The sequence below is a fragment of the Acidobacteriota bacterium genome, assembly GCA_029861955.1.
Classification (GTDB): Bacteria; Acidobacteriota; Polarisedimenticolia; order Polarisedimenticolales; family Polarisedimenticolaceae; genus JAOTYK01.
On record JAOTYK010000016.1, the window covers coordinates 57,672 to 102,303 of the forward strand.

Annotated in this window: 36 protein-coding genes (1 of these 36 running past the window's edge); 22 read left to right on the forward strand and 14 right to left on the reverse strand. The window is 62.0% G+C overall.

Features of this window, described 5'->3' with window-relative positions; all coding sequences use genetic code 11:
- The 10 genes from OES25_09830 to OES25_09875 form a co-directional block, all read left to right on the forward strand.
- Positions 1-1,955, forward strand: the 3' portion of a protein-coding gene (locus OES25_09830) for an MMPL family transporter (GenBank protein ID MDH3627941.1). 790 nt of this gene lie to the left of the window's left edge; 1,955 of the gene's 2,745 nt are visible here — the last part of the coding sequence; its start codon lies beyond the left edge, outside the window; the stop codon is at positions 1,953-1,955.
- Positions 1,956-1,966: 11 nt separating this feature from the next.
- Positions 1,967-2,806, forward strand: coding sequence for a phosphate/phosphite/phosphonate ABC transporter substrate-binding protein (locus OES25_09835; protein MDH3627942.1), 840 nt, complete (start codon positions 1,967-1,969; stop codon positions 2,804-2,806).
- Complete coding sequence (locus OES25_09840) at positions 2,803-3,642, forward strand: hypothetical protein (protein ID MDH3627943.1); 840 nt, start codon at positions 2,803-2,805, stop codon at positions 3,640-3,642. The genes OES25_09835 and OES25_09840 overlap by 4 nt, the downstream gene beginning before the upstream one ends.
- 77 nt (positions 3,643-3,719) lie before the next feature.
- Positions 3,720-5,999 (forward strand): fibronectin type III domain-containing protein, encoded by a 2,280-nt coding sequence (locus OES25_09845; protein MDH3627944.1) that lies wholly within the window; start codon positions 3,720-3,722, stop codon positions 5,997-5,999.
- A gap of 87 nt (positions 6,000-6,086) precedes the next feature.
- Positions 6,087-9,143, forward strand: a complete 3,057-nt coding sequence (locus OES25_09850; protein ID MDH3627945.1) for a TonB-dependent receptor — start codon at positions 6,087-6,089, stop codon at positions 9,141-9,143.
- Between the two features lie 58 nt (positions 9,144-9,201).
- Entirely contained in the window at positions 9,202-10,893 is a 1,692-nt protein-coding gene (locus OES25_09855) for a hypothetical protein (protein MDH3627946.1), read from the forward strand.
- A 90-nt stretch (positions 10,894-10,983) separates the two neighbouring features.
- Positions 10,984-11,376, forward strand: coding sequence for an Hsp20/alpha crystallin family protein (locus OES25_09860; protein ID MDH3627947.1), 393 nt, complete (start codon positions 10,984-10,986; stop codon positions 11,374-11,376).
- A gap of 131 nt (positions 11,377-11,507) precedes the next feature.
- Positions 11,508-13,952 (forward strand): endopeptidase La, encoded by a 2,445-nt coding sequence (gene lon / locus OES25_09865; protein ID MDH3627948.1) that lies wholly within the window; start codon positions 11,508-11,510, stop codon positions 13,950-13,952.
- Positions 13,953-13,961: 9 nt separating this feature from the next.
- Positions 13,962-14,642, forward strand: coding sequence for a thiamine diphosphokinase (locus OES25_09870; protein ID MDH3627949.1), 681 nt, complete (start codon positions 13,962-13,964; stop codon positions 14,640-14,642).
- Positions 14,639-16,336: a carbon starvation protein A gene (locus OES25_09875; GenBank protein MDH3627950.1), complete on the forward strand. Its 1,698-nt coding sequence runs from the start codon at positions 14,639-14,641 to the stop codon at positions 16,334-16,336. Before OES25_09870 ends, OES25_09875 begins: the two co-directional genes overlap by 4 nt.
- Here OES25_09875 and OES25_09880 read toward each other — a convergent pair.
- The 5 genes from OES25_09880 to OES25_09900 all read right to left on the reverse strand — a co-directional run bounded on the left by OES25_09880 (position 16,282) and on the right by OES25_09900 (position 24,861).
- Positions 16,282-17,370, reverse strand: coding sequence for a hypothetical protein (locus OES25_09880; GenBank protein MDH3627951.1), 1,089 nt, complete (start codon positions 17,368-17,370; stop codon positions 16,282-16,284). The genes OES25_09875 and OES25_09880 overlap by 55 nt on opposite strands.
- Before the next feature lie 75 nt (positions 17,371-17,445).
- Positions 17,446-18,477 (reverse strand): hypothetical protein, encoded by a 1,032-nt coding sequence (locus OES25_09885; protein MDH3627952.1) that lies wholly within the window; start codon positions 18,475-18,477, stop codon positions 17,446-17,448.
- Positions 18,478-18,606: 129 nt separating this feature from the next.
- Complete coding sequence (locus tag OES25_09890) at positions 18,607-21,417, reverse strand: O-antigen ligase family protein (GenBank protein ID MDH3627953.1); 2,811 nt, start codon at positions 21,415-21,417, stop codon at positions 18,607-18,609.
- Between the two features lie 18 nt (positions 21,418-21,435).
- Positions 21,436-23,277, reverse strand: a complete 1,842-nt coding sequence (locus OES25_09895) for a tetratricopeptide repeat protein (protein MDH3627954.1) — start codon at positions 23,275-23,277, stop codon at positions 21,436-21,438.
- Between the two features lie 3 nt (positions 23,278-23,280).
- Positions 23,281-24,861: a DNA topoisomerase VI subunit B gene (locus OES25_09900; GenBank protein ID MDH3627955.1), complete on the reverse strand. Its 1,581-nt coding sequence runs from the start codon at positions 24,859-24,861 to the stop codon at positions 23,281-23,283.
- Between the two features lie 58 nt (positions 24,862-24,919).
- Here OES25_09900 and OES25_09905 point away from each other — a divergent pair, with 58 nt between their 5' ends.
- The 3 genes from OES25_09905 (at position 24,920) to speB (ending at position 27,072) form a co-directional block, all read left to right on the forward strand.
- The gene (locus OES25_09905) at positions 24,920-25,414 is read left to right on the forward strand and encodes a DUF2085 domain-containing protein (GenBank protein MDH3627956.1); all 495 of its coding nucleotides are present in this window, start codon (positions 24,920-24,922) and stop codon (positions 25,412-25,414) included.
- Positions 25,407-25,964, forward strand: a complete 558-nt coding sequence (locus tag OES25_09910) for a hypothetical protein (GenBank protein ID MDH3627957.1) — start codon at positions 25,407-25,409, stop codon at positions 25,962-25,964. The genes OES25_09905 and OES25_09910 overlap by 8 nt, the downstream gene beginning before the upstream one ends.
- A gap of 250 nt (positions 25,965-26,214) precedes the next feature.
- A complete protein-coding gene (gene speB / locus OES25_09915) occupies positions 26,215-27,072 on the forward strand; it encodes an agmatinase (GenBank protein ID MDH3627958.1) in 858 nt (285 codons plus the stop codon).
- Here speB and OES25_09920 read toward each other — a convergent pair.
- Positions 27,069-28,358, reverse strand: a complete 1,290-nt coding sequence (locus OES25_09920) for an ABC transporter permease (GenBank protein MDH3627959.1) — start codon at positions 28,356-28,358, stop codon at positions 27,069-27,071. The genes speB and OES25_09920 overlap by 4 nt on opposite strands.
- Positions 28,351-29,262, reverse strand: coding sequence for an ATP-binding cassette domain-containing protein (locus tag OES25_09925; GenBank protein MDH3627960.1), 912 nt, complete (start codon positions 29,260-29,262; stop codon positions 28,351-28,353). Before OES25_09925 ends, OES25_09920 begins: the two co-directional genes overlap by 8 nt.
- A gap of 190 nt (positions 29,263-29,452) precedes the next feature.
- On the opposite strand from OES25_09925, the gene OES25_09930 reads away from it, so the two are divergent.
- Positions 29,453-30,130, forward strand: coding sequence for a hypothetical protein (locus OES25_09930; GenBank protein MDH3627961.1), 678 nt, complete (start codon positions 29,453-29,455; stop codon positions 30,128-30,130).
- Here the strand turns inward: OES25_09930 and smpB are convergent.
- On the reverse strand, positions 30,113-30,586 hold the full coding sequence (smpB, locus tag OES25_09935; GenBank protein MDH3627962.1) for an SsrA-binding protein SmpB: 474 nt from the start codon (positions 30,584-30,586) through the stop codon (positions 30,113-30,115). The genes OES25_09930 and smpB overlap by 18 nt on opposite strands.
- A 36-nt stretch (positions 30,587-30,622) precedes the next feature.
- Positions 30,623-31,480: a 16S rRNA (cytidine(1402)-2'-O)-methyltransferase gene (rsmI, locus tag OES25_09940; GenBank protein MDH3627963.1), complete on the reverse strand. Its 858-nt coding sequence runs from the start codon at positions 31,478-31,480 to the stop codon at positions 30,623-30,625.
- Between the two features lie 80 nt (positions 31,481-31,560).
- Here rsmI and OES25_09945 point away from each other — a divergent pair, with 80 nt between their 5' ends.
- Complete coding sequence (locus OES25_09945; GenBank protein MDH3627964.1) at positions 31,561-32,025, forward strand: hypothetical protein; 465 nt, start codon at positions 31,561-31,563, stop codon at positions 32,023-32,025.
- Positions 32,026-32,032: 7 nt separating this feature from the next.
- Here OES25_09945 and OES25_09950 read toward each other — a convergent pair whose 3' ends face one another.
- On the reverse strand, positions 32,033-32,860 hold the full coding sequence (locus OES25_09950) for an NAD+ synthase (protein ID MDH3627965.1): 828 nt from the start codon (positions 32,858-32,860) through the stop codon (positions 32,033-32,035).
- Positions 32,854-33,726, reverse strand: coding sequence for a hypothetical protein (locus OES25_09955; GenBank protein ID MDH3627966.1), 873 nt, complete (start codon positions 33,724-33,726; stop codon positions 32,854-32,856). Before OES25_09955 ends, OES25_09950 begins: the two co-directional genes overlap by 7 nt.
- Positions 33,727-34,077: 351 nt before the next feature.
- On the opposite strand from OES25_09955, the gene OES25_09960 reads away from it, so the two are divergent.
- The 7 genes from OES25_09960 (at position 34,078) to OES25_09990 (ending at position 42,620) form a co-directional block, all read left to right on the forward strand.
- Complete coding sequence (locus OES25_09960; GenBank protein ID MDH3627967.1) at positions 34,078-35,298, forward strand: sigma-70 family RNA polymerase sigma factor; 1,221 nt, start codon at positions 34,078-34,080, stop codon at positions 35,296-35,298.
- A gap of 231 nt (positions 35,299-35,529) precedes the next feature.
- Positions 35,530-35,823: a hypothetical protein gene (locus tag OES25_09965; GenBank protein ID MDH3627968.1), complete on the forward strand. Its 294-nt coding sequence runs from the start codon at positions 35,530-35,532 to the stop codon at positions 35,821-35,823.
- Positions 35,824-35,853: 30 nt separating this feature from the next.
- Positions 35,854-36,831: a GNAT family N-acetyltransferase gene (locus OES25_09970; protein ID MDH3627969.1), complete on the forward strand. Its 978-nt coding sequence runs from the start codon at positions 35,854-35,856 to the stop codon at positions 36,829-36,831.
- Between the two features lie 61 nt (positions 36,832-36,892).
- Positions 36,893-39,310 (forward strand): LPS assembly protein LptD, encoded by a 2,418-nt coding sequence (lptD, locus tag OES25_09975; GenBank protein MDH3627970.1) that lies wholly within the window; start codon positions 36,893-36,895, stop codon positions 39,308-39,310.
- Positions 39,311-39,316: 6 nt separating this feature from the next.
- Positions 39,317-40,213: a dTDP-4-dehydrorhamnose reductase gene (gene rfbD, locus OES25_09980; protein ID MDH3627971.1), complete on the forward strand. Its 897-nt coding sequence runs from the start codon at positions 39,317-39,319 to the stop codon at positions 40,211-40,213.
- A complete protein-coding gene (locus OES25_09985) occupies positions 40,210-41,199 on the forward strand; it encodes an NAD-dependent epimerase/dehydratase family protein (GenBank protein ID MDH3627972.1) in 990 nt (329 codons plus the stop codon). The genes rfbD and OES25_09985 overlap by 4 nt, the downstream gene beginning before the upstream one ends.
- Positions 41,196-42,620, forward strand: a complete 1,425-nt coding sequence (locus OES25_09990; protein ID MDH3627973.1) for a DUF92 domain-containing protein — start codon at positions 41,196-41,198, stop codon at positions 42,618-42,620. Before OES25_09985 ends, OES25_09990 begins: the two co-directional genes overlap by 4 nt.
- Here OES25_09990 and OES25_09995 read toward each other — a convergent pair whose 3' ends face one another.
- The 3 genes from OES25_09995 to OES25_10005 all read right to left on the reverse strand — a co-directional run.
- The gene (locus OES25_09995; protein MDH3627974.1) at positions 42,621-43,640 is read right to left on the reverse strand and encodes a UbiA family prenyltransferase; all 1,020 of its coding nucleotides are present in this window, start codon (positions 43,638-43,640) and stop codon (positions 42,621-42,623) included.
- Positions 43,637-44,236: a nucleotide exchange factor GrpE gene (gene grpE, locus OES25_10000; protein ID MDH3627975.1), complete on the reverse strand. Its 600-nt coding sequence runs from the start codon at positions 44,234-44,236 to the stop codon at positions 43,637-43,639. Before grpE ends, OES25_09995 begins: the two co-directional genes overlap by 4 nt.
- Positions 44,237-44,343: 107 nt before the next feature.
- Positions 44,344-44,632 (reverse strand): Hsp20/alpha crystallin family protein (locus tag OES25_10005; GenBank protein ID MDH3627976.1); only part of this gene is annotated, 289 nt, incomplete at its 5' end.

The following is a 44,632-nucleotide window of genomic DNA, read 5'->3' on the forward strand; positions in this document are numbered from 1 at the left end:
TCCGCGACGCTCAGATCGATCACCCCGGCTTTCGAGTCGTGTTTACGGGTCAGCCTGCGTTGGTCGTGGCCGAGATGGACTCCGTGAAGCGGGACACGTTCAGGACCTCCTTCTTTGCGATCTTCGGCGTGGCGCTGTTGACGTATTTCGTGTTTCGCTGGCGTACGCATGTCTGGTTGGTCCTCACGGCGCTGGCCGTAGGCATCGCGTGGTCGTTCGGTGCCGTGTGGATCGAGTTGGGCTACCTCAACATGATCACGTCGTCGTTCATATCGACCCTCGTCGGCATCGGTGTTGCCTACGGGATCCATCCCGTTTCGGAGTACGAACTCGAAGGGGGGCACACGATCGATCCGCTCGCCGCCGCGCGGAACGCGTTCAAGGTCACCGGCCCTGCAGTTACGGTGGCTGCGGTGACGACTTCCGTAGCGTTCCTGTCCATTCAGTTGATGAGATTCCGAGGGTTTAGCGAGTTGGGCCTCGTGGCCGGCGTCGGGGTCTTACTCTGCTGGATCGCCGCGGCGTGGACGCTGCCGGCGCTCATCGTGGTCTTCGGGCGTTCCCGTGCTCGGCGACGTGCTCGTGTGGGCGCAGAGAGGGGGAGGAGCGCATCCGCCGTCGACCGGATCTGGGTCGAGCGGATGGCGGGAAAGATCTGTCACGCTCCGCGGCTCGTGGTGGGGCTCGCCCTCGTCTGGACCGTCGTTTCCATCGGCCTGATGGGGGGGATCCGCTTCGACACCAACATCCTCGACCTACTGCCGCAAGGATCGGAATCGCTGTCGTACCAGCGACGAATGGCGCTCGAGTCTCGGCTTTCGCCGCTGTACAACATCGTCGTTGCCGAGAGTATGAACGAGTTGAGCGCACAGAGAGCACGCGCGGCGGAGGAGCCGACGATCCTCCGTTTCGAGTCGGCGTTGGAGTTCCTGCCCGAGGACGTGGAAGAGTCGCACGCGGGGATCACCGAACTTGGAAGCCTGATGACCGACGTTCGATTCCCGTCGGAGGCCTCCGAATCGACAGCGGCCGATTGGGTGTCCTCGTGTCGCGAACTTGAAAACGCGTTCCTCGACGCACTCGATGCCGCCTTCACGGCGGGATTAAGTGATCTGGTCGAGCCGTTGGACTCGGCCACGACAGAGGCGGCGACCTGTGTTCGACTTGCCGCCGAGACCGATGACGCGCGACACCGGGTCTGGCAGCAGCAACAGCAGCGACTCATCGATTGGATGCAGGCGCCGTGGGGCCTGCTGCAGAAGGCGTTGCGCGCCGATCCGCCAACTTTGGACACGCTCCCGTCGGCGATCCGCGCACGCTACTTCACGCGGAGCGGAAAACCCCTCGGGTTTCTCTATCCCGACGGCGATGTCTTCGACCAGGAATTCCTGACACCGTACATCGAAGGGTCCCAGCGGGTCGCCGCAGACGCCACGGGTTTCCCACGGGTGTTTCACAAGATGGCCGGCCGGATCACCGGTGGCTTCTATCGATCGGTCGGCATCGGAGCGTTTCTCGTCGCGATCATCCTCTGGATCGATTTTCGGAATCTGACTCTGGCGGCGCTGGCGCTGCTGCCGCTGGGCATGGGTGTGGTGTGGATGTTGGGGTTCATGCGTATTTTCGGTCTGCAGTTCAACTTCGCGAATCTCGTCGCCGTTCCACTGATCATCGGGGTCGGTATCGACAACGGTGTCCACGTGATCCATCGGACGCGACTCGAGGGAGCCGCCGGCATGGAGATGGTGCTGCGTCACACCGGTCGCGCAATCCTGATCGCGTCCCTGACGACGATGATCGGATTCGGCAGCCTTGCGTTGGCATCTCATCGGGGAATCGCGAGCCTCGGCCTGGTCCTGCTCCTGGGTGTCGGTTCCTGCCTGATAACCTCCACCATCGTCCTGCCAAACCTGCTGGTTGCGCTGGGGATAGCAAGGAAACGACCGACGCGGTAAGATTTTCAGTGATGAAACGCACATGGATCCTGACCGCCGTCGTCGCCCTGGGTATGGCAACCCTCGCGTTCGGTGAGCCTCTCAACATATTGGCCATCGCGCCCGGTTATCCCGGAAACACCGAACAGGCCCAACCATCGATGGATGCGCTGGCGCGCTCGACGGAAGGCGTCGCGGATCTTGACGATGGTGATGTGACGTTCACCTACTACGAGCAGTTGGACTCGGGGTTGGCGCGCCTGAAGGCGGGCGATGTTGCGGCGGTCCTCGTTCCGCTTCCGTTCTTCTTCCAGTTTGCCGACGAGCTGGCGTTGACGCCGGTCCTCGAGGCGATCCAGGAGAACGGCGAGAACGACTCGTGGAGCCTCGTCGCCCTGAAGGACCGGATCAGCGACCCGGCGTCGCTCTCCGGCTGGATCGTGGCGGGCAAGCCCGGCTACTCGCCAGAGTTCGTCCGCCAGGTCGCGCTGGCGGACTGGGGAGCGCCGCCGGAAGATGTAGAGATCCAGTTCAGCGAACGGATCCTGAGGGACATTCGAAAAGCCGCGGCCGGCGAGTCGGTGGCGATCCTCCTGGATCAGTTTCAGACGGCCTCTCTAGCGAACCTATCCATGGCACGCGATCTCGAGGTCGTCACGACGTCCATCGAGATGCCCGCCAGTATCTTCTGCTGGGTCGGGGAGGGCGCCCCGTCTGGAACGCGGGAACTCCTCGAGAGCGCCCTGCAGCGAATGCACTCCACCGACGACGGCAAGGAGGCGCTGGGCGGAGCACAACTCGTGAGATTTCAGCCGTTGGACGACCGAGAACTGGCCCTGCTTGAGAGCCTGCAACCGGAGACCGTCGAGTGAATCCGACGCACGGGTCGTCCCGGACTCGGGTTCCTTTCATCGTCGTCGTCCTCTTCCTTGCGCTGGTTGGCATGGGTTGTCGCTCGGCGCTTCGCGACCCGATCGAACTGGCCCCTACCCAATCCGTGGAGTCCGGATCGCTCGACGAACTGCTGGAACGGGCCGAGCGTTCGTTCGAGACCCGCGTTGAAACCGACGTCCGACAGGCGTTGATCTTCTACGACGAGGTCGCGGCCCGCGGTCGCGAGGAAACCGATCGGACCCACTACCGCAACGGACTCCTCGGAGCGATCCGAGTTCGACTCTGGCTATCGACGCGGGTGGGCGAGCCCGACGAGCGGCGTGCGACGGCGGCGCGGGCCGTCAATGACGGCCAGCTCTGCGAACGAGACTTCGTCGGCGATGCGGCCTGCGTCTACTGGCTTGCCCTGGCGGTCGGTGCGCAGGCGCGAGAGCGCCGCTCAACGGCGATCGACGGTCTCGACGTCATGGAGGACCGGTTACGTCAGGCCATCGAATTGGATGCGACCCAGGACCACGGTGGTCCCCATCGCGTACTGGCTCTCCTGTACTTGCGAGCACCCGGTTGGCCGACGGGGCCCGGGGATCCGGACGTCGGACTGGAGCAGGCCCGCCTCGCCATGACGATCGACGATTCGTTTCCGCCGAACGTGCTGGTGCTCGGCGAGGCGTTGGTTGCCGTCACGGAGGACGATGAAGGTCGCGGCGCGTTCCTCCGGGCACGGGCGATGGCGGAAGCGTGGCTGGCAAACGGGCATCCGGAAGCGGCCGATTGGGTCGATGAAGCAAACGAATTCCTGCAAACCGTTCAGTAAACAGTGTTTACGCGGTTGTGTGTCGTCCCCGTTCGGAGTAAAACCTGCGGGTGGGGCAACGAACGAGGGAGTTCTCAATGGGTCGTCCGATCTGGTTCGCACTTCTCCTGGGCTGTCTGTGTTGTACGACAGGGAACGCCCTGGCGGCCGGCGCAGACACCGCGGCCCTGACGCCGCTCCATGAGGCACGGTTTCAGCAGGTCGATCTGATCGCGCAGCCGCTGCCGTTAGACATGTTGTCTCCGGAGGGCCGCACGCGATGGGAATTCGGTTCGCTGTCCGTCGAGCGGACGTGGGTCCGGACGATCTCGACCCTCGAGTCCCAGCCCCATCGTTTCCATGTCCTCGATGAGGGATCGGGTGTCGATCGATTCCAGCGTCAATCGAACTTCGTCCGATCGGACGGGCAAGACGACGCGCGCAGGTGGCTGCTTCCACACGAGGACGAAGAGTTCCTGGCCGTCCATCGTAAGAACCGTCTTGTCGTGACCGTCGAAGGTGATGGCGGATCCGCCACGTCGGAGATGGATGTGAGACGGGTCGGCATGGGTTGGGTCGTATTGCCCTCGGGACCCAAACAGGTTGTGCTCCAGCGTATCGTGACCTACGAACCTGATCGTGATGGGAAGTCCGTTGCCACGACGTTGACCCATCGCTGGGTCGATCCCTGGGCCGGAGTCGTGGCCGAGGTCTCCGGCCCCATCGCCGCCGACGGCCTGACGCGGACCGGGATCAGTGAGGTCTCGGTGGTCGATCAGGTCCTGCGCGGAATGACTCCGCTGAAAATTTTCGTGGACGAGATCGACGCACCCGTCGAGACCCGTCTTGCCTACGGCGTGGACTATGGAGACCCCACTCTGATCTCGTCCTTGACGGATCCATCGTTCGACGACATCGATGGCATCGTGGCCGCGACCAACTGGAACTTCAAGTTACCGGTCACGCCACCCGCCGATCGAAAGATCGCCTCGATGAGTACCACCGTCTCCTCCGATGAGACATGTAACTACAACGAGTGTGGCTTCACCCTTCCCGGTGTGAAACTGAATCGCGAGGACCCGGAATTCGACACCGGTACGGGGTTCCCGATCCTCTCGATCCAGGAACGGGAAGACCGCGTGAATGACAGCACGATCTGGTTGCGGGCGGGGACTCGGTTCGAAGGGAAGTCCGGCGGACTGACCGACGGCGAGGCACGCTTTTGCTACGTCACCAATGACACGCCGCTCTGGCAGTTTGTCCACCAGGACGGACCGACCGATCCGTTCTACATGCGTGGACCGGAACAGGGCCAGCCGAACGACTTCTGGACCAACAACCCGTTCACCTGCGAGAACGTCATCTTCAACACGGTCTGCCAGACATCCTGTGGTTCGTTTTGCCCGGTCTACCCCTATTCCTGTGGCAGCGAGACGGGAACCCAGAGTGGCGAGGTCGTTGGCGAAGGAGTGATCACGCTACCTTCCCGCCATAGTTTCAAAGCGCTGCTGGTTCACAACCTGGTTTCCTATTGCACCGGTCTCGGTTCGGCGTGTGGGATCAACTTCCAGACCGTTCACCTGTCGACCTATCTCTGGGTCGCACCCAATGTCGGCACCGTCGCTCGCCTGGGCACCAAGCTCAACGAGCAGAACGCCAATTTCACGACGCTCGAGGATACCGATATCAAGTTCGGCATTTTCCCGCCGGTCTCGATCACTAACGACGGCGTCGCCGAGACCACCATTGATATCTCCTGGGACCCCGGCGACGAACCCTACGCCAGTGGCGACTCACAGAACCCGGATATCACCGAGATCGATAGTTTTCGGATCTACTGGGATACGGATTCGGGCGTGACGGATGGCAGCTACGCCTTCGACTCCGTGAGCAACCCGGGTCAGGTGGCATTCGGACCGACGGGTCGGACCGCGACGATCGACTCACTGACTCCGGGCACCGACTATTACATCACCGTCACTTCTGTAGAGGACTACACCAGCCCGAGCAGCGGATTTACCTTCACGTTTGAGAGCGTGCTGTTTCCGATGACCGTCCCGGGCGGAACGACTCCGGTTCCGGTCGAACTGCTCGCGACGACGTCCAGCGCGTGCAGTCCCGCCGAGGAAGTTGTCAACCTGACCGTCAATCCGTCCGGTGCCAACACCGAATTCTGCTGGGATGCCGTTGTCGAAGCCTGTGTCGACAGTTATGAGGCTTTGCATGCAACCGACCCGTCGGCTGCGGTGAACTTCACCCCGCTGATGCCCGATAGCGGTGGGGCGACCTGTCTCACGCGCCCGGCGGCGGAGGGGTTCTACCTCATCCGGAGTATCGGAGGATCGAATCGCGGCCCGCTGGGCCATTTCGGTCAGTAATTCTCCTCGGTTGTGTGAGTTTGCGGATTCGTGTTTAATCCGAATTCGGGGCGAGTCCCGTTCGCCTTTTCGGAGGCTGTCCGTCTCGTGAGTTCCTCAAGAGTGCCGTTAGCGTCCACCCTCTGCATCCTGGCGATGCTGGTCGGCGGCGCTTCCTTCGCACAGACTACCGGATCCGGACTTCGTGGGCGTGTCGCCGATGAGAATGGACGTCCGGTCGTCGCCGCCGTTGTTCAGGCGCGGTCCGCAGAGTCCGGGACGATCCGGACGGCTGTGACCGACGACAAGGGCGTCTATCGGATTGACGAGATTCAGTCCGGTATCTGGACGGTCGTCGCACGGGTCCCCGGGGGGGAGGCCAGCGAGTCGCGGACGGTGACTCTCTCACTCCAGAAAACGCTCGAGTTGGATTTCGTGACAACCGGGGGCATCGAGGAACGAATCACGGTCAGTGCCAATGCTCGTCTCCTCGATCCGAAGCAGACGTCCGGAGAGGTGCGATTCAATCTGGCGCAGACCGAGAGCCTTCCGTTGGCCGGTCGGAGTTTCACCGATCTCGCGCTTCTCGATGCGGCCGTCCGACGACCCCAGCAGGGAAATTACTTCGGCGAACGTGGCGCCGTCTTCGTGATCAACGGGCAGTCCGGACGGGCCAACAGCTTCCTGGTTGACGGACTCGATAACAACGACCAGGTCAGCGGGACGACCTCCAACTCCTTCTTCTCACAGTTGACGATTCGCGAGTTCGTGGTTCTCAAGAGTCAGTTTTCCGCAGAGTTCGGGCGCGCCGTCGGCGGCGTCACCAACGCGGTGACCCGTCGCGGTGCCAACGAGCAGAGTTGGAGCGTGTTGATGCAGGGGACGACGCATCGCACGAATTCGACCGGGGAGTTCGTTGAAAACCTACCGAACGTCGGCGCCTCGTTCGACGCACCCAATCGACTCCAGCTCGGTGCCAGTGTCGGTGGTGCCTTCCGCAAGGACAAGGCGTTCTACTTCTTCGCCTTCGAGCATCAGTCCGGCAAGGAGCTGACCTCCTACACCGGCTTCGATCGAACGGGCACTCCCGGTGGATTCATCAATTCGCCGACAGAAAACGACAGCATCTTCTTTCGTACCGATTTCAACCTAGGCGCATCCAATCAGTTGATGTTCCGTCTGTCGGCCAACGATCGTTCCGACACCAATATCAACGTTGGCGGGATCCGGACGCCCGAGAACGGTTTCGGCATCGACGAGCAGGACATTTCCCTCAGTGGCAGCCTAAAGACCATCGTCTCACCGAAGATGATCAACGAGGTTCGATGGCAGATCGCCACGTCGGAGTTTGACCAGCGCGCCAACTCCGACCTCTCGGGCGTCGAGCGTCCGCGGGGAATCTTCGGTGGAAACCAACTCCAGACTCAGGACCGTGACGAGACCCGATTCCAACTTGTCGAGAACATGACTTTCCGGCGGGGCCGGCATTCGATCAAGGTTGGGTTCGACATCATCCGATCGCAGACGGATCTGCTGACGTCGTTCAACAACAACGGCGGATTTCTCTACGTCAGCGACATCCCGTTCGAGTCGGGGGATTGCGACGATCTTCAGATCTCCGAAATCCGCGCCGCCGAGATCGCGGGGACGCTGCCGTTCGTCGCCTGTCCCGGTCAGGTCGGTGTCGACGATGACATGGATACCGTGATCGACGAACCCGCGATCATCACCTCGTTCCCGCAGGTCTTCTCGCACGTTAGTGGAGAGCCGGCCGCGGACCTCGACGATACGCGATACGCATTGTTCGTGCAGGATCAGTGGGAGGTGACCGATCGGTGGTTCCTGGACTACGGAATCCGTTACGACATCAGCACCTACACGCTCTCCGAGGGTGTGGCGCTGGACTCGCCGATTCCAAACGGCGGCGCGGGCAAGGATACCGACAACTGGGCGCCGAGGATGGCGTTCACCTACAACGCCGGCAAGAACCGCAAGACCGTCATCCGTGCGGGTGCCGGAGTCTTCTACGACAAGCTGGCCCTGGGATTCCCGGCCGTTGCGGCGATCACGTCCGGGACCGAGATCGGTCTTTTCTTCCCGCAGGGATTCGCCGTCGAACTCACCGAGCAGTCGATCGCGGACGACGGGATTGATTCGATCCTGCCGAGCCTGTTCTTCTTCGATCAGTTGACGCTTCGGTTCTCGACCGACACGAAACTCGAGACGCCGTACACGTTGCAGTGGAAAGTCGGGATCCAGCATCGATTCAACGATCAATCTTCGTTCGGCGTCGAGTTCAATCAGTCTCGCGGACACGACATGACGGTCCTTCTGGATCTCAACCCGGTAACCGGCATCTTCAATCCCGGCACGGAATGTTCCGCGATGTTCCAGGAGCCGTTGAGCGATGACACGATCGGTCTGCCCTGTCATCTTCGAGATCCGGCGCTGGGGTCAATCGCCGCCCTGACCAGCCGTGGACGCAACTGGTACACCGGGCTGGACTTCAACTTCCGCCATCAGGCGGAAGATCGCTGGCTGAATCTCTCCTACACCTGGTCCGATGCGGAGGATACGGGCTTCGATCCACTCAAGGGTGGCATCGCATTACCACCGAATGGCGAAGACCTCAGCGGGGAACGGGGACGTTCCGACAGCGACGTCCGTCATCGTCTGGTCTTGTCGGGCGACGTCCCGATCCCGTGGTGGAACGTCCGTGTTTCCGGGGCGTTTCAGGCGGCCAGCGCTTTGCCGTACGAGATCATCACCGGCTCCGACTTCAATCTGGACGGCCAGATGAACGATCGCCCGGACGGCATCGCCCGCAACGCCGGTGCCGATGCGGACCTCGAGATCATCAACCAGGTGCGCGCGGACTACAACGCGGATATCGCGCCGCTGTTCGTCACCGATCCGTCCCTCGAGTTGCCGATGATCTCGTCACTGCCCGAGCCCTGGCTGTTCCAGGTCGATGTTCGCCTGTATCGACAGTTTCGCCTGGGCAGTGGGACGCGCGGCGAGATGTTCCTGCAGGTCTTCAATCTGTTTGATCGCAACAACATCGGGCGGATCGAGGGCCGGATCATCTCTCGGGACTTCGGCTCGCCGGTGAGTCTTGCCGGCCCACCACGCACCGTCGAATTCGGACTGCGCATCGGTCGTTAGATCGCGCGCCTCGTGACAGGATGGTAAGGTGGCCTCGGCCCCCCTTTTTGAGGCAACGATGTCGGATCTTGTATGGAATTTCGAGGATCTTGAGCGCTTCGCACGGATCGAAGACGCAGAAGTTCGTTTCTGGGCGGTCGATCGACTCACTCGCCATTTCCCCGACGAATGCTGCGATGCCATCGCGGAACATCTACTCGACGATCACGAGGCGACGCCGCCGCTGGTCGCACGACATCTCGCCGATCACGGCACTGCTCAACATCACGCGATGCTTGTGCGGGGTTTTCGTGTCCTGCGCGGAGTCACTCCTGGTCTCTGTCTTCGGGCGCTGGCACGCACCGGTCACCCGGGTGTGGTGGAGATGGCGGGCGAGGCGTTCAAGCGTGGCGACCTGAACGATCAGGCGCTTGCAATCGTGATCGACGCGATTGCGGATCTGGCGACCCCGGAGGCGCGGGCCGTCGTGCAGCAGTTCTTTGAGGCGCAGCCCGAGTTGCTGGTCGAGCCGCCGGCACTCCGCGGCGCGCTCGCGCTGACGGAGACCGAACGGCTGGCCGACCTGATCGGACAGCTGGCCGTCGCGTTACGTCAGCGGGGTCCCCATCGAGCAGGGGAGGCTTTCCGAACGCTACTCGACGGTCTCTATATCGATGATGCCGCATGGTGTTTGCGGACTGGCCCTTCGGGGCGGATCGAATTCCGCAAGACGATCAAGGCCATCGAATCCGGCTATGACTGCGACATCTTCGCCGCCATGGGTGAGGAGACGATCCAACGCATCGCACGGGTCTTCCGTGGTGAGGACCCTGCAGAGGTCGTCAAGGCGCTCGCAGACTGGACGCTCACCGCGTGTCAGGATCTTCCGGGGGAGAATCTACCCCGACGCATCTCCGGGGTGGTGGGTGCCTTGTCGTCGCCTTCGTTCCTCGAAGTCGTTCCGGAGTTCGGCCGGTCGCTCGAGCAGTGGCTGATCGGATTCCACCTTTCAACGATGTTCGCGGTGGCCCGCGGAATGAACATTCCGCTGGAGCTCCAGGGAGCCCGTGGCGACCTGAACCGATTGCTCGAGTTGGCTGAGTTGGAAACCGCGCATCTCCTCGATGAACTGCCGCAGGCCATCGCGGTTGTCTGTGAGGGTGATCCAGAGCGCGGTCACCAGGCCCAGGAATGGTGTCTCCGGATGCTCGAGGCACAGGGGCCGTTCTTTCCGCGGGTTGCGGCACTGCTGATTCTCGGCGAGCTGCATGCGATCCACTTCATTCCGGAGATGATCGGCTACCTGTCCGACGAGAATTCTTACGTCTTCGGTGCGGCGGAGCGCTCCCTCAGCAAGATGGGCGAATCGATCCTACCGGCTACCGTGGCCCACATCGAAGCAGGGACGATCGAGCCGGAGGCCGGTCACAGCTTGATGGTTCTCCTGTGCGATCTCGGGACCCAGGCGTCCTACGAGGTGATCAGTCGTTTTCTCGAGTGGTTCATGGAGATCCTGGGTCCCGGCACGGCCGCGGAGTGGGCCAGTCTCTTCGGCACCGAGGAATTGATCGACCCGTTTCGGGACTGGCTCGACGAGGATCCTGCGATGGTCGGGCAGAGCTTGCTCTTGTTGGGTGGGATCCACGACGTCGAAATCCCGGAAGAAGAGGAGATCGTGCGAGCGATCGAAGACGAACGTGCGCGCCAGGCCGGGGGTGACGAGGATGGGTCGGCCGGCGGTGAAAGTGACGACGGCGGCTACGTCATGTAACCGACCTTGACACCTCCCGGTGGCGGTCCTAACCCTCCGCCATCAGCAATTGTGGGCCGCATCCTAACCATGGCCCCTGGAGGTGCAACAATGAAGATGATCCACTGGGATCCCTTTCGCGAACTGAACCAACCGCAGCGGCCGACGAACGGCCACTGGACGCCTGCCGTCGATGCAATCGAATCCAACGGCAATCTAATTCTGTCCATCGATCTTCCCGGCGTGAACAAGGACGAGGTCGAGATCGATGTCGAGAATGGCGAACTGAGTATCCGCGGGAAACGGACCCTGACCCAACCCGAGGGTGAGGTTCAACTCCGTCGTCGCGAGCGAACATCCGGTGTCTTCGAGCGCACGTTTGTTCTCCCGGAAACCGTCGATACGGACGAGGCCACGGCGAGCTACAAGGATGGCGTCCTGACCATCACGCTTCCGCTGGCGGAGTCGTCACGCCCGAGGCGGGTCGAGATCCACGCGGCCTAAATTCAAGGTTTTGTGAGGTCCCGGGGGGCTCAGGGAGGGTCCCCGGGACGTTTCTTGCGGGACGGGCCACGGGCCGATCGCGGCACTATACTTGGATTTGGCTACACCATTATCGAGAGGCAATCTACTTCATGGACGACACCAAGGTTCCCGAGGAAATCGGAGTATTACCGCTCCGAAACAGCGTGCTGTTTCCTCACGCGATCATGCCGATCTCCGTCGGTCGTCGCAAGACGCTCAACCTTCTGGACGATGTCGTCCGGGAGAGCCAGCCGATCGCCGTCATCTCTCAGAGGAATCCTGCCGACGACGACCCGGAGCCGGGCGAACTCTATCGCGTCGGGACGATGGCCCGGATTCTCAAGGTCGTCAAGCTAAGCGGAAACAACGTCAACCTGATCATCCAGGGGCTGAATCGTGTTCGTGTCGATCGATTCATCTCGACGGAGCCTTTCGTCAAGGCCGCGGTCACTCCGCTGTTGGATGTCAACGACCCCGGTGTCGAGACCGAAGCCGCGATTCGCAGCCTGATCAATCAATTCCAGAAACTCGTCCAGGTCTCGCAGAACATCTCCTCCGATCTGGGCGACATGGTGCTGTCCGCCGGTGCGGACGATCCCGCACGGCTGACCGATCTTGCTGCGTCCGTCTTGAACATCTCCGCCGAGGAGAAGATCGGTCTTCTGGAACGAAACGTGGTCAACGATCGCGTGCAGAAGCTGATCGAGCTGATCACCCGCGAGCTAGAGCTGCAGGAGATCTCGACCAAGATTCAGTCGCAGGTGGCCGACGAGGTGGGGAAGACCCAGCGTCAGTACTACCTTCGCGAACAGATGAAAGCGATCCAGAAGGAACTGGGCGAAGAGGACGATCGCGAGGCCGAGAACGACGAACTTCGCAAGAAGATCGACGACGCCGGGATGCCGGACGAGGCACGGAAGACGGCCGAGAAAGAGCTCGATCGTCTGAGCAAGATGCCGCCGCAGGCTGCGGAGTACACGGTTGCTCGCAGCTATCTGGATTGGCTGGTCAATCTTCCGTGGTCGGTCGAGACCGAAGACATGATCGACGTCAAGGAAGCCAAGCGAATCCTCGACGAGCAACACTTCGATCTGGAGAAGGTCAAGGACCGTATCATCGAGTATCTCGCCGTCCGTAGCCTGAAGAAGGACCTCAAGGGTCCGATCCTCTGTCTCGCAGGGCCACCCGGAGTTGGTAAGACCTCTCTCGGGCGCAGCATCGCCGCGGCCATGGGCCGAAAATTCGTTCGAATGTCCCTAGGTGGCGTCCGCGACGAGGCCGAGATTCGAGGTCATCGTCGAACGTACATCGGCTCGTTACCGGGCCGAATCCTTCAGGGCATCAAGCGGGCGGGCACCAAGAATCCCGTCTTCGTCCTGGATGAGATCGACAAGGTAGGCACGGATTTCCGAGGTGACCCGTCGTCGGCGCTTCTGGAGGTTCTGGATCCGGAGCAGAACTTCAGTTTCTCCGACCATTACCTGGAGGTTCCGTTCGACCTGAGCAACGTGTTCTTCATTTGTACGGCGAACGTTCTGGATACGATCCCTCCCGCGTTACGGGATCGGATGGAGATTCTCAACATTCCCGGCTACACCGAGGAAGAGAAGACCGAGATCGCGAAGCGCCATCTGGTACCTCGTCAACAGACTGAGCACGGGCAGACCGAAGAGAATATCGAATTCAGTGATGAAGCGATTCGAGCCGTCATCAACGGCTATACCCGGGAGGCGGGCGTCCGGAATCTCGATCGCGAGATTGCAACGCTCTGTCGCAAGGTCGCCCGTCGTTACGTCGAGGGCGAAACCGACAAGTTCATGGTCGACGCGGAGGCCGTGCCCGAGCTCCTTGGACCGACGCGTTACTTCCGCGAGATCAGCGAGCGCACCGATCGTAGCGGCGTCGCCATCGGTCTGGCGTGGACGCAGGTCGGTGGTGAGATCCTCTTCGTCGAGGCATCGCGCATGCGAGGCAAGGGCAAGGTGACCATCACCGGGCGTCTCGGCGATGTGATGAAGGAGTCGGCCATCGCGGCGATGACCTGGATCCGGTCCAACGCATCCAGCCTCAAGCTGAACGAGAAACTATTCGCCACCAGCGACTTTCACGTTCATATCCCGGCCGGAGCCATCCCGAAGGACGGACCGTCCGCCGGTGTGACGTTGACGACGTCGTTGGTCTCCCTACTGACCGGACTGCCGGTCGCGCAGGACCTCGCCATGACCGGAGAGATCACGCTGCGGGGCAAGGTGCTTCCCGTCGGCGGGATCAAGGAGAAGGTGATCGCGGCCAAGTCGGCGGGCATCACCCGAGTCATCCTTCCCGCGAAGAACGAGAAGGACCTGGACGACGTCTCGGAGAATGTGCGCAAGGCTCTGACCTTCCAGTTTGTCGAGGAAATCCCCGAGGTGTTGGATCTGGCGTTCGGCGATCGTCTACAAGATCGACCGCTCACCGATCCCGATGACTTCGAGGCGGAGGCACTCGACTCCGACATCACGTGTGTCGTCGAGACTGACGGTGCGGCCGACGATGGGGATCGTCCGCCGGTGTAAGATGGCCGCGTGACGGCGGAAGTACATAAGAGTCCGTACGAAGTGCGATTCCTCGCGGAGGATCCCGGCGACGCTGCGGCCCTACTGATTCTGCCGATGGCGACCGCCGGAGAGATCGCAATCGGACGTGCGCTGGCCGGGGACGCCCGCATCATCGCCGTCGACGGCGGCTACGATCGCTGTCTCGAAAACGATCTGACCGTCGATCTGTTCGTGGGTGATGGCGATTCGGTCGCCCGGCCACCGCAATCCATTCCCACGCAAGAGTTTCAAGCAGATAAGTCTTTCAGCGACTTGCACGGTGCGTTGCAAAGCCTGCCCCAATCGCGCCAACGGATCGTCGTCGCCGGTGTTTCCGGCGGACGGATCGACCATCAATGGATCAACGTCCACGAGTTGGCAGTGGCGGCCGGTCGTGTGGCGGGAATCGCGGCCATCGGATTCGACGGGTTGCTGTTTGTGACCAGTGGTGGTGTCGAGATCGTTCTTCCGGAGGGCACGCTGTTCTCGATTCTCGCGTTGGTCGGTGAGCCCAGGGTCACGCTCCGTGGCGCCCGCTACGAGTTGGCCCGAGAGCGGCTGTCCTGTCCCTCTCACGGACTCAGCAACGTCTCCTGCGGTCGCGTGGAGCTTGAGTGCGCGAAGGGGGTCGTCGCGCTGATCGTTCCCGATAGCGTGCCCCCGGAATGATCGCCGCACTGGCCGTGCTGGCCTGTCTTGCCGTCTATGCGCTGGGCTATGCTTTCTACTCGCGTTACATCGGGCGCCAGGTATTCGGACTGCGGGCCGACGTGCGAACTCCGGCCCATGTTTACGAGGACGGGATCGATTACGTCCCATCCTCTCGCTGGGTGCTCTTCGGACATCACTTCGCTTCCATCACCGGGCTGTCCCCGATGCTGGGACCGGCAATCGCAGTAATCTGGGGCTGGCTTCCGGCCATGATCTGGGTTGTGGTCGGTGCGGTAACGATCGGCTGCGTCCACGATTTCGGGGCATTGGTTGTATCGGTCCGGTCCCGTGGTCGATCGATTGGTTCGGTCGCCGAAGGGTTGATGGGGCGTCGGGCCAAATCGCTTCTGCACGCGATCATCTTCTTCGGTATCGCGTTGGCGATGGGCGTCTTCGTCTTCGTCATCGCGCAGCTCTTCACGCCGAAGTTCTATCCGCAGTCGATCTCTCCGTCTGTTCTGATTCTCGTCCTCGCACTCTGGATCGGCTGGCGGACACGGCGAACCGGACAGGGTCTCGGCTCAAGGGTGGGGATCGCCTTTGTCGTCGTTCTCGTCGGGCTGTGGTTTTCTGATCTTCTCGCCCCGTCCTGGACCTCCGTGAGCGGATGGATCTGGCTGCTCCTGGCCTACGCCTGGATCGCGTCGGTCCTCCCGGTCTGGTCGTTGCTTCAGCCGCGAGACTTTCTCAATTCGCTTCTTCTCTATCTGGGGCTCGCCTGCACGTACCTGGGGTTCTTCGTTCTGCGTCCCGAGTTCGCCGCTCCGGCGGTCGATCTGCATCCCGAAGGTGCCCCACCGATGCTGCCGTTCGTCTTCGTCGTGGTCGCCTGTGGCGCTGCCTCCGGATTCCACTCACTCGTCTCTTCCGGGACCACGGCCAAACAGTTGGATCGAGAGACCGACGCAAGGTTCATCGGCTACGGTGGCATGCTCGGGGAGTCGATCCTCGGTCTGTCGGCGGTACTGGCCTGCACTGCAGGATTTGCAAGTCGCGACCTGTGGAGCGATCACTATCGTTCCTGGGGTGCGATGTCAGGGTTGGGTAGCAAGATGGCGGCGTTCATCGACGGTGCCGCGACGTTTGTTTCGCAACTGGGACTTCCTCGTGGGAAGGCCGAGACCCTCATAGCGGTCATGGTTGTGAGCTTCGCATTGACGACGCTTGATTCCGCGACACGATTACTGCGATACAACATCGAAGAGGTCGGCGAGACCCTACGCTTTCGCCCGCTTGCAAATCGGTACGTATCCTCGACTGCCGCGGTGCTGGCGATCGCGTTTTTTGCGTTCTACAAGGTCGATGGCCAGTCGGCCGGGCTTGCCCTCTGGCAGCTTTTCGGGTCCGTCAATCAACTTCTAGCTGGCCTCGCTCTTCTCGTCGTTGTGCTCTATCTCACCCAGCGAAAACGGCCCAGGCTGGTTTATCTGATTCCGATGGTCTTCATGATGGCCAGCACGACTCTCGCCACCGGGTTCAAGCTCGTTGACTACTATCGTGGCGGGCAGACCTTGCTCCTGGTCGTCGGCAGCATCATCTCGCTCATGGCGATCGCGTTGGTCGTGGAGGCGGTGATCTCGATTCGACGCTACCGACGTCAGCCGCCGGTCGCGGATCTGGACATCGAGCTCGAAGACTCGCCCCAGACCTGACGGAGCAATCGGATCATCTTCGGATGGGCCAGCTGGAAGTCTCGGCCCAGCGCGCGAGGCTCCGAGAACCACTTCCACAGGAAAACACCGATGAGCGTCGGCTCGGCCTCGATGGTCTCGAGGGCGACGCGCATGCATAGCCGCTGCATGGATCGAGCCTCCTCTCCATCGACGCGGGATTCCCAGGGGCGGAGTGCGGTGCTGAACGCCCGGCTATAACCGAGTTCGGTGAAGACGACGGGTCGATTGAGTTCCACGGAATACTCTCGAAGCTCGGCGCGTAGGCGACCCCAGCCACGCCGGATCTCCGCTTCGTCGAGAATCCGGTCGATCGGATCACCGGACACCGGGTCGTAGGTTCGTCGCTCGGGGTCATCCAGCGGGAAGTATCCCTGGATACCGATCACATCCAGCGCGTCCCAGAACCGGACCTTACGGTAGCTGTCCCAGTTGGCGGCATAGGTCAGGGGAGTGGCGCTGGCATCGCGGACCGCCTCGATGATCGAGCGCCACTGCGCCTCGTGGTCCAGCGTGCCGCCCAACTCTGTTCCGACGGCAAAGCCGTCTGCGTCATGGCTGACGATGGCCAGGGTGACGATCCAACGCTGATAGCTCGCGAAGAACCGCTGCCAGGAGGGTTCGTCATCCCCAAACTGGATCTCGCCACGCCAGGCAAAAGGGGAGCCCCAGTACGCCAGGTGCGGCTTGATCATGATCTTCAGGCCGCGGGCGTGGGCCTCCCTGATCGGTCGTACGACGTGCTCCGGTGGATTGTCCGGGTCGATCGGTCGGAAGACGACGGTGCCGTCGGCGTCGATCGTCGCGTAGGGGTGGATCGTGACCCAGTTGGCGCCCGTCGAAGCGATTCGATCGAGCGTCGGCTCGATGGTGTCGTGTGCCCAGTCGGCGCCGGACCAATGAGTCGACAGGGTGATCCCGCGGATGGGGCGGGAGGTCGTCTCTTCCGGAGCGGCCCTCAGATCCGCGTGGAACGACGCGAGAGCCACGAGCGGAAGCAGCCACCCGCGAAACACCGTTGTTCTCCACGATCCGATCACGATCCGCACCTCGCCAAGAGGATACGCGATGAGGCTTCGCCGGTTTCGTTCCTAGCGGGGTTTGGAGAGTTGGATCGTCTGCCCCTCGGGGGGCGTCGTCGCGCGGGAGAGGTCCTCCAGCGCGTCCGAGACCGCCAGGAGACGGTCCCACTGGTCGAGGGCGATCTCGCGGTTAATCGCCTTGACGGGGCCTACCCGCGCTCGATCTGAAAAGTAGCGCTGGCTGGCGACGACACAACTCACGAGCCGTGGCAACCAGGTCTGGTCGGTCAACTCGGCGGCGTAATCGCCGGTGGCCAGATCGTAAGTGCGATCGAGTTGCGCTTCGAGCGGCTGCACCCGGTCTCGATGCATCCGGTTCCAGGCGTGGGAGAGGCCGGGGTCGGCCGGTGGCGGGCCCGAGACCAGCGGGTCATCGGATCGTCGCATTGCGTCGACGCCTGCGATGTCCTTGGCGATGGTTCGGAACAACTCACGAGACCCGAAATCAAACTTTGCGTCGTTACGCAACGCCTGATCCCTGGCCTGTGCCAGGAAGCGAAGCCCATCCAACTGCCAGCGGCAGGAGTCCGGCGCGGCATCGGGTCCGACCACGAGTCGGCGAAAGCGTTCCACGCTGTCGACGAGTTGGGCCACCGCCACGGGCGTGGTTTCCGGAAGATCTGCAACTCGGGTTTTCCACGGTTCGCCTGCGGGCCGTGGTGCGAAGTCCTTTGCAGACGGTTCGGCCGGCGTCGGAATCAAAGGCGGACCGGGAAGCTGGATCGTCAACTCCCCGACGCCTGGTTCACTACCCGGCATGACGTAGATGGAGAGTCGCCAGGGCGCATCGCCGGGCTCGACGATGTTCGTCGTGAATCCGAACGGCGAAGGGCTCGAGCGACGCATGGCGGGTCGACCGGCCTGAGGTGACTGCAGGCGGAAGGTGACGATGCGTCGACAGTCCCAGTTGGCCTCGATATGGATCGGGCCCGGGTGCTGGATGTCCAGCTCCAACTCGTAGCTGATCGAGTCGTGAGATGGGATTTCGAGGTCGTACTTGAGAGGGTCTGCCATCAGGGTGGTGGTCAAGAGCCCCGCCATCATGATTAGACCGCAACGAACGCCATGCCGAGCGATTTCCAACAATGTTCTGTCCCGCCCCTGTGGCCCCGCTTGGGCCGTGTTCTGACTGCAGCCGAATATAGGGTCGGCCCGCCAGAGGGGCCAGATTCAGGGGTGGTGGGAAGCGGATTCGATCTTTTCGTTCCAGACGGCCTGATCGGCAGCCGGAAGCCCCAGCTTCACCAGCTCCTCGAGGGCCCCTCGGGCGCCCTGGATGTCGGCCGAATCCAGCCGATGTTCCAGCAGTCTGAGCCAGGGCCGCCGATCGCCAGGGTGATTCCGTGTGGCCCAGACCAGCACGGAGGCCTGCCGGTCCCGTTGTCCCAGCCGGCCCGCGACTCTGGCATACCCCAACGCCGCTTCGAGATCCTCGCGATGGGCGCGCCGGGCACGGCCATACGCGGCGAGTGCCGCCTCCAGGTTGCCGGCCTGTTCGTGGGCAAGTCCTTCCTGGAGCGGGGCCACCCGGGCGAAGTTCGGATGTCCGTCGGCGGCACGGAATGACGCGGCTGCTTCTTCGAATCGCTCCAACCGCATCAATACGCGACCCAGCTGAAACTGCGCATCGGATCCAAGCAGCGACGAGGTGTCTCCTTGCGTGGCGACTTGCAGATGCCGCGCAGCTTCCTCGAACTCGCCGAGCTTCATCGCGACGATCCCGCGAGAGATCTGCCGTCGTACATCGTGAATGAACGGCGTATGACCGACCGATCGCTCGATACCTTCGGCGAATGCTCTCAGCAGTTCATCGGGTGCTGGATCCAGCAGGTCGTACGCGTGGATCCGGTAGAGCGGCAGCACCTCTGCCGAGCTGCGTGCGGCAGCCTGGGCATCGTCGCGGCACTCGTAGTGCCAGAACATGAACGCGAGCTGATCGTGGAACGTATAGACATTGGGTTCCCGTCGAATCCCCAGTCGCGTAAGACCCACCGCCACCCTACCCCAACGCCCGACGCGCAGCCGCGGGTCGGCGTCCAGTTCTTCGAGGTCGACGGGACGAAGGACTCGATCGGTTCGTTCGAGCTGGTAGTAGAGGTCACCGAGGTTGGCCCAATACCACCCCGATGCGGGGCTTAGCGAGATCGCCTGAGTGTAGTTCTCGAACGCATCTTCCAGCAGGGGTCGTACCGAATCGGGACTCTCGCCCTGCGTAAGCTTCTCGTGCCAGAGTCCTAGACGCACCTGCCCGGCGAGCCATAGCGACGACGACTTGTGATGACCGATTCCCGTGCGATCGACATGGGGCAACGCCGCCGCGTAGTCGCCGGCGGCCGAGAAACGCCGGCCTTTCGTGTAGTTCCATCCGCCGATCCAACCCTGAACCGCGAGTAACACAAACAGGACGATGGCGATCGCACCCACGGCCGACGCGGCGGGGTTCCGGCGGGACTCCGATTCGCGGGCGGATCCGTTCCGCCGCTCGATCCGACCCAGCGCGAGCGCAGCGAGTGTGACAAACAGCAAGGCGTTGGCCGGAATCTGATGATTGAAGTCCCAGATCGCGTGGAGGCTCAGCAAAACTAGACCGGTGACGAGGCCGATTTGTTGCCGTCTAAGCCCGCGCGGAGATCGAATTGAGGATGGCCGTAGGAGGCGGCCCCAGAACACGACGATGAGAAGACCCAGCAGTAGAACCACGGGAAGCCCACCCTCGATGGCAACCTGCAGGTAATCGTTGTGGAGCTGGTTGTAGCGTGCGATTTCACCCGCGGGGATGTAGTGCGGGAACACGTCACGGAACGCACCGATGCCGCACCCTCCACGCCAGTAGTCACCGAGCATATCCACCGATGCGCGTAGGCTAACCGTCCGCCCGACGCTCTCGATCTCGCCTCCGCCGAGTTCCAACATCTCGGTGACACGCTCACCGAGGTGGGTCCGTCTCACCGTCGGCAGAGCCGCGGCCGCAAGTACGCCACAGAGAAGGAGGATCACGACACGCGTGCGCCAGCCACGAACGGAGACGAGTACGACGGCCAGGACTCCCAGGGGGATCATCACGGATGCGGAGCGTGACGCACTTGCGAAGGTGGCCAGGATTCCGAGAACGATGCCTCCCGTAAGCATCATCGTTCGCGCCTCGCCCCACGCCGCCCGGCCCCGTTTATAGAAACTGGCCATCAGACAACCGGTCATCCACGGAACGGCAAGCTCCATGACGCCGGCGAAATTCGTCGGGTTTACGTAGGTGCCGAAAGGTCGGGTCTGTTCGATGGTCTCGCGAATCCAGTACAGCCGCCCGTTTCCAGTCGCCGCGTAGACGAGTCCGAACGCCATCTGAAGAAGAAACGTGACAAACAGGATGTCCCGATAGGCGCGTCGACGCTCGCGGGAATGGCCCCGTCGGCGGATGGCAACAAACGCGATCCAGAGGGCAAAGAACCACAGGAGTCGTTCGCGGCTGGCCTCGGGTAACAACGAGATCGTTCGCCATCCGTCCCACTTGCCGGCGACCCGTGGCTCGAACGGTCGGGTGACGGGCTCCGGCGTCAAATGGACGGCCGCTTCGGGGTAGAGCTTGACGCCACGGGCCTCGATGGCACGAACGACGTCGACGGCGCTTCCGTCGGCATCACCGTAGCCGGGAAAGGTGTCGCGATAAATGGCGTCGGCAGTCGGACTGACGACGCGAATGATCGGCGAAGGCAGAGGAACCAACTGGAGGATGGTCCAGGCCATCAGGAGACACGGCACGAGGATGAGGGGGTCTCGAAGACGCAGACCGAAGTCGGTAAAACCCCGTCGATGGATCATGAGCGCGGCGCCGGCGATTACCAGCGCGGCCGCCATGCGGTAGGCCCAGACCTCGACACCGCCGATAGCCCAGGGGAGCAACGAGGCAGCGCTGAGCAGCAGGACGTCGGGAAGCTCCAACGACCGGCGAATGGAATGAAAGAATCCCGTGTGTTCCGTGTTCATCGGCGGGTAGTTTGCTTCTTACCTGGAGGTTGACGCAAGAAGCCCCTCGATGTTCTTGCGGATCTGAGGTGCGAGGTTCGGTCGATCCAGCAGAGCACGGTAGATTCTGGCCGCGTCGTCATCGCGAGATTCCTGTTGCGCCACCAGTCCGGCGGCGATCTGGCCGATCTGACCCGACGGATCGATTTGCATCAGCCGGCGGAGCTGTTGGTTGGCCTCGTCTTCACGGCCCAGAGTCAAGAGTAGACGGCCATAGTTGAAGCGAAACGACAGATCGTTCGGCCTGATTCGGAGACCCACGGCGTAAGCCTCGAGCGCTGCATCGGCATCGCCAAGTCGTTCATAGAGCGGCGCCAGTCGCTCGTAGGGAAGAAAGGTCCCGCCGGCGAGATCGCGTGATCGCTCCAGGTGAAGACGCCCCCCTTCCACATCCCCCTGGTCGAGGAGGAGCGCACCGAGATTGAACCGTGCCTGAGCGTAGTCGGGCCATACGTCAACGGCGCCCTGCAGGTGTTCACGCGCCCCCTCCGTTTCACCGCGATCGAGAAGGGCGACACCAAGACCGAACTGCGCCTTCGCTGCTCGCGGCGTACTTCGGGCGTCGGCCAGCGCCAGATCGTAGTTGCTGCGCCAGTCCGTCGTTCTATCCCATGCTCGAACGAAGCAGGCCGTGAGGAGGATTACACAGGCCGTGATGACGACGACCCTGCGTCTTCGATCGCCCGTCGTTCCATGTGCGACGAGACCTGCGGTGAGATGACCCAACAGCAGACAGCCACCCAGCGATGCAAGGTAAGTGAGACGCTCTCCCATGATCGTGCCCAGCGGGAAAAGAAGATTTGACGTGGGGAGAAGGAAGATGGACCAGCAAACGGTCGCGAGAAGAAAGACCCGATGCCGCCGGAGACCCTGGATGACCCCGATGGCCAGAGTGGCCATCCAGAGGAGTCCGAGCCACGCCCTCGGGTCCGCGAGCGAGCGGACGACGGGGATCGCGTCGAACCCGTAATCGGAGGTCAGACGCCATGGCACGACAAACAGCGCTGCGTAGAGCAGCTGGATCCATGACGCGGTCAACAGCCGGGCGCCCGTACCCTCCGCCGCGATGGGATTGTCGAGGAAGAACCACTGCGATGGCGGAAACAGGTCCCCGAGGGCGTTGTACCTGAGCACGAGCATCACACCCACCGCCACCGCGTACCCGGTGTACTGAACGATCGTGCTCGAACGTCTCTCTTTCGTGACCTGCCCACCGCTCATGTCGTCAACGAGGAACAGGAGCGGAGCCAGGATTGCGCTTTCCTTGGAGAGCAAGGCAAGCAGGTAGGCGAGCCACGAGACAATCCGCAGGCCTCGTCGATGGGCAGACCAGGCCGCCATCACGCCAATGGCCACAAGAATTTCCGCCCGCCCGACCACGTTGGCGACTGCCTCGGCGTGCAATGGATGAACCGCAAACAACAGACCGCCGACGAGGGCGGTTCCGTAGTGAACGCCGCAACGCCTCAGCGTGAACCATGCCATCGCCGACGCGATCATGTGAAGCAGGACATTGCCTGCGTGATATCCCAGGGGGCCGGGTCCGGCGATGGCCCGATTCAGCGTCAGGCTGGTGATCATGACGGGCCGGTAGAGACCCGTCTCTTCTCCGACGATGGGCCAGTAAGTTTCGGTGAAGTGCCCTGGGATCGACGAGAGGGACGTCAGCCGTGGATTCAACTCGACGATGCGCACATCGTCCAGGACGAAGCCGTTTTGCAGCGAGACCGCAAACGCGGCCCCCGCGACGAAAGCCACGAGAGCCGCCCAGACCCACGGTCGGTCCAGACGCGAACGGAGGGATGTCGGACGATCTACCATCGACTACATCTTGCGACTTCGCTCGAGAATCGTCTTGAGTCTCTCGACGTTGCCGTCGCGTTTCCGCTGAGTCTGTCCGAGAATCTCCTGGAGCGCATCGCCGATATGGGGGATGTACTTCTCGATGTACGACCGCTTCTTGTACTCGTCGGCCTCACGCTTGCGGCGTCGCACGAAGACGCCAAGGCGTCGACCCGCCTCCATCAACGCAAGGCGGATCTCCTTGACGATCTCCGGATAGGAGGCCACGGCTTCCTTGGATTCCGACGTGAACGGCACCCAGACCGAGGCGATGTGGACCAGCAGGATCATGCCGCTTGTGGGTAACGCACCTCTCGATTGTTGAAGCCCGTACTTCTTCCAGTCGACACCCACGACCGACTTGGTGATCGCACAACCGGACTGTTGGTACTGAAGCGGGACGCGATTGGCGTAGCGGAATAGATCCACGGGCTCATCGGCACCGAGGTCACCGCCGAAGGCCAGGCCGACCTCGATCTGGAACGGATTCCCACGATAAACCGCCGGCGGGCGTGTGACCGCCGCAAAGAAATCGGCCTCGACCCGCTGTTTCAGGCAGCGTTCCAGCAGTTCGTCTCCGATCGGCGAGAGGCAGCCGGTCGGCGGCGCCAGGATCTTGACCTTCGGGATCGCTTGAAAGAGCTGCTCGACCTGGTTGCGGGTCAGCCGATTGGGCTTGCTCTTCACGGAGACGCCGGCGCCGTCGAGAATCTTGTCGGCGACGCCGGGGCTTACCCGAGAGAACTCCTGGCTCAGCATGCTGCGGACCGTGCGGGCACCCGACTCTTTCATCATCCTCAGCAACACGCCGAGCTCGACGCCGTAGGGATGGGGTTGGATCTCGCGGGACTCGGCCGGTAGCTCACGGGAAACGCGTTCGTAGACGATGGCCTCTTCTTTCGGCGACTTGTACTCGATCGTGACGTGGGGGTTCGCCAGCGATGTCTGCTCGATATAGTCGTCGACCGATCGTCGGCCCGACTTGTAGGTGGCTTCCAGTTCGATCTCTACCCGGGTGCCGTGTTTCGGTTCCCAGTCGACCTGCTGGTCCTTCTGGATGACCGGGGCGTTCTTCTTCGTATCCAGCGTGATGTGGAACAGGTGGGCCGGCTTGCGGGCGCCGGGCCGGGAGAGGATTCGGGCGGGCCGTCCGGTGGTCAACTGCCCGTACATGGCCGCCGCGGAGATCCCGATCCCTTGCTGGCCACGCTGCTGCTTTAGGCGATGGAATTTCGAGCCGTAGAGCAGCTTCCCGAAGATCTTCGGCACCTGGGCTTTGACGATCCCCGGTCCGTTGTCCTGAACCGTCACCCGGAATCGCTTCTCCGAGAGTTCCTCGATCTCGATGACGAGCTCCGGGAGGATGCCCGCCTCCTCGCAGGCATCCAGGGAGTTGTCGACCGCCTCCTTGATCGTGGTCAATAACGCCTTCTGGGGGTTGTCGAACCCGAGGAGGTGTCGGTTCTTCGTGAAGAACTCACTGACGGAAATCTCTCGCTGCCGCGTGGCCATGCTGGCCGCGTTTTCGCGTCGATTCGTGGATTTGGCTTTTCCTGCGGCCATCGACGTATTCTAACGGAGTCCTTTCCAATCCGGGCCCCGTATCGGATAAGATCCCTGAATGGCTAGGCGCACGCTGGCGGTCGTCACCACGACCTTGCTGATGATCCTCTTCGCAGGTGGCACCGTGTTGGTGCCGTGGCTCGAGTCTCGAGGCGAGGCTTCATCGTCGATCGTCCGACTGATGTACGCGCCGGTTTGCCACCAGAAGGCCGAGCGATCCCTCGAGATCTTCGGTCATCGGCAGGCGGTTTGTTCCCGTTGTTCCGGTCTGTACGCCGGCGCCATCATCGGCATGCTCCTGGCCTGGGCCTTTCTGGTCCGCGATCGAGATCCACGACCGATCTGGTTTGCGATCGGTGTCTTGCCCACATTCATCGACGCCATCTTGCCGTGGGTTGGCCTGCCACAATTGTCGGAGGTTCCCCGCTGGTTCTTGGCGCTCCCCGCAGGCGCGGTCGCGGGGCTGTTCCTGAACCTCGGAGCGGCAGAACTCTTTCCCGAACGAGTTACAAAATCTATGTCCCAATTTGTTATGGAGAATGGAAATGGATAATCATGCACCCTCGATGATGAAGGCTGCGATGATCGGCGGCGGCGCCGCAGGTGTCGCGTCTTCGATCCCGCTTCTTGGAGCCATCAACTGCGCGTGCTGCGCGCTGGTCATTGCCGGTGGGTTCCTGGCGGGCTACCTGCAGTCGCAGGAACATCGCCGAGCGGGCGTCGGATTCCTCCCCGGCAGCGGGGCCAAGGTCGGAGTGTTTGCGGCGGTGTTCTTCGCTGCGGCGGCTGCGCTTGTGGGAAGCCTCGTCAGCATGGCCATGCCGACGAGCCCCGAGGACATCGATAATTCATTGGCGCAACTCGAAGAGTCGGGCCTGGATCCTCAGATGATCGAGGCGATTGAGGGTTTTGTCGAGATGGCCGCGGGCAACAGTGGGATTGTCGGCTTCATCATGAGCTTCGGTTTCTGGTTGGTCGTGGCGGCGATCTTCAGCACGATCGGTGGGCTGATCGCCGGAAAGGTGTTCAAACACGAGCCTGCCTCTTCAACACCGACGACGGTGGATGTTGAGCGCGGTGGCCACGATCCCGGGGCGATGTAACGCGGACAGTCGGACAGGGCACCGTCCGCATGCGGACGGTGCCAGCCTCCGATCTTCGTAAACCCAGGGAATTCATTCGGCCCTCGTGGCCCGGGGCTTGCAATCCGTGGACCCGCGGCGAGGGCGTTGCCCTCATCCGGCGTCGACGGGAACGGGACCCTCGGAGACGACGGCGACAACCGCCGGGTGAGGGACGGAGTGTTTTGGAGGCAGCTCCGTCCTCTCGCCCGTCTTTAGAGCGTGGGACATTATGAGCCCGGACAGCTTCACATTCCGCCCGTTTCTCGAAGACGAGGCTCGTGGTCCCTACGAGTCGTCTCGGGTGGTTGTCCTGCCCATCCCTCATGAGGCGACGGTCTCGTGGGAGTCGGGCACCGCACAGGGCCCCAACGCGATCCTCGAGGCCTCCGAACACCTGGAACTGTACGACGAACGATTCGACCGCGAGCCGTGGCGCGCCGGGGTCTGGACCGCAGAGCCGCTCCAGAGCCCCGATCGGGGCTCCGTGGTCCGGGCCGCGACAAACTACCTCGACGACGATAAGTGGCTCCTCTCGTTAGGTGGCGAGCACTCCATCACTCCCTGGCTGGTGGAGGCTTGCGCAAAGCGGCATCCATCGCTGACCGTGGTCCAACTGGACGCCCACGCCGACCTGCGTGAGACCTTCCATGGACGGGCCGACAATCATGCCTGTGCCATGGCTCGCAGCCTCGAACACGCTAGCGCCGTTCGAGCGTTCGGGATTCGGGCCTATTCCGTCGAGGAGCGTGACCGGATGGCCCGAGATCCCGACTCGCTCTGGATCCACGCGTGGGAGATGGAAGGCGACGGATGGATGGAGCGTCTCCTCGAGGGTCTCGACGGGTGCCCGGTCTACCTGACCCTCGACCTGGATGGCTTCGACCCTGCGATCCTGCCGGCGACGGGCACGCCGGAGCCCGGTGGCGTGGGATGGGATCCGGTGGTCCGATTCCTCGACCGGCTTTGTCAGCAGTGCAATGTGGTTGCCGCCGACATCGTCGAGTTGGCGCCACGACCACAGCTACACCACGCAGACTTCCTGGCGGCCCGCCTGGCCTACACCCTGATCGGCTGCCGATTCCGCTAGACCGGTTGCCGGGCCCAGCGAAAGATCTCCTTCACCGTCGGACGCTTGCCGTACATCAGGATCCCGACCCGGAAGATCCGGGCCACCATCTTGAATAGGAACCAGATCGTCCCGAGCATCAAGAAAATTGACAGCGCAATCTGCCACGCAGGGGGCGTCAAAACGCTGATCCGCATGAACATCAACATGGGTGTGAACAGCGGTACCAGGGACAATGTCGTGGCCAGCGTGGAGCCCGGGTTGGACACGAAGAAGAACGTCATCAGCATCGGGACGACGACGCCCATCATCACCGGGAACTGAAGATTCTGCGCCTCTTGCTCCGTGTTGCAGACCGCCCCGACAGCCGCGAAGAGTGACGTGAACATCGTATAGCCCAGCAAGAAGTAGATGACGAAGAAGATCAGTTTCATCGGCGCAAACGCGTCGAGGATTCCGGTCAATCCTCCATCGATCTGTTGGGCCGCCACGATGAATCGCAGGGTGCCGCCGGTGACGGCGTATATCAACATCTGTGTCAAACCGACGAGTCCTATGCCCACTATCTTGCCGCTCATCAGCTGCTCGGCAGAGACCGACCCCAGTAGGACTTCCATGACGCGATTGGATTTCTCTTCCAGAACGCCGCGCATCATCGCGATGCCGTAGAACAGCAGCGCTACGTAGAGAATCATGACGAATGCGAACGTGCCGATATACGCCTCGATGAACCCCTTCTTCTTCGATTCACCCGTCTCGCTGACCTGATACGTGTCGAGGCGGACCGGTGACATGACGCGGTCGAGAAGTTCCCGATCGATGCCAAGTTCGCTCTGTTCGAGGCGTAGCGAAACGACGATGTCCTCGAGCTCGTTCTCGATGCTCTGGACGGCCCGTTCGTTGCCGACGTTTTTCAGTTGGAATCCGAAATTCTCGTTCTCGAATATCTGATCGCCGATCGTGACGACGCCGAAGATCTCGTCGCTGGCAACTCTTGCCTTCTGGTCGTCGATCGCAGCCTGAAAATCCTGATCGTCGGAGGTGATGAACGACTCGACGACATAGGCCGGCTCCCCCGATTCGAAGGTCTCTTCGCCGAGACGTTCGGCGAGCAGACCGGCGACCCCGGCGCCATTGTCCACGATCGCGATGTGCCGCTGGTCTTCGGTCTTGATCATCATCATCGCGAACTGTCCAAGAAACATGAGTCCCACCAACAGAGGGACCACGAGCGTTCCGATCCAGAACGACTTCTTCCGAACGCGCTGCAAGTACTCGCGTCTAATGATCATGAACACGTTATGCATCGCTCGGCTCCTGTCCGACCTGCTGGATGAAGATGTTGTGAAGCGTCGGCGTCATGATCTCGAATCGTTTGATCTCAACGTGTGCGATAGCGGCCTCGAGGACCGTTCGGGGAGGTGTGCTGTCGGCGAGCAGTAGTTCCACGTATCGCTCGTAGCGATCGATGCGTTCGATGCCGCTGAGAGACGACAAGAAGTCTGCGTTCCCATCGAACTCCAGCTGGATCGAGTTGTTGCCGAACTTCTCCTTGATCGATGCCAGCGACCCATTGAGGACCGCCTTGCCTTGATCGATCAATGCGATCTCGCGACAGAGCCGCTCGGCAGAGGCCATGACGTGCGTCGAGAATATGATCGTGGTGCCCGAACGGTTGATCTCCAGCATCAGGTCCTTGAAGATGTCCTGGTTGACGGGATCCATCCCCGAGAACGGCTCGTCCAGAATCAGCAGCGACGGTCGGGTCAGGACCGCTGCGGCGAACTGGACTTTCTGTTGCATTCCCTTCGAGAGTTCCTCGACCTTGTGCGTCTTCCACTTGCCGAGCTCGAGTCGGTCGAGCCAATCGTTGCCGGCCTTCCGTGCGTCGGCGATCGAAAGGCCACTGATGCTCCCCAGAAATTCGACGGCGTCAATCACCTTCATCTTCGGGAACAGGCCGCGCTCTTCGGGGAGATAGCCGATGCGATCCCGAACTTCTCCGGCCATCGGATGACCGAAGACCTGGATCTCGCCGGTGTCGGGTCGGATGATGTCCATGATCATCCGGATGGTCGTGCTCTTGCCGGCACCGTTCCTGCCCAGGAGGCCAAAAATGGTGCCTTCCGGGACGTCGAAGGACAGGTCGTCCACGGCGCGATGGTCGCCGAACGTCTTTCGGAGCCCACGGAGTGAAACAGCTGCGTTCATCAATTCTCCCAGGAATTCAACGGTTCGGGTGTGGCGCCCGGGAATTGTAGCGGCACGCGGTGGCACCGACCTTTGGAAATCGATCAGCGGTCGGCGTAGGTGGGTCAACGGGCGCTAAGCGCCCCGGATAGGTGACACTTTCGCCTGTTCTTGACTTTTCACACGAAGAAAATTTAACTTCTAGAGGATCATGATCACCGGATACAACATGGACATCGATCACCAGGGACGTGTGTTTCACGTCCAGACGGAGGATCGCGGTCTCAACAACCCACTGATCGAAACTCTGATCTATACCGGTGGCGAGATCATCGCCAAGCGTCAGACGTCCTACGAAGAAATCGTGGGGACCGACGACTACAACGAAAAGGCCGTGCAGCGTCTCCTGGAGACACAGCACAAAGCCACGATTCGCGATATCTACAACGGCAAGTTCGACTCCGAAGGACCGAAGCCGTTCGGGCACAGAGTCATCACCGACCGTAGTCTGGATGAGGTGGTCCTTGGCTATCTTGGCGACCAGCAGGCCGTCGATCGACTGGCATTGGAATGGACCCATCCTCCGCAGATCGTCGAAGACGCATCATCCATCTTGCGAATGCGTGTCATCGAGGCCAATAGCGAGCGTCCGATGACGGGTGCGGAAGTGGTCGTGCGGCTGGTGGCCACCGACGGACGTCGACTGGAGTTGGGGCGCGGGACGGCCGGAGAGGATGGCTGCCTTGCCACCCGTTGCGAGATTCCCGCGCTGCCCGACGCCAATGGAGCGGTCTTCTGTGTCACGACGGTCGACGGAATGACCGCAGAGCTCCGCGAGGTAATTCGGAAGGAACCGACCGCGGCACAGGGTCTAGTTCACGACGCGTGACGAGCGAGCCCGATCCATCTCCCGGTCCGCCTCCTGTTGCTTCTTGGCGTCCCGCTTGTCGTGAAGCTTCTTACCCTTGGCAAGCGCAATCTCGAGCTTGATTCTCCCTTCCTTCGTGTAGAGCTTGGTCGGTACGAGCGTCATGCCCCCGGCCGCCATCTCACGCTCGAGTTTGAGAATCTCACTGGCGTGGAGCAGCAACTTGCGAGGTCGAACGGGATCCACCTCGATATTTCGGGCGTGACTGTACGGACTGAAATGAGCCTGTAGCAGCCACGCCTCGCCCTGTCGTATCTGGACGTAGGCTTCCTTCAGATTGACCTTGCCGGCACGCGCGGACTTGACCTCGGGACCGATCAGTACGAGGCCGGCCTCGAGACGGCGGATCAGGTGATACTCGTGGGAGGCCTTCCGATTGCTCGCCAGGAGTGGTTCAGTCTTTGTCGGTTTCGCCAATGTGAAGTCTCCGCAAGCGCGGACTATAGCAGTCGGTCACCGATCGGCGGTCGGTCCGAGTCCCAGCTCCGCGAGCTGCCTCGACAACTCGTCGCGTCGGAGGCCGCGGTCGCGTGACATGCGTCGCAAGGCCCGTCGAGGGTCTCCGTCCTCGGCCTCGAGGGCGGCCTCCCACTCTTTCGCGAGGGCGTCGGCGTCGGCGTCGTCGGGACCCGCCGCGCCGCCCGTCGTCGGCGAGAGAACCATCACGAACTCTCCGCGAATCGGATCGGGTAGTTGTGCCCGCAGTTCTGACGCCGATCCTCGCAGAACCGTCTCGTGAAGCTTGGTGAGTTCGCGACCCAGGACGATGACGCGTTCGCCGAGAATTCCGGCCATGTCGGAAAGCGTATCCGCGATCCGATGGGGAGTCTCGAAGAGAACGATGGGCCGTTCCTCGTTCGCGAGGATCCGGAGGCGACGCCGCCGTTCGCCCGCGCGATGAGGAAGATAGCCGTCGAAGACGTAGCGGTCCGCGGAGATGCCACTGATCGAGAGGAGCGTTGCCGGCGCGGACGGGCCCGGAATCGGGACGATGACGATCCCGGCCTCGCGAGCGGCGGCAACGAGGAGCGCGCCCGGATCGGCAATCGCGGGGGTTCCCGCGTCGGTCACCAACGCGATGTCATGGCCTTCATGGAGTTTTCCGAGGAGCGGTGCCAGTCGTCGGGCCTCGTTGAATCGGTGGCTGGATCGTCGAGGTGTGTCGATCTTGAACCGGGCCAGGAGTCGACCGGTGCGGCGGGTATCCTCGCAGACGATCAGATCCACCGCTCCCAATGTCTGCCGCGCTCTCTCGGATAGATCCTCGAGATTGCCCAACGGTGTTGCGATGACATACAGCCTGCCCGACACGATCGGCAGGGTATCACGACGTCAGAATCGCGGATTTGCGGTTCCTGCGGTACCTTTAATAGACCTCTGGAGGGGCGTTCATGAATCGAGGAAGTTGGATTCTCTTTGCGACGATCTTCGCCGTTCTCTTGCTCGGCGCGGCGGATCCCGCTCCGGAGAAGGTCGCGGAAGCCGCGAAGACTGAACCCCCGATCCACGTCGATGGGGAAGCGCTTACCGTCGCGCTCGGCGATGCCGCCAAGTGCCTCGCGCGAGAAGATAGTGCCTGTGCGCGGGCGGCTCTGGATCGTCTAGAGGCTAACTGCCGTCCGATTCAGGTGGAACCCGACAGTCGTTACGACGATCGGGTCCGCAATCTGGATCGGGCGTTTCATGCGACGGTCGATCGAGCGCGAGAGTTGGCCGGTGTGGACGATCTCCCCAACGTGTCGCGGCAGTACACCTGGGTTCGCCAGACCTGCGTGATGTGTCACACGGCATCCAGGATGCTCGGGATCGGACCCGAGTTACCGGTTCCGGAGCCTGTGCGATCCACCGGCCCGTGACTCGGCGTCAGCTCTTCCACGCTCGAGGGTAGCGGAAATCCCAGCCGATGGTCCGCAGGCTGACCTTGCCGATCACCGGAGGCATCCGCTTGAATTGCGTCCGCACAATTCGTTGACGCACATCGTCGATCATCGAACGCTCGAAGCCGGCCGCGATTAGCACTTCGTCGTCATGGCGTTGGTCGATCATCGCGATCAGGAGACGGTCGATCCGCTCATAACTGAAACCCAGGTCGTCCTCGTCCGTCTGATCGGGCCACAGGTCGGCCGACGGAGGCTTCTTCCGGACGCTCTCCGGAAGTTCCAGGAACTCGGCGAGGGCGAGGACCTGGGTCTTGTAGAGATCGCCGATGGGGTTCAGTGCCGAGGCCAGATCGCCATGAAGCGTGCCGTAACCAAGCAATAACTCGGTCTTGTTGCTGGTTCCCAACACCAGGGCGTTCCGTTTCAGCGATCGATCGAAGAGAATCGTCATGCGCGCGCGGGCCATCACGTTTCCCAGTCTGTGACGACCCACATCTCCCGACGCTTCTTCGAAACCATCGATCATCGGCGATATGTCGACACGTTCCGTTTTCAGCGCCAGGTTTTCTGCGACCTCGAGGGCATCGTCGATGGACGCTGCGGAACTCTGTCGATAGGGGAGGAGGTAGGCGTGGACCCGATCCGGCCCGACGGCCCGTGCCGCGAGAGCTGTCGAGACCGCGGAATCGATCCCACCGGACAGCCCGACGACAAAATCCCGCAGACCGGTTCGTTCCAACTCAACGCGCAAGAATCGGGTCAGGAGTTCCGCGGTCCAGTGTCCGTCGATCGCCAGCAGATCTTTCACGATTCTTCGTCCGGGAGGTCGTAGCGCAGTCGTCGGATCCGCTGGATTTCGCGATCCGCAAGGTCCAGACGCTCGTCGCGTAGCAATGGATAGGCCGTTCGAGCTCGTCGTACGCTGCCGGCGTCGATATCGACCATGGTGAGGGACTCTTCGAGAGCCGGCGCGGAGGCCACACGAACGCCAAACGGGTTCACGGCCATGGAGCCGCCGCCGAAGATCAGCCCGTCCTCGCTACCGACACGATTCACGAAGATCACCCAACAGGTCTGAAACTGTGCCGTCACTCCGAGGAGCGAACCCCAGACGTCGACACTGGTAACTCCTCGGTCCGGTTTTGCCCCTCGTGTCGGACTGTTGGACGGCACGATGAGAATCTCGGCGCCTTGCTGCGCAAGAATCCATGGGACGGAACCGTGCCACAGGTCCTCGCAGATCAATAGTCCGGTCGGACCGATCGGCCCATCGAAATGTCGAACCTGCTGACCTTCCGCGAACTCACGGCCTTCCTGAAACATTCCGTAGGTGGGCAGGTAGAGCTTCCGATGCAGGTGACACAGCTCACCCCCGGAAAAATATCCGGCGCTGTTGAAGAACTTGTAGCCCGCGCCTTGCTCGACGAACCCGGCGACGATGTCGATCCGACGAGATGCGTCGGCCAGTCGTTTCAGGGTGGGATGGTCGGTCGGCAGCGCGACCTCGGGGACCTGATCCAGCAGGTGGTAACCGGTCAGCGAGAGCTCGGGGAAACAGATCAGTCGGGCGCCCTGGTCGGCCGCCTTCGCCACCCATTCGAGATGGAGGTCGAGGTTGGCGTCGATATCGCCGAGTTTTGGGGCGATCTGAGCTAACGCGGCGCGCACTCCGTCCATGGGCGGCACCCTAGCACAGCGACCGGGTGCCCGACCCCGTGAGCCGGACTATGCCGAAACGACGGGGTTCCGATCTTTCGTGGTTAAGTGCGCCAAAATGGACATCTTAGCCTGCAAAAGGATCGAGGACTGGGATCTTTTGTTTCCACCCGCGTCCTTTTCGTAGTAAACCAAGGGCGACTCAACTCCAGCAAAGACGAGCCCGGGAGCGAATCTTCATCGGAATGCCGATGGGGGACGTCGGGTTGGCCCGATTCTTTCATAGGAGTAAGGGGCAGGGATCACGTTGGGGGGAGCCCACCGAGACCGGTCCCATGAACGCCCGTGGGTGGGTGAAAGAAGGTAAGCGTTATGTCTCGCAATCAGAATCAAGCAAGCGTGGTGGACGAAGAGACCGCCGAGGTCGTCGTTCGACAGAACCCCGGTGAGGTCGAGCCCGGCAGCGAACGGGCCGCCGAACACGCACCGGAGACCGTCGCCGCCGGACGCCGTCCCAGCGTGGTCTCACGAAGTCGAGTGCCGGAGAAGCCGACGGCCGCGATCCTGCCGATCTATCTCCGCGAGATGGGGTCCACCCCGCTCATCAACGAGGGCAAGGAAGTCGAGTTGGCTCGGGAGCTCCAGGAGGGTCGGGAGGGCATCGCCAAGCAGGCGCTCCGTCTATCCGTGGCCTGCCGAGAGCACTGTCTCGAGAACGACGCCGAGGGTCCCAAGCGGGGCCGGGAGTGGCCGCTGGATGACATGGAGCGGTTCTACGCCAAGATTGTTCGGTATCACCGTGAGCATCGCAACGAGACCCGTCTGAACACGATTGCGAAGCAGATCAAACGACACAAGCTTCACGTCGATCACGCCCGCGATGCGCTGATTCTGGCGAATCTTCGTCTGGTGGTTCATCTGGCGAAGAAGTACCTGAACCACGGAATCTCCTTCATGGACCTGATCCAGGAGGGGAACATCGGCCTGATGAAGGCGGTGGAGAAGTTCGAGTACGAACGTGGCAACAAATTCTCGACCTATGCCTACTGGTGGATCAAGCAGGCGATCGAGCGTGCGATCGCCGACAAGGCCCGAGTGATTCGGATTCCGGTTCACGTCAACGAGAAGATCAAGAAGATCTCGCGGATCTCCAAGGAGCTTGGAGAGGGACTCGGCCGCAAGCCGACCCCTGCCGAGATCGCCAAGAAGATGCAGATGCCGGTGACCAAGGTCGAGGAGATCCTCGGCGTTGTTCCGGAGCCTCAGGCTCTGGAGGACATGTCCGGCGATGACGATAGCCCGGGGCTCATGCGCTTCGTGGCCGACGTCAACGCGCCGTGTCCGCTGGAGCGTACGGTCGATCGCGAACTTCGTGAGAAGGTCAACAGCACGCTGAAGGTTCTGAGCGAGCGGGAGCAGGAGATCATCCGCCTGCGGTTTGGAATCGGACGGGAGATGCCCTACACCCTCGAGGAGATCGGACGCGTGATGGGGCTGTCCAGAGAGCGTGTCCGTCAGATCGAGGCCACGGCGTTGAAGAAGATCCAGGCGGCCGAGGAATGCAACGACCTTCGCGAGTTTCTCGGAGTTTGACCGAGTCGCGACCCCTTGTGGAAAACCCTGGGCCGGAGAATGACCTATTCTCCGGCCCTTTTTAATCAGAAGGGCGCCGCGGTCGACGGTTCAACAGGAATTCCGCGAAGATCCACAGCTTTTCCACAGCGGGCGGTGGATCCGTCGATTTGCTGAACATTCACCGCGAGAGAGCAGAATGAATCGCGCACCGAAGGAAATTCGACGTACAGTCATCAGGGGACGAATTCCATGACCCTTCGGAACCACACCGCGATCGACCCGACCCGACGCAGACCGGGACCCCACGGACGTACAGCGATCATGACCATCTTCGATCTCAGGCAGGCGTATCACAATTCCCTTTCCAACATGCGAGGTTGGTTGGGTGATGCCTCGGTGTCGAGTCATCTGACGGCCCTCGACCGTCTCTCGATTCTGGATGCCTGGCAGCAGGAGATGGTCGAGTTCTTTGAGCGGAACGGTCACTGCTTCGCCTGTTCGCGGCGCCTCGAGCGCTGCACGTGTCCTCACGAAGACGCCTGACCCGGTTCCCGTGGGGCTATCCTGGGCTCCATGCACCGACTTGCGATCGCGAGTGACGCCCAGGTTCGTACCCTCTCCGGGCAGACTCATGTCTTGTGGGGCGGCGGGTTGGATCCTGATGCCTACCTCGATCTCTGGATAGAGCTCTGCAGGACGGACTGGGTCCGGGACCATGCGACCTACTACGTTCTCGATGACGGCGACGGGAACGTCCTATCCAGCCTGAAGCTCTATCGACCCCGGCTCTGTTGGGACGGCCACGAGTCGCGGATCGCGGCGCTGGCAGGGATCTTTACGCCCGCGTCTCTGCGTCGACGCGGGTACGCCCGAGAGCTGATCGAGCGCGTGTTGGAGGTTGCAGCGGAAGACGGTGCGTCCCTGGCCCTTCTGTTTTCCGATATCGGGACCCGCTATTACCGCACACTCGGATTCCAGGAGCTGGGCGCCGACGAACACTGGATGCGAATCTCCGGGGCGACGGCCGGCATCCCATCCTCGATCGAGTTGCGGTCTCTCACGCCCGCCGCTGTCGACGACGTGGTCGACGCGCACCGGGCTTACACCGAGGGTCGTCGGTTTTCCATCGTCCGCGACAAAGACCACTGGGACTTCATTCTGAATCGAGCACAGGGGTTCTTTCGGCGGCTGACCGGGAACCGGTCGCGTCAGCGGTTGGAGGTGGCGGTCCGAGACGGACGGTTTGTCGGCTACCTGTTCAGTATCGAGGGCGCGGGCGAGTGGAACCTCCGGGAGGTCGGCGCTGCCGGCGGCTCGATCGAGTGGATGGCGGAGATTGTTCGGGCCGGGCTGGGAGCTGCGGCCAGTCGTGGTGCCCGTCGTTGCTACGGCTGGATCCAGCCGGAACTGGCCGCCGCGCTGAAGGACCTGCCGCTTCGAACCGAGACCCGGCGACGGATGGTGCCGATGCTACGAACCCTCGGGGCGGGGGACGACCGACAGGTTCCCGGGCTCCCCGATAGCTACATCGCTTTCCAGGACCAGTTCTAAGCGACAGGTCGGTGGCCCTGTTAGAATTCAAGGGTTCGCCCGCTGCCTGAGGCCTCCCTGAATGACGCGGCAGAAAGACGGTGGGTCTCGACCGAGTTGGGCTCTTGCGGTGCTGCTGATCACCGCGTGGGCGCTCCCGATCCTGGCCCAGGACCCGCCCCCCACCGACGGCGTCGCCGGCGATCCATCACGGGTCGAGGACAGCCGGCTTCCGGCCGGTCTGGATATCCGCTTCAAGGGGCAGTTGAAGGAGACCGCCGACGGGACCTTCGAGTTCGACGGTCCCGTCACGATCCGACACGGCACCGCTCAGATCCAGGCCGATCGGATGTCCCTGTCACCGGACGAGATCGTCCAGGCCTCCGGCAATGTGCTTGTGATCTGGGGTGGAAATCGGATCTTCGGTGATCGGGCGACCTACTCCCTGAAAGATCAGCATGGGATCTTCGAAGACGTCATCGGGCACGTCGACAACCAGTTCATCTTCTGGGCGAAGACGGCCGAGAAGATCGGAGACGAGACGATCCGTCTGCGCACCGCCACCGTCACGACCTGTACCCAGCCCGTTCCCTACTGGTCGTTTTCCGTCTCCAGCGCGACGATCCGAATTGACGGCTACGCCCGCATGGTCAACGTGAGGCTGCGTTCGGGTCGGGTGCCGTTCATCTACCTGCCGTATCTGGTCTGGCCGGTAAAACAAGATCGCGCGGCGGGTCTGCTGATGCCGCAGTTCCACAGTAGCGAGGAGAGGGGAGAATCGATCTCCCAGGAGCTGTTCATTCCACTCGGGAGAAGCGCCGATATGACGGTGCAGGGACGGTATTACACCGAGGCCGGGTTCGGGGCCGGCACCGAGGTTCGCTTCATTCCGAACCGCAACGGCGAGGGTTACTTCAACGGCTTCTTCATCAACGACCAGGTCGCGGGCAAGAGTCGTTATCGCGCGCAGTTCAACCAACGCCAGACGTTTCGAAACGGATTCAGGATGGTGGCCGATATCAACCTGGTGTCGGATTTCGACTACTTCACAGACTTTGAGCGTCAGTTGAATCTGGTGAGTTCGCCGACGATTCTGGCGCGTCTGGAATTCTCTCGGAACGGGAAATGGACCAGTACGAACGTGCGGGAGCTGCGACGCGAGCAACTCCTGTCCAACGGGTCGGAGCTGGTCCAGCAGACTCTGCCCGAGATCGAGTGGCGTGGCAGAAGCCGTCAGCTGGGCCGGTCGCCGTTCTACCTGAGCTATGAATCGTCGATTGCGTCGATCCAGCAACGTGGCGAGCAACAGGGCCGGTCGATCGATGCCGACTATTTTCGCGGCGATCTATTCCCGACCTTGACGCTTCACTGGTCTGCGGCACCGTGGCTCGATATCAACCCCACACTTCAATACCGTGTGACCCACTACACCCAGCGTCAAGTTTCGGGCGGCGTGTTCGGGACCCCCATCGAGGTCCAGGATGAGTCGTTGACCCGAGGACTCCTGGGCGCGGGTGTCGAGATCATCGGCCCCAAGATCTCCCGAATCTTCGGCGACCCGAATGATCCCTCCCAGTCGGCGTACAAGCACGCGATCGAAACCCGGATGAGCTACGGGTACCTCGAGCCCTATGACCGCAGCGACGAGATCGTGCTCTACGACGAAATCGATCGGTTTCAGGGCAGTGGCAGCCGACTCAACTATGCGCTGGTCCAGCGGCTCTTTGCGAAACGTGCCCAGGCCGAGCCGGACGAGGATCCGGGAACGGGCGAGACCATCGTCCTGCCCGACGGGTCTCGGAGCGCCGCCCCGCCGCTGGCCGACGGCCCTCAGCCCTCACCCCAGTCGCTCGCGAACGGCTCCGAAGATTCGACTCCGGTGAACCGTGAACCACTCGAGATCGCGACGTTCACGATGTCCCAGTCGCGTTCGTTCGATGACGACGTGACCTTCGCCGACCTGGATTCCGACGGAGTCAACGAGACCACATCCAAGGCCAGCAATATCGCCCTCTCCGGCCGCTACAATCCGTCTCCGCGGACGAGTCTCGATGTCCGTAGCAACTACCACATCCTCTACAACGCATTCGCGGACACGTCGGTGTCCGGTTCCATCCGTAGCCAGCTCGCCCGGGTCCGATTCTCCCTTGTTCATCGAAACGGTCTCGGTGTCTTGCAAACCGGAACGATGGACGACGGCATGGGAAACACCATCCCGATATTCTCTTCGCGCGAGGACGATACCCAGTTGAGGCTGACAACCGGTTTCAGCCTGTTCCGCGGCAAACTGCAGCTGGACCTTGACGGCACGCTGGACGTCAATCCGCAGGACGGGCAGAAGCGGGTGCCGGATCACCACTGGCGACTGACCTATCGAACCCAGTGCTGTACGGTGTTCGTCGAGCGCATCGATCGCCAGTTCAGCACGAGCGATCGTCGCGATCTCTACTTTCGTATCGATCTGACCGGGATCGGCAAGCTTCTGGATCTGAGGTACTGACGCTCCATGACGTCGAAGAACAACACGCTGGTTCTCGGTGGATCGGGTCAACTCGGGACGGCCCTCGTCGTCCAGCTGGCCCGCAAGGGAGAGCCCAGCCGGGCGCCGCGACGAAACCAGTGGGATCTCAGCCTCATCGACGAGGCTGAACGACACGTCGAGTCTTACGCGCCGACAACGATCATCAACGCGGCCGCGTACAACGATGTCGACGGTGCGGAAACAGCTGACGGAGCCGACGAGGCGTGGTTGTTGAACGTCAAGTTGCCAGGCGTACTGGCCGGTGCATGTGCGAAACGGGGGATCCGTTTCGTCCACGTCTCGACGGACTACGTGTTCGACGGACGCAGTGATCGCCCGTATACGGAGACGGATCCGACCGGTCCTCTGCAGGTCTACGGGAGAGGAAAGCTGGCAGGCGAACGGGCCGTACTGGAAGCCGACGCGACCGCATTGGTCGTACGAACGTCAACGGTGTATGGCCCGTCACGCCGAGTGCAACCAAACTTTGTGACGCGCGTGTTGGCCCAGGCTCGCGGGCACGAAAAGGTCGAGATGGTCTGTGGGTCAAAGTCCTCGCCGACGTACGCACCGGATCTGGCCGCGGCCATCATGGAACTCCTTGCGTGCAAGGCCGAGGGATTGGTCCACTTTGCCAATGACGAGGTCTGCACACGCTACGAGTTCGCCGCTGAGATTCTCCGTCGGGCCGGTCTCCACAAGACGACCCAACTTCGCCTGTGCGAAGACAGGCCGGGTGGCGCACCGCGTCCGAAGTTCTCCGTTCTTGAAACCTCGCGATTTCGGGCCCTCACCGGAACCCAACCCCGACCCTGGCGCGTCGCTCTGACCCAGTACCTATCCTGGATCGAGGCCAACCGAACCCTGGAAGAAGAGGCATGAAGATACTCGTGACCGGTGCAGGCGGTTTCCTCGGCGGGGCGGTCGTGGAGCGACTCTGCGGCGATGGACACGACGTCCTGGGCTTCGTTCGAGACGAGGCTCGCTGGACGAATCGTCCCGCTAGAGCGGGTGTCTTCGTCGGGGACATCACCGACGCAGAGTCTTTACTCGAGGCGGCTGCGGGGTGCGACGTCGTGATCCATGCGGCGGCACTCGTCAAGCAGTGGGTCCGGGATTCCACGCAGTTCGATCGGGTCAACGTCAGCGGATTGAACAACGTGTTGCAAGCGGTGAGGCGTCACGACACTCGGCTTCTGTACGTCTCGTCGTTCATCGCGCTGGGTCCCAGCGACGCTGAACCTCTTGACGAGAGTCACCGACCGGAGGCGACGGAGTTCTACAACGACTACCATCGTACGAAGTGGATCGCCGATCAGATGGCTCGTCACGCAGGAGAGACGGACGTCGATCTCGTCCGAATCTACCCAGGGGTCGTATTCGGCCCAGGCGCCCTGACGGACGGCAATCACGTCGTCAAACTCCTGTTGCAACACGCCGATGGGAAGCTGCCTGGGATCCTCGGCAAGGGCGATCGACGCCAGTGCTTCGCCTACCTCGACGATGTCGTAAACGGGATCGTTCAGGCGGTTTCGCGTGCGAGTCGCGGACAGGGGTTTATCCTCGGCGGCGAGAATCGGACGGTCGTCGAACTCTTGACGGAGTTTGAACGCCTGTCCGGGGTCCCGGTGCCTCGTCGACATATTCCGTTCGGGATCGCCGGATGGGTAGGTCGCGTACAGCGTTGGCGGGCGATGATGACGGGGAGCGAGCCGGAACTGACCGACGAGGTCGTCCGGATCTATCGCCGGGAGTGGGCCTATTCCTCCGCCCTCGCGGAACGTGAGCTGGGCTATCGAGTCACTCCTTTCGCCGAGGCCATGAGTCGGACCGTCGAGTGGTTAAAGGCTACGGGAAAGTTGTCGTGACTCCTCTCGGAACGGAGTTGACCCGCAAGGCGGTTCACATCGGGATGGGCGGTGGTGCCTTCCTGCTTCGCTGGTTGACACCCGTGCAAGCTGCCGGGATCGCCGTGATCGCCATTCTCTTCAACCTGTTCCTCGTCCACCGCATGACCGGTGGTCGTCTCCTCCGCCCCGAGGAGCGTCAACGCCGATTCTCGATGGGGATCGCGGTCTATCCGATGGCAGTCCTGGCGCTGATCCTGATCTTCCACAACCGCCTCGAATTGGCCGCCGCCTGCTGGATCCTGTTGGCCTTCGGAGACGGCATGGCGTCGGTCATCGGTCGGGTCGTTCGTGGCCCGCAGCTGCCGTGGAATGCCGAGAAGAGCTGGAGTGGCTTTCTTGCTTTCATCCTGTACGGCGGACTCGGCGCGGCGGTCGTGATTCGCTGGACCCAGGCCGCGATCGCGGACGTCGTGGCGGGTAGCGGGAACGTCGCGGACATCGGACAGTCGTTCGTCGCGGCGACGATGGCGGACGGGTCAGTCAACGAGACGATCTGGTTGCTGGTGGCATGCGTTGTCTGCGCGACGATCGTCGGATTCGTGGAGTCCCTCGATACGGGCATCGACGACAACATCCTCGTGACGCTCTTCGGCGCATCGGCCTTCGCTCTGGCGACGCTGGTCGAGCCGGGAAGACTGGTGGCCGGCGCTTCAGCGTCGAGTTGGCAATTCGCGATCGGCCTCGCGGTCAATATTCCGCTGGCGTTGGTCGCGATGGCCGTCGGGGGAGTGGGCCGATCCGGAGCGATCGCGGGTGGGTTGATCGGGACCCTGCTCTGGGGATTCGCCGGTTGGCCGGCCTGGCTACTCTTGCTGACATTCTTCGTGCTTGGAACGCTCTCGACGAAGCTCGGCTTCTCTCGGAAGAGCGCCCTGGGCATCGCACAGGAGCGAGGGGGGCGTCGGGGCGCCGGCAACGCGATTGCCAATGCTTCGGTGCCCGTTGTCTGTGGTTTCCTGGCGTTCAGTACGGGACGGACCGACCTGTATCTCATCGCTCTGGCCGCAGCGTTCGCCACGGCGGCATTCGATACGGTCTCGTCGGAGATCGGTCAGGCCTACGGCCGCCGACATTTCCTGGTGACGTCCCTGCGTCGGGTGCCGCCGGGAACCGAGGGTGCGGTCTCGGTCGAAGGAACACTTGCCGGACTCCTCGGCGCAGCCCTGGTGGCGGTGGTTGGCTGGATCAGCGGACTCCATGGCATCTACGCGTCGATCGCGGTGATCGGTGGTGCATTTGTCGGCACCACGTTTGAGTCCTACCTGGGGGCGACTCTGGAGAGGGTGCAGCGGATCGACAACGAGCTTGTCAATTTCGCGAATACGGCCGTCGGTGCTTTGACAGCTGTTCTCGTGATGCGATTCTTGCCGTTGTCGTAATCAGGGGACGAGGTACGCCACCGCGAAACCGACCTGCGCCGCCATCATCATCAGGTACATGTGAGTCCAGGACGGGTGGTTCTCGCTCTCGGCGAGGGCCTGCGGGTCCTTCAAGATCAGGGAGACCGTGTAGGTCCCCCAGACGACCAGCACGATTCCGAGCGTCGTCAGCAACCACGGATTCCCCGTAAGAATCGTCTGTCCCGGTGCGAACGGGTCGGACATCCACGCTCCGACCGGAATCAACAACCAGGGCACGACAAAGAACGGCGAAATGATCCGAGCGGCACGTACGACTCCGAATCGAATGGGAAGCGTTGTACAGCCCGCGACCTCGTCGCCTTTCATGTCGGAAAAGTCCTTGGTCGATGCGGCACCCAGCAAGAATAGGAAGAACACGATGCCGATGAACCACGGTTCAAATCGAAGGACGGATGCCACCATCGACCAACCCGCGACCTTCAGCAAACAGCCTCGCGGCACGGCGATCGTGAGATTCGCAAGATACGTGTGCGCCTTCGTGCGTCCGGCAAACGGCGCGCTGTATACGAATGTGAACAACATTCCAGCGAGATAGATGAAGAAGCACTCGTGGGTTTCTAGCGGCGAGAACAGGCGCGCGGTCAGTCCCTCGTACGGAAAGACCACCACCCACCACGTCGGAATGACTGCCAGGGCGTAGAGAACGAGGGCGTAGAGGAAACCGGACCGCATGGGGATGACACCCGTTACAAGCGGTCGATGTGGCTTGTTTAGCCGGTCATTCTCGATATCGTAGTATTGATTAATGACATTTGACGCCGCGTTCAGTATCCCCGCACAGAGCGATCCCAACGCCACCGTAAGCACGATGCTCACCGTGAGTTGTGGGTCGAGACCGGCAAGGCGCTGTGGGTTTGCGTCGGAACCCCAGGCCGTTATCGCGCCGGAGACCACTCCCAGGAGCGGTGGGAGTAGCGTGAATGGGCGGGTGACTCTTAGGTAGGCAGCCGCTCCACCGGCTGCGGCGCGATCGTTCACCCGTGACGACCCACGGCGACGCGGGCGGGTCTAATCACGAGGTCTCCGAGTCGATAGCCCGTGCGAAGCGTCTCCGTAACACGGTCGTGAGCATCGGATCGATCGACCGCGTCCACGCGCAGTGCCTCGGCGACATTGGGGTCGAAGGGCTCACCGTCGGGGGTGATCGGTTGCACTCCGTGGCTCTCGAGAGTCTGGAGGAAGCGTCGACGTGTCATCGCGATCCCTTCTGCGAGTGGCCTGGCCGCCTCGATGCCCTCCGCATGGCGAAGCGCGAGATCCAGTTCGTCCAGGGACTCCAGGAGACTTGCGACCAGCTCCCCGAACTTCAACGCGACGCGACGATTCACGTCGCGATCGAGGCGCGCTCGAACCTGTTCCTGCTCGTCCTTGAACCCCTTGAACGCGTCAATGTAGTCCTGGAGCTTCTGCTCGGCGCGCTCCGTTCGATCACGGTATTCATCGATGATCGTCGGTGTGGCAGGGGCGGCAGTTTCCGCCAGGTCCTCGTCGCCGAGTCCATCCTCGTCCGCCCAGTGACGGCGATCCTTGACCTTGAACTCCTCGGCGCCCTCTTCTTCGACGTCGTTACTCATGCCATCCATCCTTGTAGCTTCTCCGGTCCCGCGTCGCGGCAAACCGCAGCGTACCCCTTCGGCCGCTGGAGGGCCACCACGGTCGACCGGGGACACTCGAAATGAATCTATCTGGGGGTAATGTCGATCCGGTTGGGCGGGTCATGCTGCCGTTTCGGCAACTCAACCTCGACCACGCCGTTTCGATGACTTGCGCGAACCCGCTGTGCGTCGACGGAGGGCGGGAGCGCCACCTGAACGGAGAAAGGACCATGAGGTCGCTCGACCCGCATGTGGTTCTCCCGGGTTTCGCTCTCGTCGACGCCGCGCTCACCACGAAGTCGAAGCATGCCGTTCTCGATCTGGATATCGACCTCGTCTGCCGTGACGCCCGGGAGGTCGACACGTAGACATAGC

Bases quoted from the DNA above. Each gene is read 5' to 3' on its own strand.
- OES25_09910 (MDH3627957.1), top strand. From the start codon at position 25,407: ATGGATAATCATGCACCCTCGATGATGAAGGCTGCGATGATCGGCGGC.
- grpE (MDH3627975.1), bottom strand. From the start codon at position 44,236: ATGAGTAACGACGTCGAAGAAGAGGGCGCCGAGGAGTTCAAGGTCAAG.
- OES25_09855 (MDH3627946.1), top strand. From the start codon at position 9,202: ATGTCGGATCTTGTATGGAATTTCGAGGATCTTGAGCGCTTCGCACGG.
- OES25_09860 (MDH3627947.1), top strand. From the start codon at position 10,984: ATGAAGATGATCCACTGGGATCCCTTTCGCGAACTGAACCAACCGCAG.
- OES25_09890 (MDH3627953.1), bottom strand. From the start codon at position 21,417: ATGAACACGGAACACACGGGATTCTTTCATTCCATTCGCCGGTCGTTG.
- lptD (MDH3627970.1), top strand. From the start codon at position 36,893: ATGACGCGGCAGAAAGACGGTGGGTCTCGACCGAGTTGGGCTCTTGCG.
- OES25_09930 (MDH3627961.1), top strand. From the start codon at position 29,453: ATGATCACCGGATACAACATGGACATCGATCACCAGGGACGTGTGTTT.
- OES25_09905 (MDH3627956.1), top strand. From the start codon at position 24,920: ATGGCTAGGCGCACGCTGGCGGTCGTCACCACGACCTTGCTGATGATC.
- OES25_09925 (MDH3627960.1), bottom strand. From the start codon at position 29,262: ATGAACGCAGCTGTTTCACTCCGTGGGCTCCGAAAGACGTTCGGCGAC.
- OES25_09920 (MDH3627959.1), bottom strand. From the start codon at position 28,358: ATGCATAACGTGTTCATGATCATTAGACGCGAGTACTTGCAGCGCGTT.
- OES25_09895 (MDH3627954.1), bottom strand. From the start codon at position 23,277: ATGGTAGATCGTCCGACATCCCTCCGTTCGCGTCTGGACCGACCGTGG.
- OES25_09985 (MDH3627972.1), top strand. From the start codon at position 40,210: ATGAAGATACTCGTGACCGGTGCAGGCGGTTTCCTCGGCGGGGCGGTC.
- OES25_09900 (MDH3627955.1), bottom strand. From the start codon at position 24,861: ATGGCCGCAGGAAAAGCCAAATCCACGAATCGACGCGAAAACGCGGCC.
- OES25_09845 (MDH3627944.1), top strand. From the start codon at position 3,720: ATGGGTCGTCCGATCTGGTTCGCACTTCTCCTGGGCTGTCTGTGTTGT.
- rfbD (MDH3627971.1), top strand. From the start codon at position 39,317: ATGACGTCGAAGAACAACACGCTGGTTCTCGGTGGATCGGGTCAACTC.
- OES25_09960 (MDH3627967.1), top strand. From the start codon at position 34,078: ATGTCTCGCAATCAGAATCAAGCAAGCGTGGTGGACGAAGAGACCGCC.
- OES25_09835 (MDH3627942.1), top strand. From the start codon at position 1,967: ATGAAACGCACATGGATCCTGACCGCCGTCGTCGCCCTGGGTATGGCA.
- OES25_09885 (MDH3627952.1), bottom strand. From the start codon at position 18,477: ATGGCGGGGCTCTTGACCACCACCCTGATGGCAGACCCTCTCAAGTAC.
- OES25_09970 (MDH3627969.1), top strand. From the start codon at position 35,854: ATGCACCGACTTGCGATCGCGAGTGACGCCCAGGTTCGTACCCTCTCC.
- OES25_09955 (MDH3627966.1), bottom strand. From the start codon at position 33,726: ATGGACGGAGTGCGCGCCGCGTTAGCTCAGATCGCCCCAAAACTCGGC.
- OES25_09965 (MDH3627968.1), top strand. From the start codon at position 35,530: ATGACCCTTCGGAACCACACCGCGATCGACCCGACCCGACGCAGACCG.
- lon (MDH3627948.1), top strand. From the start codon at position 11,508: ATGGACGACACCAAGGTTCCCGAGGAAATCGGAGTATTACCGCTCCGA.
- speB (MDH3627958.1), top strand. From the start codon at position 26,215: ATGAGCCCGGACAGCTTCACATTCCGCCCGTTTCTCGAAGACGAGGCT.
- OES25_09945 (MDH3627964.1), top strand. From the start codon at position 31,561: ATGAATCGAGGAAGTTGGATTCTCTTTGCGACGATCTTCGCCGTTCTC.
- OES25_09875 (MDH3627950.1), top strand. From the start codon at position 14,639: ATGATCGCCGCACTGGCCGTGCTGGCCTGTCTTGCCGTCTATGCGCTG.